Consider the following 57,671-nt stretch of genomic DNA (forward strand, 5'->3'; position numbering starts at 1 on the left):
ATATTATGTTTATTATAACATATATCCATTTATAGCCCAATCCCTTCTGCCTTTACATTATTATAAAACGGCAACGCTCCCAACCAATACTCGAACTGATCTTTTGATTTAGGTAGAGAATTTGTCATACTGATTATTCTCTCAGTGTCGAGTTTATAACTCTAACGTCAATAGAGTTTATTCCTCTTAGACAAATATCTTTGAGGTGAATTTCTATGGATTACAAAGAACGCATACGTGCATTACGTGAAGATAATGATTATACGCAATCCCGTATTGCAGGATTACTTAATATTGGACAGAACACCTATGCTGATTATGAACTTGGCAAAACACGAATCCCTGTAGACTCACTTATTAAGTTGGCTCAGTTCTATAACGTAGATATGAATTATATCACTGATATCAGCAAGACCGTTCACAAATTTCCTAAAGAAAAACAGCAACTGGCAGCAGTCAATAAACGTAAAAAAATAGTCATACCAGAACACACTCTTCACTGCTGCCAGTTTTATCCCATCCAATTATCTAAATTGAATAGCCTCGATTCTAAGTTCCTGGCCTACGGTTCCAAGAGTAGCTACTCCATCGGCTCTTGTCCAGTCTGTCCATCCGGAGTTCTGGATATGAACACGATATTCAAAGTCACCTTCAAAGCATAAGCATTCGATACGTTTCTTTTCGCCTACGGTTCCGATAATCGTATCTTTGGTAATCATGCCGTAATCCACCCATCCTTTGCTCTGTACGTGCGGTTCGACGGAGAACATGGATTTCTTAATCTCCAGTGCTTCCATCTGCAGTCCTTTTCCGGTCGTACCAGCCCACTCTCCGTTGTTGGCCCATTCTGACCAGCCAATACTCTTCTGGTGGACTCTGTACAGATAGAAAGATTCCTTTCCGGTGATCCGGATCGCTTCCAGTCTTCTGTTCTGTCCGGTGGTTCCGATCAGTGTGTCCTTCTTGATGTTCTTGTATTCTTTATTACCGATTTCTTTCATATGAACTACAACGCCTCTACTTGCACCGTTACTTATATTGTACTTCCGGCAATAGCACACCAACGGAGACAAAAAATGTTCATATCCTTAGGTAGCAATAAAATATTTATCTGTTTCTTCTTTTATAAATTACAATTTCTGTTACCACTGCAATTCCAAACGCACACAACATTACCAGCCATAAATCCATACGATTTTCATCACCTGTTTTTGGAGATTTTCGAACTTCCTTTGAATTATGCCCCGGCTTTTCTACAATTGTATTTTTCGGAATTTCCTGTTTTCTATACAAAACAGTCTGATCTGCATTTTCGATATCTTCTTCTTTTGCGATCAAGTGTTCTTCTTCATCATAAAGCCTTTCGAATACTACAACTGATTTTCCAGCCAACCTGCGTGCATCCAGTTCAAATGTCATCTCAATCGTTCCTTCTTCATTTTCTGGAACAAAAGATATCCCGGCAGTCACTCTTTTTCCATTTTCATCAACTAATTCTTTTCCGGTTTCTTTATCCATCAAAACACCTTTCAAAACATAGGTTTCATCTGGCAACAAATTCTTATAAGTTATCTGATCTATAATTTTTTGCTTTTCCTTTGCCTCTCCTTCTTGTGTCTTTGAGTTCTCGTCCAACGCTTTTGTACCAATTTCCGGGAAATAAATGCTTTGTTCTTTCGCTTCCGGGTCTTTATGCTCTGCTATGCTCTTACCGTCTGCTTTGATTTCTTCATACACAACTATCGTTTTTCCGCACAGCTCATCGGCGCTGATTTCAAATCTAAGCTCTACACTTCCTTCTGATTTTTCCGGAACAAATTCTAATGTCCTTTCTTCACTCACCGGATTTCCCGTTTCTTTTTCTACGATCATTCCGTGCAATGTGTAATTTCTACCCGGCAGCAGATTCCTATATTTTACAGTATCAAGCAGTTCTACAGTTCCATCTGCCAGTGCATGATGCGTTTCTGTCTCTTTATTAAGCGCAACCGTTTCCACCTCTGGTACATACATAGTCTGTTCTTCATCTTCCAGATCCGCATGTGTACCATATAATTTCTCGCCATAATAAAGCTTTTCAAATGCCACCAGTATCTTCCCGCCGAGATTCGTTCCATCAAAATTAAATTTTACATCTACCGATCCATCCGTATCTTCCGCAACAAACTCCACACTTGATGTTATCTTCTCACCGTTTGCATCTTTTACTGCCTTTCCGGTATCTTTGTCCATTAAGATTCCTGTAATCTTATATTTCTTTCCTTTCTTTAAATTATGATATTCTACCGTATCGGTAATCTGCATATCCTTTTCAGACTTTATAATATGTATTCCCGTTTGATCGTCTTTCACAGAAGTCTTCAATTCCGGAAAATGTATCATCTGACTGACATCTTCAATATCTTTATGTACCGCGATCAGCTCCTCGTTCAGATAACACTCTTCAAACACTGTAATATTTTTTCCTGCTAATGTATTTCCATCGAAATTAAACTCTACTTCCACACTGCCTTTTGCTGTTTTAGGAATGAATTTCTGCAATCCGAATATTTTCTTCCCTTTTGAATCCAGAACAGGCTCCCCCGTTTTGTGATCCATCAGTATTCCCTTCATGACGTATTCTTTTCCCTTTTTAAGGCCTGTATAAGTAACCGTATCTATCACCGTTACACTCTCATCTGCATTAGAATAATGAGTTCCTGTCTCTTCATCCTTCGCCACTGTAGAGATCACAAGATCAGGATTCATAATTGTTCCCAAGTCTAATATATAATTGTCACGGGAAATTTTAAATGTTCCTTTGTACAATGCTTTGTCCACATTTTGTCCACAGCGTAGTTCTTCCATTTTATAAGTATCATAAGGAAATGCACCATTATCATCATTTACTTCCGACATCTCTCCGCCGCTATTAAGCCCAAACCAAATTCCGCTTTCTGCCTGACCTGTATTGGTATTTTCACTGTGTTTTACATAATTGGAGGCCGATGAAAAATATCCATTCGCATCTGTCATAATCATGTGGCTCTCTCCCGTCGTTACAGATGTGATTCGAAACGGAATTCCTGCCATAGATTCTTGTGTTTCTTCATCTTTCTTCTGAAATTCTATATCTCCTCTGAATATACGATCCGCAATTTTATATGTATTGCCTCCCTGTATCTTCGCAAGATTTCCGTCCTGTATAATTTTAGTCAGATAATATGTGCCCTCTGTTTTCCCTTCTACACTTTCTATATACGCTCCGTCCAGTGAATATCCTTCCGGTGCTTTTGTCTCTTCAATACTGATCGTTCCAAGCGGAAGTACCGGAATCTTTCCATCTTCTGCATAATAAAAATCATCCCCGCTAATTTGATAATCTTTATTCAATCTGCTTTCATATCTATCTTTTTCTTTTTTCGATTTTAAGACCCAGGTTCTGTCCGGCGTTTTTGGAAGTGTAGCCTGATCATATATGCCTGCATAATAACATACGGTAAATTCGGCACCCTCCAGACTTCCTGCCCCATGTGATTTTCCTGCTTTATATTCCTGATCAATCTTTTCAAGAATAAGTTCCATATCCGAGTACACCGGCACATCCTTCACGTTTACAGAAACAGTCTGGCCGGAAACAACAGTCACAGGATAAACCGTTTCATCCAGCCGGTATCCTTTCGGCGCTTTCTTTTCTTTCACATAGTAAGTTCCCTCTTCAAGTTCTACAGTGTTAGAATTTCCTTCTTTATCCGTCGTAAATGTCGCTGCTTCATTGGTCGCCGACCGATCTTTGTAAATTCCATAGCATGCGTCTTCCAGAGAATACTGTGGATTCCCATTCGTAAGCACCGTCTGTGTTTTCCCCTTTTTTAATTTCGCATAGCCGCTGTAATTTCTGTAGATCAACGCAGAACCACTGATTCTCTGATATCCGATCAGTCTTCCGCCACTGTCTTTTGTTACGCCATCCGTCGATCCTGTAACACTGGTACAATACAGATTCCCCATCACTTCGCCGGTAACTTTATTAACTCCGGTAACCGTATATCTGTATGTATACTCCTGGCCAACATACGGAGCCGCAGCTGTGTGATCCGCACAGCCACCAGTAGCTGTTACTCCAGCCAGGATTCCGGTAAATCCGCCTATCGTTACACTATGTACGGTATGTCCATTTCCCCCATCTACAGCAGTGATTACACAATTTCCGGTAAACACATCCCCTGCTTCCGGTTTATTATAATTTCCACGTGTCTGTCCTGTTCTTACTGCTCTTATTTTCTTATCTTCTTTACCGAAAGTAACTACAACTTTCTTCTCCAATTCCATAGCAGTGACGTCTCGCCAGAAACATTTTCCCTGCACTTCTGATACATCTTCCAACTCATAATTTCCGTCTTTATCCAACACATGTACTGCAATATCCGTTTCTTTCGGGGATTCGGCCTGTACGCGCACACACATTCCCTTTGGTACTTCTATCACACTTCCGGATGTAATCTCCTGCGTTCTTTCTGCTGTATCTGTCACTGTTACTATTCCTTCTCCAACAACTTCAAAACTCATCTTTTTTGCAACTTCTCTGGCATCTGCAGAAGTCTTTGACACACCAAAAACAAACATCTGACACAATAAAATTCCTGCCATCAAAGAAGCTGCGGCCTTTTTGCCTCTATGCATCTTTGTCATATGTTTCCTCACTTTCTTTTTTCATTTATAATATTAATCCGACCGCTGTCACTACCTCCCTTCAAAAAACAACGTTCATTTTACCGGATTACTTTCTTACATATTTACAAATATAAATGGATTGTCTGGCAACATCATATAAGAATTCTGATCTGCCTTTTTTGAACATTTATTGATATTAAAGACTGAATAACTGAATGTCATTCAAGTATTTTCGTATATAATACAACACAGGTTCTAAGAATGTCAATCCCTAAAACCTGTGTTATTAAATTATTATTTAGCAGTATATTACTTTTTAAAGTGCATCTTCCGGGAAAAGTGCATCGTCTACTGCTGTAAGATCTTTTTGTGGAATATAATAAGCTCCGTCTTTATCAACTTTTACATTGACAGTTACAGTAGTCTTATCACCGTATGTCGGATTATTCATTTTTTCATCCATAAGTTCATACATCTTTTTCATGATCGCTTCATTCAGTTCTTCATCACTTGGGACATATTCGATATTTGAATATGTATCTGTTACCCAATTGTCAAGTTCTTCAGATACTGTGGAAAATGCTGTAAATGGCTGAACTTCTACGGATACCTTAAATTCATCATCTCCAGCTTCTTTTACCTCTCCAACCTTATAATTGGCAGATTTTAACATTTTTTCAAAAAGCTTACGATAATTAGCCTTCAATTCATCTGAAACACCTGTTTCATCAAATCCGGCTTCCTTCATACTGTTATCAAGATTTGTCTCGTATTCTTTCTTTGCCTCTTTTTCTGTGGAGTCTGTTATTTCTGCATATTCTTTAAATTCTGCCTTGTAACCGGCATCCAGTGCAGATTTTACATAATCCTTTGCTTCATCTGTCGTCATGCCTCCACATCCGCACAACACAAGCATTACTCCTGTCAGCATTGCTGCCAACACGCCCCGTTTCCTCATAAATTTATCCTCCTCTAAAAAGTGATAGTATCTTTCCATTATCAGAAAGATACTATCATTATACCAGATTTGTTCACACTGGAAACTATTCTTTTATCAGCTTTTTCCCAATATCAAAGCAATCAAATGTGGCAAAATAATCTGCCGGCGTCTCCGCTCTTCTGATCAGCTGTGTAGATCCATCCTCTTTCAGAAGAACCTCTGCGGATTTTAATTTTCCATTGTAATTGTAACCCATAGAGAAGCCATGTGCTCCCGTATCATGGATCACCAGTATATCTCCCATATCAATCTTCGGAAGCATACGATCGATTGCAAATTTATCATTGTTCTCACACAAAGATCCTGTCACATCATATTTGTGATCGCAAGGTGTATCTTCTTTGCCCATTACTGTAATGTGATGGTAAGCTCCGTACATTGCCGGACGCATAAGGTTAACCGCACATGCATCTACACCAATGTATTCTTTATGTGTATGTTTCTCGTGGATTGCAGTTGTAACCAGGCATCCATAAGGTCCCATCATGAAACGTCCCATCTCTGTATAGATTGCGACATCTCCCATACCTGCAGGTACCAGTACTTCTTCGTATACACGGCGGACACCATCACCGATCGCACGAATATCATTCGGCTCCTGATCTGGTTTGTAAGGAATACCTACACCACCGGACAGGTTGATGAATTTGATGTGTACACCTGTTTCCTTCTGAAGTTTTACCGCAACTTCAAACAGTACTTTCGCAAGCATCGGATAATATTCATTTGTTACGGTATTACTTGCAAGGAATGCATGGATACCAAATTCTTTTGCTCCTTTTGCTTTCAGAATTTTGAAAGCTTCAAATAGCTGTTCAGTTGTCATTCCGTATTTTGCATCTCCCGGATTATCCATGATATCATTACTGATCTTGAACATTCCGCCCGGATTGTAACGACAGCTGATAGTCTCCGGAATATGTCCGATTGCTTTTTCAAGAAAATCAATGTGTGTGATATCATCCAGGTTGATGATCGCATTCAGCTTATCTGCCAGTACGAATTCTTCTGCAGGTGTATCATTCGAAGAAAACATAATATCCTCTCCTGTTGCCCCGATCGCATCGGAAAGCATCAGTTCTGTATAAGAAGAACAGTCACATCCGCATCCGTATTCTCTTAAAATATTGATCAGAAATGGATTCGGTGTTGCCTTTACTGCAAAATATTCTCTGTATCCCTTATTCCATGAAAACGCTTCTTTTAAGGCTTTCATATTCTCACGCATTCCTTTTTCATCATATAAATGAAATGGTGTCGGATATGTTTTGATTATCTCATCCAACTGTGCTTTTGTTACAAATGGTTCTTTTTTCATCAATCTCTGTTCTCCTCTCGTATCGATAATAATTTTATCTCATTCGCAAGTGCTGTCTTGTATAATTCCACAAAGTTTTTTTGTCCGGAATAAAGACACGTATTCATGCTTCCTTCTCCGTATTCACCTGTCAGTACATATTTGGAGTCAGCAATGACTCCGACCTGCATTCCTCTGCTCTCTCCGAGATATACTTTTGCATTGTGGAAAGTTGCCGGCTGATCCGTAATGATCACAACCTTTTTTCTCGCTTCCATCAGTGCATCCAGTTCCCGGATCAGAAGTAACAGATAATTTCTTGTACAGCTGATATAAACTCTCTGATCTACCTGCGATAACAGATTTTTTATCTTATTCAGTATATTCTCTGCGCCTTCGATCGTAATATATCCTTCTGCGTATGCTTTTTCCGATGGCATATGTTCCTGCAGCCATCTTGCGGATTCTTCCAGCTTGCGGACACGATTCTTGCAAAACTCGTTGAGCGGGACAGGCACATACTTCCTGGTACTTGCCTCTTCCACAAGATATGCCGCACCTTTCTCTGTCATACTTGCCAGAGAATTATATGCATTAGACCTGGATATTCCTGTCTGTTTTGCAACCTCATACCCTGTTACCTTTCCCTCTGTCAGCAGGCACTGATAAATGCTTGCCTCCTGTCTTGTAAGTCCGAATTCCATCAGGCGCTCTGTAAATGATGTCTGTTCCATCTTAATCATTCACCTCTGGGTTCATTAGTAGTTCTCTACAGGAACACTATAAGTGAATTTTCTCTGTATGTCAAGGAGAATCTTTCTCAAAAACAACTGGAAAACAATCAAAAAAACAGAAAGCTTCAGACCCGAATATTTCAAGCCCCTTTGCTTTCTGTTTTTCTATACCAAAGTATGCAAGAGAAGTTGCCGGTGACAAGTTCTCTGTATTGCCATGCTCATTTATAATCTTCTATTTTCTGTCATCTACCATAGCGATTCTCATCATATTGCTTACGGTTCTGTTCTCAGATACATTCGTAGATGGAATTCCAAGTGTTAACACAACCATATCTCCTGCTTCTGCAAGCTGTTTTGCACAGATCAGATCGATCGCATTATCACAGATATCTTCTGCTGTGTATACTGCAACTGATTTCAGTGGTCTGACACCCCAGTTGATCTGCATTCTTCTCAGCGTTGCTTCATTTGGGCTGATACCGATAATACCTGTCTTTGGTTTGAACTTAGATACAACTCTTGCTGTAGCACCGGATACAGTAGGTGTTACGATACATTTTGCACGAAGGTTATTTGCTGTTGTTACCGTCGCATGTGCAAGTGCGCTGGATGCGCTCTTAAGTCTGTGTTCTCCAGCTTTTCTGAGGATCATATCATAGTCCAGGTGTTCCTCTGTATTCTCAACAATGTGAACCATCATCTGCAGTGCTTCTAATGGATATTTACCCTGTGCGGTCTCTCCGGAAAGCATCACTGCATCTGTTCCGTCGTATACCGCATTGGCAACGTCTGTAACCTCTGCTCTTGTTGGACGCGGGTTACGCATCATTGAATCCAGCATCTGTGTAGCCGTGATAACCGGTTTGAAGTTATCGTTACATTTCTGGATAATTGTTTTCTGAAGGTATGGAACTTCTTCGGCAGGAATCTCAACACCAAGATCACCTCTGGCTACCATGATTCCGTCTGCACAGCGGATGATCTCATCGATGTTCTTGATTGCCTCAAAGTTTTCAATCTTGGCAATAACCGGAATATATGGAGCTTTACATTCTCTTAAGAATGATTTAATCTCCAGGATACATTCTGCATTTCTTACGAAAGAAGCAGCGATAAAGTCTACGCCCTGTTCTACACCGAATTTCAGATCGTCACGGTCTTTGTCTGTGATAGCAGGAAGACGGATTGCTACGTTCGGTACGTTAACACCCTTCTTCTCTCCAAGTTCACCGCCATTGACAACTTCACAGTTGATGTTATTGCCCTTTTTATCTTTTACCTTCAGCTCGATCAGACCGTCATCAATCAGGATTGTGCTTCCGGCTTTGACATCTTCTACCAGACCTTTATATGTAATAGATACGATCTTATTGTCTCCTACGATCTCATCTGTTGTCAGGGTAAATGTCTCGCCTGCTTCAAGCTGTACTTTCTTTCCGTCTTTTAATACACCTGTACGGATCTCAGGTCCTTTTGTATCCAGAAGAATCGCGATTGGTTTGTTCTCTTCCTCGCGGATCTTCTTTAACATATCCATACGACCTTTTTGCTCCTCATGATCACCATGAGAGAAGTTAAATCTTGCGATGTCCATTCCATTCTGGACTAACTTTCTCATCAGAGATTCATCGTTGGTATTTGGTCCCATTGTACAGATAATCTTTGTTTTTTTCATATTTTCCCTATTCCTCTCTTAGTTATTTAACATGTGTATGTGTGAACAAATGATCCTGGCAATATTCATAATTGCCATTACATTTTGAGCAATACCGGAATTCCAGATTCGGATCATCCATTTCTGTTCTTCCGCAGATTGCACATCTGTGTTTTGCTCCATTTGCATAGACATTCACCGGTCTTTCTGCCTGTCTCATCTTGCGCTTGAAATCATTCTTTCTCTTCATCTGGCCCGGTGAATACGGCTTCATATTCCGTGAACTTAAGAAAAAAATGATAAAGTTCAGGATCGAGATGAACGCAGCAAGTGCATTCGCCTTATAATATATGCCATAGTCACCTCCGCCGTAGGCCGGAAGAAAAGCCTGTACGATCGCATACACAAAATACAGACCATCCAGCATCGCCAGCCATTTGATCTTGATCGGTATGACAAAGAACAATAACAACTGGATATCCGGGTAGAGTGCCGCAAATGCAAAGAATAGCGACAGATTCAGATACCATGTATCCATCGGTAACACAGCGCCTGTCAGTAAATATGCCAGTATGGCTCCTATTACAATAAAGAGCATTCCCGAAAAGAAATACAGATTAAAACGAAAAGCCCCCCACGCTGCCTCTAACTGCTTCCCTATCATATAATAGAGATACAGTACAAATACAATAAAAATCAGGCTGTCAGATGGAGGCTGGATAATAAACGTAACGATTCTCCATATCTGCCCCTGAAGAATCTTACCGGCATCCAGGCTCAGGAACTGGCTATAGAACGTCGGATTGATCAGATTCAGCACAAATCCGGCTGCATATAATATTATAATATAAGTCATGAGATTTGGAATCGCATATCTGCTAAATTTCCGTTCAAGTTTGTCTAACCAATTGTTCATATAACTGCTCCTTTATGTTTATTCTCACACTGTAGATATTCTACCTTCCTGAGAGATATTTGTCAATTATGCCAAGTAAAGTTCATCTCTTTTTAACATATCTTCAACATTTGTTAATTGTCTTTTGGCCACTTTTGTCGTATAATGTTACAGGTCACAATTAAGCAAAATGCATTTAATAAGAAGAAAGACATATATTTTAACATGATAAGGAGTTACATAATATGAATCAAAAGGAATTATACACACTTGGTATCGACATCGGTTCTACGACCGTAAAGATTGCCATATTAGATGAGAATAATGAAGTGGTATTTTCTGATTATGAGAGGCATTTCGCTAACATCCAGGAAACTCTTTCCGATCTGTTAGGAAGAGCGATACATAAATTAGGTCCTGTCCATGCATCACCGGTCATCACCGGTTCCGGCGGACTGACACTTGCGAAACACCTTGGAGTACCATTCGTACAGGAAGTTATCGCCGTATCAACTGCTCTTCAGGACTATGCACCTCAGACAGACGTTGCTATCGAGCTTGGCGGGGAAGATGCCAAGATTATCTACTTTGAAGGTGGTAATGTAGAGCAGCGTATGAACGGCGTCTGTGCCGGTGGTACAGGATCCTTCATCGACCAGATGGCTTCTCTTTTACAGACTGATGCCTCCGGACTGAATGAATATGCGAAAAATTATAAAGCTCTCTATACCATTGCCGCACGATGTGGTGTATTTGCCAAGACAGATATCCAGCCTCTGATCAACGACGGTGCTGCCAAAGAAGACCTTGCTGCTTCTATATTCCAGGCAGTTGTCAACCAGACGATCAGCGGACTGGCTTGTGGTAAACCGATTCGCGGACACGTCGCATTCCTCGGAGGACCGCTTCACTTTCTCTCTGAGCTGCGCGAAGCATTTATCCGCACACTGAAACTGGACGATGAACACATCATCGCCCCGACACATTCCCATCTGTTTGCAGCAGTCGGATCTGCTCTGAATTCCAAGAAAGATCTGGACGTGGCACTCATCGATATGCAGTGCCGTCTGGAAGGAAAAATCAAGATGGAATTCGAAGTAGACCGTATGGAGCCGCTGTTTGCAACGGAAGCAGATTTTAAGGAATTTGAGGAACGTCACGCAAAACATCAGGTGCCAGTCAAAGATCTTGCAACTTATCAGGGAAAAGCATTCCTCGGTATCGATGCAGGTTCTACAACAACCAAGGCAGCCCTGGTCGGCGAAGACGGTACTTTATTATATTCTTTCTATCATAATAACGATGGAGATCCGCTTGGTACAACGATTTCTGCAATTAAAGACATTTACAGCAAACTGCCGGAAGGCGTGGAAATTGTCCACTCCTGCTCTACCGGATATGGCGAGGCGCTGATCAAGGCCGCTCTCTTGTTGGACGAAGGAGAGGTCGAGACCGTCTCTCACTACTACGCCGCTTCTTTCTTTGAGCCAGACGTAGACTGTATCCTCGACATCGGCGGCCAGGATATGAAATGTATCAAGATCAAGAATCAGACTGTTGACAGCGTGCAGTTAAACGAAGCGTGTTCATCCGGATGCGGTTCTTTTATTGAAACATTTGCAAAATCACTGAATTATACCGTCGAAGACTTTGCTCACGAAGCATTATTTGCCAAGAATCCGATTGACCTTGGTACCCGTTGTACTGTTTTCATGAATTCAAAAGTAAAGCAGGCTCAGAAAGAGGGTGCGGAGGTTGCTGATATTTCGGCTGGTCTTGCTTATTCTGTAATCAAGAACGCATTATTTAAGGTTATCAAGGTATCCGATGCATCTGAACTCGGTAAACACATCGTTGTTCAGGGAGGAACCTTCTACAACAACGCCGTACTGCGAAGCTTTGAAAAGATCGCCAACTGCGAAGCAATTCGTCCGGACATCGCCGGTATCATGGGCGCATTCGGTGCTGCACTGATCGCACGTGAGCGTTACGTTGACTGCGAAGGCACGACCATGCTTTCCATTGAAGACATTGAAGCCATGGAATATTCTACTACCATGACCAAATGTAAGGGATGTACGAATAACTGCCGTCTGACGATCAATCATTTCAGCGGCGGACGTAAGTTCATCACAGGTAACCGTTGTGAGCGTGGTCTTGGAAAACAGAAAACAACAAACAAGCTTCCGAACTTATTTGAATATAAATTAAAACGATATTTTGATTATGAACCATTGGCAGAGGAAAATGCTCCTCGCGGACTCATTGGTATCCCTCGTGTACTGAACATGTACGAGAATTATCCGTTCTGGTTCACATTCTTTAATAAACTGGGATTCCGGGTTGTCCTTTCTCCTGTATCCAACCGCAAGGTATACGAACTGGGAATTGATTCCATCCCGAGTGAATCCGAGTGTTATCCGGCGAAGCTGGCACACGGACATGTACAATGGCTGATCAACAATGGCATTAAGACGATCTTCTATCCTAGTATTCCATATGAAAGGAATGAATTTGCCGAAGCCAACAATCATTACAACTGCCCGATCGTAACTTCCTACCCGGAAAATATCAAGAACAACATTGATGCGATCGTACACGGAGAGGTTGATTTCCTTCATCCGTTCATTTCATTTGCCAGTGAAGATACGATTTCTTACCGACTGGTTGAAGAATTATCCGAGAAGTTCCACATCCCGGCAGATGAGATCAAAAAAGCAACTCATACTGCATGGGAAGAACTCGCTGCATGCAGAAAAGATATGCAGAAAAAAGGTGAAGAGACGATCAAATTCTTAAATGAAACCGGCAACCGTGGTATCGTTCTCGCAGGACGTCCGTACCACATCGACCCGGAAGTAAACCATGGTATCCCGGAACTGATCAACTCTTATAATATTGCAGTTCTGACGGAAGATTCGATCTCCCACTTAAATCCTGCAGAGCATCCATTAAATGTTATGGATCAGTGGATGTATCATTCCCGTCTGTATGCTGCTGCAAACTATGTAAAGACTGTAGATAATCTGGATCTGATCCAGTTAAACTCTTTCGGATGTGGTCTGGATGCTGTTACAACCGATCAGGTTGCATCCATCCTGAACGATTCTGACAAAATCTACACCTCTCTTAAGATCGACGAGGTTAACAACTTAGGTGCCGCAAGAATCCGTGTAAGATCACTGCTTGCTGCGATCCGAGTCCGAGAAAAGCGTGGGGATAAACGTGAGATCAAATCCTCCGCAATCAAAAAGGTTGCATTTACCAAAGAGATGCGTAAGAATTACACGATTCTCTGCCCGCAGATGTCTCCGATCCATTTCGAGCTTCTGGAGCCTGCATTTAATTCATCCGGATATAACCTTCAGGTTCTGCCGAACGACAACAAACAGGCCGTTGACGTAGGACTGAAATATGTAAATAACGATGCCTGCTATCCGTCACTGATGGTAGTCGGCCAGATCATGGAAGCTATCCTTTCCGGTAAATATGACACACACAAGATTGCCGTGATCATCAGTCAGACCGGTGGTGGATGCCGTGCTTCCAACTACATCGGATTCATCCGCCGTGCCCTTAAGAAGGCCGGTTACGGATACATTCCGGTCATCTCCATCAACTTAAGTGGTCTGGAGGATAATCCAGGATTCAAACTGACTCCGAACCTGATCTTACGAGGTATCTATGGTGCAGTATTTGGTGACATCTTCATGAAGTGTGTATACCGTCTGCGTCCATATGAGGCTGTTCCAGGCTCTGTCAATGCAATGCACAGAAAATGGGTAAAGGTATGCCAGGACTTTGTATCAAACGGCTATCCGAGCAGACGTAAATTCAAACGTCTCTGCCGTGAAATCATTGAAGACTTTGACAATAACATCGAATTACTTGATATAAAGAAACCTCGTGTTGGTGTCGTTGGAGAAATCCTTGTCAAATTCCTTCCGGCAGCCAACAACTACCTGGTAGATCTTCTGGAAAGCGAAGGAGCCGAGGCAGTTGTTCCGGATCTTCTGGACTTCCTGCTCTACTGCTTCTACAACCAGAACTTCAAGGTGGAAAAGCTTGGATTCGAAAAGAAAAAATCTACAACAGCTAATCTTGGTATCAAAGCTCTGGAATGGTTCCGTGCTCCGGCAACCGAAGCATTTGCGGCCAGCAAGCACTTCACACCACCTGCTAAGATCCAGGATCTTGGAAAGATGGCTTCGGACATCGTATCTCTTGGTAACCAGACTGGTGAAGGATGGTTCCTTACAGGAGAAATGTTAGAGCTGATCCACAGTGGTGCACCAAATATCGTGTGTACACAGCCATTCGCCTGCCTGCCGAACCATGTCGTAGGTAAGGGAGTTATCAAAGAACTTCGCAGACGCTATCCGGAATCTAATATCGTAGCGATCGATTTCGATCCGGGTGCAAGTGAAGTTAACCAATTGAATCGACTGAAGTTGATGCTTTCTACGGCGAATAAGAATTTGAATAAATAATTGGAGATTTAATACATCAGACGACGGTTACCCGGACCGGAATAAAAGTTAGGAATCCTCTACATTCACTGGAAAGGATTCCTAACTTTTATTCCGTGGGTATCGAATGCCTGAAGAATTAAATGGCGGAAGGTTACGAAAAAACCGAAAAAATGTAGCAAAAAAGAGGATGAATATCTGTCACTCAACTAAATGAGATTTGATATTTATCCTCTTTTTTCATCTAACAGTTGTCAAATGTATGCTATCAAACAATAGTCAAATAGTTCTATTTTTCATACTACTTTCAAGCATACCACAAAGTTTGATTTCAAGCCATTCCTTAGAATTTACCAGCCTGAGCTGCTTCCTCTACGGATACAGCAACTGCAACAGTCATACCAACCATCGGGTTGTTTCCTGCTCCGATCAGTCCCATCATTTCTACGTGAGCTGGTACTGATGAAGATCCTGCGAACTGTGCATCTGAGTGCATACGTCCAAGAGTATCTGTCATACCGTAAGAAGCTGGACCTGCAGCCATGTTATCTGGGTGAAGTGTACGTCCTGTACCACCGCCTGATGCTACTGAGAAGTACTTCTTGCCCTGCTCGATACATTCTTTCTTATATGTACCTGCAACTGGATGCTGGAAACGTGTCGGGTTTGTAGAGTTACCTGTGATAGATACGTCTACGCCTTCTTTGTGCATGATTGCAACACCTTCACGTACGTCGTTAGCACCGTAGCAGTTAACTTTAGAACGGAGTCCGTCAGAGTAAGAGATTCTCTGTACTTCTTTCAGTTCTCCTGTGTAGTAATCATATTCTGTCTGAACATATGTGAATCCGTTAATTCTTGAGATGATCTTTGCAGCATCTTTTCCAAGACCGTTCAGGATAACACGAAGAGGTTTCTTACGAACTTTGTTAGCCTTCTCTGCGATACCGATAGCACCCTCAGCAGCTGCGAATGATTCATGACCAGCCAGAAATGCGAAACACTCTGTATCTTCTTCCAGAAGCATCTTTCCTAAGTTACCATGTCCAAGACCTACTTTTCTCTGATCAGCAACTGATCCAGGAATACAGAAAGCCTGAAGTCCTTCTCCGATTGCTGCTGCAGCTTCTGCTGCTGTCTTACATCCTTTTTTGATTGCGATTGCTGCACCTACGATGTATGCCCAGCATGCATTTTCAAAACAGATTGGCTGAATACCTTTGATCTGATTGTATACATCAAGTCCGGCATCCTTTGTGATCTGCTGTGCTTCTTCGATAGAAGAAATACCATAACCAGCCAATACTTCATTGATTTTATCAATTCTTCTTTCATATGATTCAAATAAAGCCATTAATTTATCCTCCTGATTAAATTACCTTAAAATATTGAGATTACTCCTTACGTGGGTCGATGATCTTAACTGCATCTGCAACACGTCCGTACTGTCCTTTTGCTTTCTCCCAAGCTTCGTTTGGAGTGTCTCCAGCTTTTACGAAGTCTGTAAATTTTCCAAGGCTTACGAACTGATATCCGATGATCTCATCGTTCTCATCAAGAGCGATACCTGTTACATATCCTTCTGCCATTTCAAGGTAACGAGGACCTTTAGCTAATGTTCCGTACATTGTACCAACCTGTGAACGAAGTCCTTTTCCGAGGTCTTCCAGTCCGGCTCCGATAGCAAGTCCGTCTTCAGAGAATGCACTCTGAGTTCTTCCGTATACGATCTGCAGGAATAACTCACGCATTGCTGTATTGATAGCGTCACAAACAAGGTCTGTGTTTAATGCCTCTAAAATAGTTTTTCCTGGAAGAATCTCAGAAGCCATAGCTGCTGAATGTGTCATTCCTGAACATCCGATAGTCTCAACAAGAGCCTCCTGGATGATACCGTCTTTAACATTCAGTGTTAATTTACAGGCACCCTGCTGAGGAGCACACCAGCCTACACCATGTGTAAAACCAGAGATATCTTTAATTTCCTTAGCCTGAACCCATTTTGCTTCTTCCGGAATCGGAGCTGGTCCGTGGTTTGCACCCTGAGCTACCGGACACATCATTTCTACTTCCTGTGAATAAATCATTTTAAAACTCCTTTCAACTATGTAAGTTTGCTTATCGTAAGGTTTGTTATCTCTTTAACATCCATACTTGTATTTATTTTCTCATATATTTCGACATTCGTCAATTGATTTTTCTCTACATTTTTATATGGAATTTTCTCTTTTTTTGGCACAATTTGCAAAAGGTTCTTCTCTGGGAAATACCATTCCCGAAGAAGAACCTTCTCATATCTCTTTCGACCTGTTTTCTTTCAAAAGAATCCTTATCTGCCTTTTTTACAAATTTCTTCTGAGTCTACATACCGCCCTGTGTCAGTACCTGTACATTCTTTGCAATATAATCGATCAAAGATACGATTGTAAGTACCAGAGATACCCAGATCAGTACCTGTGCGATCATGTTAAATGCACCGCCAAGATCTGCGATCAGAAGGATCAGCATGAACATCTGGGATACCGTTTTGAATTTTCCCCAGTAGCTTGCAGCGATCACAATATCGTTGTCTGCTGCTACCAGACGGAATCCGCTGATGATAAATTCTCTTGCAATAATTACGATTACAAACCATGCCTGCAGTTTTCCAAGCGGGATCATGCAGATCATAGCCGAACATACAAGCAGTTTATCTGCCAGCGGATCCATAAACTTTCCGAAATTGGTTACAAGATTTCTGGCTCTGGCGATCTTTCCGTCCAGCATATCTGTAAGACTTGCCACGCAGAAAATAATCAATGCGATCCATTTGTTTGCAGCTCCGCCCACGCCTGTCAGCATGAAAAATACAAAAAACGGAACCATGATTACTCTTAAAACAGTTAACTTATTTGGTAAATTCATTATATCAACTCTCCTATCAAATCATATTCTGCTGCTCCGGTAACTTTCACTTTTGCGAAATCACCAGTCATCAGTTCTTCATCGGTATTTACAAAAATCAGTCCGTCTACATTCGGTGCATCGCGGTAAGTTCTTCCGACATATGCATTCTCATCGGCAACTTTTCCTTCGATCATAACCAGTACTTCTTTTCCGATCATATCTTCTGCCTGATCGAATACAATCTCCTGCTGCAGCTCCATAATATCTGCCTGACGGTCTTCTTTTACTTCTTCGTCGATCTGATCCGGCATGGTCGCCGCCGGAGTATCTTCTTCCGGCGAATAAGTAAATACGCCCAGTCTTTCAAATTCCATCTCATCTACGAATTCCATTACTTCTTCATGCTGCTCCTGTGTCTCCCCTGGGAAACCGGTGATCAACGTTGTACGAAGTGCGATATCCGGAATCTCTTTTCTCAGTTTTGTGATCGTATCGATCAGCTGCTGCTTGGAAGTTCTTCTTCCCATTCTCTTTAAGATCGCATCGCTTGCATGCTGGATTGGGAGATCCAGATAATGGCAGATCTTCGGTTCTTCTTTCATTACCTGTATCAGATTGTCATCAATCTCTTCCGGATAACAGTACAGAAGGCGGATCCAGCGGATTCCTTTGATCTGACATAACTCTTTCAGAAGCTTATGCAGGGATTTTTCACCGTAAATATCCTGTCCATATACCGTTGTCTCCTGTGCAACCAGGATCAGTTCTTTTACGCCCTGGTCAGCCAGTTCCTGTGCTTCTTTGATCAGACGCTCCATCGGTACACTGCGGTAATTTCCACGGACTTTCGGGATAATACAGTATGTACAGTGTTTGTCACAGCCTTCTGCAATCTTCAGATATGCATAGTGACCTCCGGTCGTCACAAGTCTCTTTGTCTCCGGAAGCGGCAGCGCATTGATATCGGCAAGTTCTACTTCTGATTTACCTTCCAGTGCTTCTTCTACTGCTTCTACAATCTTATCATACGAAGTCGTTCCAAGCACTACATCAACTTCCGGGATCTCATCAATAATCTCCTGCTTATATCTCTGTGCCAGACATCCGGTTACAACCAATGCCTTTAATCTTCCTTCTTCTTTATATCTTGCCATATCCAGAATCGTCTGGATACTTTCTTCTTTTGCGTCATGAATAAAACAACAGGTATTAATCACCATAACATCTGCCAGTGTCTCATCATCAACAATCTGGTATCCTTTCGCATCCAGAAGTCCAAGCATGACCTCTGAATCTACCAGGTTCTTATCACAGCCAAGTGATACGAAAAATATATTCATTCGGTTCTCCTTTTTATTTATTTCTGATTTTTGCAGTATGCATTCTATTCGACACACATCTTTGCTATCTTGCTATATCCAGTTCAAGAAAGGCAGACACCTTGCGGCATCTGCCTTTTGTATCTCAGTCAGCAATGTGTCTGAAAGAATCCGTCTGCAACGGATCCTTAAGGTGTCAGATTTTATTCTTCTTCCTCTTCATCCTGTGCAATAATCGTCATCTTTCCCTGATTCATCTCATCAATTGCAATAGAAAGCGGCTTTTCGCCAACCTTTACATCAACGAGCGGCATAGATCCGTCAATAATCTCTCTTGCTCTCTTTGCTGTAGCCATAACGATGGAATAACGGCTGTTAACTACCTTTGTTTCGCCCTCTTCAACGTCTTTATTTACTACTTTCATTAAGTCTGTGTAAGATGGATGTAACATACACTTATTCTCCTTTCAATTCTTCTTTCATATGCTCTATAAATTCAGCGTTACGGAAACTTCTTCTGTGCTCACCCTGGATGATCTGATGCATCTCTTCTACGCATTCCTGCAAGTCATCATTTATGATCAGATAATCATATTGATCCATCTCCAGTGCTTCTTCTTTCGCACGGTTCATGCGGAATTCGATCACGTCCATTGTCTCTGTTCCACGGCCCACCAGACGGCTCTTAAGTTCCTCTGCGCTCGGCGGTGTTACAAACAAAAGCAGTGTATCCGGGAATTTTTCTTTTACTTTCAACGCTCCCTGAATTTCTATCTCAAGAATCACATCTTTTCCTGCCTCTAACTGCTCCTCTACATATGCACGCGGCGTTCCATAGTAATTATCCACGTACCTAGCATACTCTATCAGTTCTTCTTTCGCAATCATTTTTTCAAAATCTTCTACAGTTTTGAAGAAATATTCCCGTCCGTCTTCTTCTCCCGGACGCGGATTTCTGGTGGTGGCGGAAATAGATAATGCATAATTATCATACTGTTTTAACAGCTCTTTCATAATGGTTCCCTTACCGGAACCTGAAAAACCTGATACAACGATCAGAATCCCTTTTTCTCTCATTTCGATACCCTCTTTTAATCTTCTTAACAATCTGATTTATTCAATATTCTGTATCTGCTCTCTGACTTTCTCAATCTCTGTCTTAAGTTCGATTCCGATATTGGAAGTCTCCAGATCATTCGCCTTCGAAAGAATCGTATTCGCTTCACGGTTCATCTCCTGTGCAATGAAATCAAGCTTACGTCCGATTCCACTGTCATCAGACTGAAGGGTTGCCTTCATATGTTCCACATGACTTCTCAGACGTACCACTTCTTCATCGGTACAGATCTTGTCCGCAAAGATCACGATCTCTGATGCGATCCGTCCCTCATCGATCTGTGTGTCCTCCAGAAGTTCTTTTACTTTTCCTTCTAGCTTTTCTCTGTACTCCGCAATGATCTTCGGTGCACGTTCTTCAATCTGTCCGACCAGTTCAAGCATACCGTCCAGCTTCGCGATCAGATCCTTCTTCAGATTCTCTCCCTCTACGGTTCTAGTCTGTACGAACTGTGCGATCGCACCATCCAGTGCTTTCTTAAGTCCTTTCCACAGTTCTTCTTCATCATCCATCTTCTCTTCCATTGTGAGGACTTCCGGATAACGGGACAATGTGGATACACGGATGTCATTCTCCAGTGAGAATTTTTCTTCCATCATTTTAAACTTTTCCAGATATTCTGCTGCCAGTGTCTCATTGTATTTTAAAGAGACCTGACTCTCTGAAAAGTCTTCATATGTAATAAAGATGTCCACCTTTCCACGATGAACACTTTCCTTTAAAAGGCTTCGAATGGCACTTTCAAAAAAATTAAGCTTCTTCGGCATACGGATATTGGCATCCAGATAACGATGATTCACTCCCTTCATCTCAACCGTGAATTTACGTTCCTCATCAGCCGCTTCGCAGCGTCCGAATCCTGTCATACTCTTAATCATGATATGATCCTCTTCTTATTCATTATTTAAAATAAACCAGCATTTATTATAAGACATTTGGCAAAGTTCGTCAACTATGCTATACTAGACAAATATGAAATTCTGTAAGGAAAGGAAGGTCTTTGTATGGCTTTTGACGGAATCACAGTCGCAGCAGTCGTTCAGGAATTAGAACATACTCTGGTCGGCGGACGTATCTCCAAGATCGCCCAGCCAGAAAATGACGAACTGCTTTTAACAATAAAAGGAAATGAAGGACAAAAAAGGCTCTATATCTCTGCCAGTGCTTCTCTTCCACTTATCTATTTAACCAACGAGAACAAACCAAGTCCGATGACAGCTCCTGGATTCTGCATGCTTCTGCGCAAGCATATCGGAGGCGGACGGATCACCGCAGTCTCCCAGCCGTCACTCGAGCGTATCATCCACCTGGATATTGAGCATCTGGATGAGATGGGTGACTTGTGCAGGAAAAAACTGATCATCGAGATCATGGGAAAACACAGCAACATTATTTTCTGTGATCTGAACGGACGCATCATCGACAGTATCAAGCACGTCTCTGCACAGATGAGTTCGGTACGTGAAGTATTGCCGGGACGCGATTACTTTATTCCGGATACGATGTCGAAAAAGAATCCGATGACGGCTACGCAGGAAGAATTCATTTCGGCAATCCTTGCAAAACCGATGCCGGTATCCAAAGCAATCTATTCCAGCATGACAGGTATCAGCCCGGTCATTGCCGAAGAGATCTGTTATCTTGCAGGTGTGGACTCTTCCATGACGGCGCATGATCTTTCCGAAGATGTACTGACACATCTGTACCGTCAGTTTACCTATTATATGGAGGACGTAAGACAGGGAAATTTCCATCCTTCTATTTATTATAATGGAAATGCACCAAAGGAATTCAGCGCCCTTCCGGTCACACATTTTAACGAATATACAAAAAAAGAGTTCTTTTCCATCTCGGAAGTCCTCTATACGTATTATTCCACACGTAACACACTGACCAGAATCCATCAGAAAAGTGCAGATCTCCGGCACGTTGTCCAGACAGCACTGGAACGGAACCGCAAAAAATACGATCTTCAGTCCAAGCAGTTAAAGGGAACGGAAAAGCGTGACAAATATAAAGTTTACGGAGAACTGATCAATACTTACGGCTATAATCTGGAACCGGGATCAAAAGAACTGACTGCCCTGAATTATTATACCAACGAAGAGATTACTATCCCGCTTGATCCGACACAGACTCCGGGCGAGAATGCGCAACGTTATTTTGCAAAATACAACAAACAGAAGCGTACATTTGAAGCATTGACGGAGCTGATCCAGGAAACTGCCGATGATATCCAGTATCTGGAATCTATCAGCAACGCACTTGACATTGCTCTGAGCGAAGCGGATCTTGCCCAGATCAAAGAGGAACTGATGCAGAGCGGCTATATCCGCAGAAAACATACGAAGAAAAAAGTTAAACTGACCAGCAAACCAATGCATTACATTTCCAGTGATGGTTATGATATGTACGTTGGAAAGAACAACCTGCAAAATGAAGAACTTACTTTTTCTTTTGCCAATGGCAATGACTGGTGGTTCCATGCAAAGGGTGCTCCGGGATCTCACGTTATCGTCAAAAGCGGCGGGGATGAACTTCCGGACTGTACCTTTGAAGAAGCAGGTCGTCTGGCCGCTTACTATTCTAAGAATCGTGGTGCTGACAAAGTAGAGATCGACTACATTCAGAAAAAACACGTTAAGAAACCAAACGGTGCAAAACCGGGATTCGTCGTTTACTATACAAACTATTCACTCGTCATCGATTCTGATATATCGAATATAAAAAATGTGCAGGATTAATTCCTGCACATTTTTGCCTTCTTATTCATATATTGCAAATAGACATATCCTGTCACGTCTGCCAGGAACCATCCAATCGGAATTGACCACCAGATTGCAATCACTCCAATCGACTTTATCGGTGCCAGTGTATAAGAAAGCAGCACTCTCGTTCCAAGCGAGATCACCGTCAGCACCACCGACATCTCCGGTCTTCCGACCGCTCTGTAATACCCATACCACAAGAACAGAATACCGATTCCACAGTAAAATGCACCTTCGATATGCAGATATTGTATCCCGACGCGGATGATCTCATGCTCACTGCCGTCGATAAATGCCAGCATCAGATATCTGGCTCCAAAGTAGATCAGCACCGACACACAGATACAGAATGCCGCTGATACCGTTACTGCACTACGGACACCTTTCTGTACTCTTTTTTCCTTTCCGGCTCCCCGGTTCTGGGAAATGAAGATAGAAAATGCATTTGCAAATTCCTGCGCCGGCATATAAGCAAATGAATCAATCTTCACAGCCGCTGCGAATGCCGCCATGACTGCGGTTCCAAAGCTGTTGACCAGACCCTGTATCATCAGGATTCCAAAATTCATCACTGACTGCTGGATACTTGACGCAGCCGAATAGCGCACCACTTCTCCCATTACACTTTGGCTTTCCTTTATTCTTTCCGGCCGCAGGGAAAAACGTAATTCCGGCATTTTCATCCATGTATAAATACAGATTCCAATCCCGGATACAATCTGGGATATGACTGTCGCGATCGCCGCGCCTTTGATTCCCATACGGATTCCATACACCAGTGCAAGATCCAGCACAATATTCAGTCCCGAAGAAATTCCCAGGAATACCAGTGACACCACCGAATCTCCCGCCGCTCTTAGCAGAAACGAAAAGTAATTATAAAGAAAAACAAAAAAGATGCCCCAGAATATATACCATACATATTCCTGCATCATTCCATAAATGTCCTCCGGTATCTGAAGAATATTCAGGATCGGTTTCATACACACAAACACAACAATGTTCATCACGATCGTCACGATTCCAATAAAGGAAAATGATGCCGTCATTTCATATTGTAGCCGCGCCGTATCCCGTTTTCCGATTGAATAAGAAAATAATGATCCGCTTCCCATACACATTCCGATCAGCACCGAAGTCAGAAATGTCATCAGACTGTATGCCGAGCCTACTGCCGCCAGAGCCCCCGCCCCAAGCGCCCTTCCGACAATCAGCATGTCCACAATATTATAACACTGCTGCAGCAGGTTTCCCAAGATCATAGGACCTGCAAACAGCAGCATTGTCTTTGTCACATTTCCGGTTGTAAGATCTTTTTTCAAATCTTATCTGGTTCCTGCCAGGTAATCGATAAACTGCTGGGCGGTTCTTCCGGATAATCCTCCGTGGCTTAATTCCCACTTGTTTGCTTCCAGCAATAATTCATCATCCGGCATATCAATTCCGTTCTTCTTTGCCAGTTCACGTACGATCTCCTGGAACTGCTTCTTATCCGGTTTTCCAAAGTAGATCGTAACACCGAATCTTGCCACCAGGGACAGCTTTTCCTGAACAGTATCATTTGTATGAAGTTCTTCATCTCTGTCTTCTTTATCTTTGAATGTCTCACGGATCAGGTGTCTTCTGTTCGAAGTTGCATAGATTAGTACGTTATCCGGCTTCTTCTCGAGTCCGCCTTCGATCACTGCCTTCAGGTATTTATATTCGATCTCAAACTCTTCAAAAGAAAGATCGTCCATGTAAATGATGAATTTGTAATTACGGTTCTTGATCTGTGCGATCACATCATTCAGATCCTTAAACTGGTGCTTGTATACTTCGATCATACGAAGTCCCTGATCGTAATACTGATTCAGGATTGCTTTGATGGAAGACGATTTTCCTGTTCCGGCATCACCGAATAACAGACAGTTATTGGCTTTCTTGCCTTCTACAAATGCTTTTGTATTATCGATCAGCTTTTTCTTGGCAATCTCATATCCGACCAGATCATCCAAATGTACGTGTGCAATCTTCGTGATCGGCTCGATCAATGCCCCTTCTTCTGTATGTGCGATACGGAACGCTTTGTGAAGTCCTAGCTTTCCTACACCGAATTCCTTGTAGAACTGTGTCATGATATCCTTGAATTCTACCGCGGTCTCAGTTTCTGCAAGTGCTTTGCTCAGATCACAGATACGGTCGCGGATTCTCTGATTGAACACACTTCCGTGTCCGCTGGTTCCGACATAATCATGTAACATAGAGATACAGTCCACACCCATCACATTCTCCAGATCTGCAAAGTCATAATCAAATAATTCTTTGAAGATTTCAAAATCATGCAGTGCAACCTGGTTGATACTTCCGTCTACTGGTCCTACGATCTCACAGGAGGTACTGTAAGCATTCTCATGACTTGCCATCAGGTAAGTCAGATAATTATGCCAGAGATCTCCCTCGAATCCGTGGCTTACAGCCATCTCCAGAATCTCGTTGACCGCATCATATAACAGTCCCTTCATATCTTCCATGTTATAGTAATCATTCTGATAATTCTCCATTAAGAATGTCATATCCTGAAGGATCTGTCCTTCCTCCATATGTTTATATAACATCAGCTCATTTGTTCTCATTTGTCATTCCTCCAATTTTATATCCGACCTGCTATGCCTAGTAATTTCCAAGAATTCTTAAATTTCTTCCCTCTTCACGAAGTCCCCTGATTGCATTTTTCACCGCGGGATCCGCAAGATTTCCCTCGAAATCAATAAAGAAGCGGTATTCCCAGCTTTTTCCTTCCATCGGCCGGGATTCAATTTTTGTCATATTCAGATCATTATACGCAAAATGTGAAAGCAGATGATAAAGAGAACTGCTTTCATGAGGGAGCTCCAGACAAATGCTTATCTTCTTCGCATCTTTTAAGAATACTTTCTGGTTTGTGATAACGATGAATCTGGTCGAATTATTCTTTTCATCATTGATACTATCTGCAAGCACAGAAAGTCCGTATACGGATGCCGCATAAGCACTGCATACAGCCGCCTGATGTTTATCCTGGTCTTCAAGTATCTTCTTTGCAGCAAGTGCGGTATTCGCTACACTGATCTGCTGCCAGTCTCCGTGTTCTCCCAGAAAATGCGATGCCTGCATAAGTGCTTCCACCTTGGAATATACACGTTCAATCTCAGATATATCTGTTCCCGGTAATCCTGACAATGTATTTTTGATCGGGATGATCGTCTCTCCGACAATATAATTTTCAAATTCTACCAGAAGGTCATAGATTTCATTCACTGCTCCCGCTGTTGAATTTTCAATCGGAAGTACTGCATAATCTGCCGCGCCTTCTTCAATTGCCTCCATTGCCTCCCGGAATGTATGTACATGATAGCTGTTACATCCTTTTCCAAAATAATGTTCCATTGCCGCCTGACTGTAAGCCCCTTCTGTTCCCTGAAATACTACCCTTGCTGTATCCTTATCCAGTGAATCAATGCCGATAAACGGAAGTCTTCCAAGTGCACCTGCTTCTACAAGCTGCTTGTACTGTAATTTTCTACTGATCGCAAGAAGCAGTTCATATACTTCTCCGATTCCTTTTTTATTAAAGTCTGATGAAACTTTTCCCATCACTTCTGCTATTTTATTCTTTTCACGCTGACGGTCAAATGTTTTATAACCATTTTTAATCTTACAGGTCCCGAGATCCTCACAAATCTTCATTCGCTTTTCATAAAGATCCGTAATCTGATCATCAACATCACTTAACTGCGTTCTAAGTTCTTCCAATGATGTCATTTACTCTCTCCTTTTTGTATATTATGCAGGAAATCTGCGTATTTATTAAATTATAATACATTCCAAAAATAAAATCTACCCATCCTGATTTAAAAAAATCATCGAAAAATTTTTCAAGACATTGAAAATCATCGTTAAATATTATATGATGTATGAGAGATTTGAAAACGGAGGTAAAACCATGAATACTTTAGAATGTATCAAAACAAGAAGAAGCATTCGCAAATTCAAGCCTGATCCTGTAGATCACGCAACTTTAGAATCCCTGATCGGTGCAGCATCTTATTCTCCTTCCTGGAAGAACACTCAGATCACTCGATATATCGCAATCGAAGATTCTTCTATTCTTGATAAAATCGTTACTGATTACACCCCAGATTTCAACGCAAAAATTATAAAGCAGGCACCAATGCTTATTGCAGTTACTTTCAAAAAAGGGCGCTGCGGTTTTGAACGCGACGGTTCCTACAGCACCAAAAAAGAAGACCGCTGGCAGATGTTCGATGTCGGTGTTGCAAGTCAGACACTTTGCCTTGCCGCTCACGAAGCTGGTCTTGGAACTGTAATCATGGGCATCTGGGATGAAGACGGCATCACCGATCTTTTACATATTCCGGAAGATCAGGAGCTTGCTGCTCTCATCGCCATCGGATATCCTGATATTGATCCTGATGCACCTAAGAGAAAATCTGTCGATGATTTATTAACTTATTTATAAAACAGGAGGTTTTGACATGAGACACTTATTAAGTCCACTGGATTTTTCTGTGGAAGAACTTGACAATTTAATGGATCTTGCAAAAGATATCGAGGCAAATCCGAAAAAATATGCACACGCATGTGAAGGCAAAAAGCTTGCCACTCTTTTCTATGAACCGAGCACACGTACCAGATTAAGCCATGAAGCAGCTATGATCAATCTGGGTGGCAGCGTTCTTGGTTTCTCATCCGCAGATTCAAGTTCTGCTTCCAAAGGGGAAAGTGTAGCAGATACGATTCGTGTAATTTCCTGCTTTGCAGATATCTGTGCAATGCGCCATCCAAAAGAGGGTGCCGCTATGGTTGCAAGCCAGCATGCCACAATTCCGGTGATCAATGCCGGTGACGGTGGACACCAGCATCCGACCCAGACACTTACAGATCTGCTTACAATCCGTTCTTTAAAAGGTCGACTCGATAATATGACAATCGGATTATGCGGCGATCTGAAATTCGGCCGTACCGTACACTCTCTGATCCATGCACTGGTACGTTATCCGGGGATCCGTTTTGTTCTGATCTCACCGGAAGAATTAAAGCTTCCAAGCTATATCAAGAACGATGTATTAGACCGTCAGAATATTCCTTACGAAGAGGTAGTACGACTGGAAGATGCCCTTCCTGATCTGGACATTCTTTACATGACCCGTGTTCAGAAAGAACGTTTCTTCAACGAAGAAGATTATGTACGTATGAAAGACTTCTACATCCTGGACAACAAGAAAATGGAGCTTGCGAAAGATGATATGTATATTCTCCATCCACTCCCAAGGGTAAATGAAATCGCCACAGAAGTAGACAATGACCCAAGAGCTGCTTATTTCAAACAGGTACAATATGGTGTTTACATCCGTATGGCACTGATACTTACACTTTTGGGAATTGAAGTTTAGGAGGAAGATAACAATGGTAAAAAATACATTAACTGTCGGACGTATTGAAGAAGGATTTGTTCTGGATCATATCCAGGCAGGGCGAAGCATGGATATCTATAAATACCTGCATCTGGATAAACTGGACTGCTGCGTTGCAATCATAAAAAATGCAAAGAGTAATAAAATGGGAAAGAAAGATATCATGAAAATTGAGTGTCCGATCGACTTTATGGATCTGGACATCCTCGGTTTTATTGATCATAATATTACCGTAAATATTATAAAAAATTCTGAGATCGTAGACAAAAAAGCTCTCCATCTGCCTCACGAAATCCGCAACGTGATTCACTGCAAGAATCCTCGCTGCATCACTTCGATCGAGCAGGGACTGGATCATGTCTTCGTACTTACAGATCCTGAAAAAGAAGTTTACCGCTGTAAATACTGCGAAGAAAAATATGACGGAAGACGCAAATAAAGCAAAAAATACCGCCTGATAATTAATATCAGACGGTATTTTTATATTCATTCAAATTGCAAGCAAAACGATAAGCCGGGTTATGTCGTTGGGTAATCATCTTTCTAGACCCATCGTTACCAATGGGTTCAAGCAACCTACCTAAGACGTGACGGGCCGCCACATTGTCTTTATCCGGTCTTGCTTCGAATGGGGTTTACATATGCCCCTGCTGTTACCAGCAAGGCGGTAGTCTCTTACACTGCCCTTCCACCCTTACCAGAATTATATCCTGGCGGTATATTTCTGTTGCACTATCCTTGGAGTCGCCTCCACCGGACGTTATCCGGCATCCTGCCCTGTGAAGCCCGGACTTTCCTCACCTGCTGCCTTTCGGCATCTGCAGCTGCGATTACCTGTCTTACTTGCACTTTTCAAAAGCGTTTATTATTATAGCACTATTTATTCAAAATAACAAACCTTTTTTCCGATTTCATAATCAGACAATTTCTTTCAGACTTATGGCAATTCGAATACCTGTCCTGGTACCTTTACATGCATTACATGTTCTTTATAGGATTCTGCCTGCGGATTATTCATAAGTTTCTCATAAACTTCATAGTGTCCCCACATATGCATCGGAAAGACCAGTTCTGTATCTGTATGCTTCATGAAATAATCCAGTCCCCAGTAATATTGCTCTTCCTGTCTTGGATCTAACGGAACAAATGCTACATCAATCCGTATATTTTTTAATTTATGGATTTCTTTCTGATAATCCATCCGCATCTGTTCGTTATAATATTCACTTTCTTCTTCCCAATGCCACCAGTTCAGATCTCCTGCGTGATAAATAATCCTATCATCTACATACACAAGAAATGCTACACCCGCATCCGTAGAATGAAGTGTCTGTACTTTCAGATTACCAATCCGATATTCTTTGTCGGCAATAACAAACCATACCTTTGAAGGGACCGGCTTTTCTGTAATATCTGCCGACAGTACATATCTTACGTTCGGATATATGTCCTCCAGCTCAAATATTTTCCGGTCAAAATGATCATAATGTGAATGGCTGGAAAATACATAAATTTCTTTTTCCGAATCAAATTCAGGAAGTTTACCTTTATACCAGTCGAAGATCAATACATATTTTTTGTATTCTACAGCAAAACCGCTGTGATCCAGGTACGTGATCTTCATTCTTTATGCCTCTCCCTTGATAACCTTTACAGCATGCACAAGTTCCGGAAGTAAGAATCTGAGACTTTCTTTTACTGCCTGTGCTTTTCCCGGAAGGTTTACGATCAGTGTATCTCCACTGATTCCGGCCACACTTCTGTTCAGCATACTGCGTCTTGTCAGTTTCATAGTATGCGCTCTCATTGCTTCAGGAATCCCCGGTACCGGTCTGTCTACAATATTCATTGTTGCTTCTGGTGTACAGTCACCTGGATTACATCCCGCACCGCCTGTTGTAAGGATCAGATCTGCTGTTTTTCCATCTGTCATGCGCTTCATAACAGTTGACAATACTTCTCTGTCCAGTGGAAGTGCCCGCATAAAGACAACTTCAAGTCCAGCTTCTTCTGCCACAAGCTTCACTGCTTCCCCGCTTTCATTCGCTTTCGTTCCTTTGTATATATCTGTATTTGCCGTAATAATTGCTACTCTCATATCGTACCTCCAACGTTCATTTGTGATAGTCATATACTTTTATATTTTAACCCTTTTATGAAAATAATGCAATCTTACACATACAGAATCAATAAAATATCATACTATAAAGCTTTGCGGTACAACATCTCCACATCCTTTAATGTTGTCTGTCTTGGATTAGCCGCAATATTTCCACTCTTCATCGCATCTGCAGCCATCTGTGGAATCTTATCTTCGGTTACACCGACCTCGGAAAGTGTTTTTGGAATTCCCATAGATGCATTCAGTTTCTTGATTTCTTCTACCAGCATTTCCGGTTTAAAATCTTTCACCGGCTCTTTTTCTTCGCTGATATAATTGTAAATCTTTTCGTAACGTCCATGATCTGCCAGCGCATTATATTCTACAATTACCGGAAGAAGGATTGAATTGGCCACTCCATGCTGTACACCAAAGAATGCGCTGACCGGATGTGACATGGCATGTACATCTCCAAGTCTTGCCCAAGCAAATGCAATTCCCGCAAACATACTTCCTGACATCATTGCACATGCAGCTTCCTCGTCCTTTCTGTTTGCCACAAATCTACGGATATTACCGCCGATCAGTTCCATTGCTTTTTCTGCCATTGCATCAGAAAACGGTGAAGCGCCAAGTGATGTATATGCTTCCCATGCATGGATCAGTGCATCAATTCCACATGAAGCCGCAACCATCGGTGGTACAGACATGATCATCTCCGGATCTAACAGTGCGTATTTTGGAAGTAATTCATAGCTGAAAACCGTTAATTTATAATTTCTGGTGGTATCTGTAATAACGGAGAACGCCGTAACTTCACTTCCGGTACCTGCTGTAGTAGGGATTGCTATGATTGGTTCGATCGGTCCCGGAACAAGATGTGCACCTTCATACTCTGTAATGGATCCGCCGTATCTTGCCAGAACACCTACTGCCTTGGCAACATCCATCGGGCTTCCTCCTCCAAGTGCAACTATACTTGTCGCTCCTGATTCCTTATATACCTTTGTCGCCGCATTTACCATATCTACTGTAGGGTTTGGAAGAATATCAAGGAAACTTACTGTTTCTATACCTTCTGCCTCCACAATATCCAGCACTTTCTGTACGACTCCTAATTTCTCCAGTCCTCTGTCTGATACTACCATCATCTTTTTAGATCCGCTTTTTTCAAGAAGCTCCGGCAGTCTTTTTAAAGAGCCTACACCAAATACAATATCCTGCGGTACTTTGAACGTGTAATCTTTCATTTTTATCATCCTCCAGATTCTTATTGTCTATTATGGTAAAAAAAAGAGACCACACCCTGACGAGTATGGCCCCTTTACCAATTCCTAATTCATATTATAGACACATTCTATTCTATATTTCAAGTGTTTTTTGAATTTTAAGTCATAATTCTAAATAATGATACACACCATGCCTCCATTACTGTCATTCACAACCTTTTGCATAGTATCCTGAAGTTTTTCCTGGCTTTCGTCATTAATAACTGCCATTTTATTCTTCATCCCGTCCATGACAAGTTCTTCTACTGTCTTTCCGAATATACTGGTTTTCCAGATACCTCCTTCCATTTTTTCCTCATTTTTAATATACTGGATCAAATCTTTCGCCTGCTGCTCATTTCCAACAATCGGGGCTATCTCCGTCTCTATATTAGCACGGATCAAATGAATGGACGGCGCCTGCGAATGAATTTTCACCCCATATTTATTTCCCTGTCTGATAATCTCTGGTTCATCCAGTACGATCTCTTCTTTTGTCGGGCTGACTACTCCATACCCTTTCATCCGGACTGCAGTAAATGCATCTTCTACATTTTCATATTCATTCTTTAAGATTGAAAGTTTCTGCATCGTCTTTATCAGATCATACTGGCCTGTGATCGTAGTTCCTGTCATCTCACTTAACATTTCATAATAATATTTTTCATACATGTGGATCTGAATGATAACACAGCCTGTATCCATCTGTATCTGTTCTACATACCAGTCTTTTATGTATGGACTTTCCGGTCTTCCGGTTAAAGCTGCCGCATCTCTGATCTCTTCCAGGTGTTCGAGGATTTTTTGTATATGTTCCAGAAGGTCCTGTTTGATCTTGTGTGTAACCGGAAGCATTTCCACCCATTTCGGTATATAAAACTGTACCTCAGATATCGGGAATTCATACAAAACGGCCTCCAGAATCCGATAAATATCTTCTTCCTTTATTTGTTCACAATTTACGGTCATTGCTTTAACTCCATATGTATCTTCCAGTTTTTTTGCCTTCTCCTTAGCCTCCTGGCCATGTGGTTTTTTTGAATTCACCAGTACTACAAATGGTTTTCGGATAGACTGAAGTTCTCTTATAGTCCGTGCCTCCGCATCTTCATAATTTTCCGGCAGAATATCTGTAATCGTTCCATCGGTTGTTACCACGATTCCTATCGTTGCATGTTCATGAATCACTTTTTGTGTACCGATCACCGCTGCCTTGGTAAATGGTATTTCTTCCTGATACCACGGAGTCTTTACCATACGTTCATGCCCGGCCTCCTCGTGTCCCGAAGCACCCTTTACCATATATCCGACACAGTCAATCAGACGGATCCTTACTTCAACATCCTGGTTCAGACGTATCACTGCAGCATCTTTCGGTACAAATTTGGGCTCTGTTGTCATAATCGTCTTGCCTGCCGCAGACTGAGGAAGTTCGTCTCTTGTCCGCTCTTTCTTATGTTCATCTTCCATTCTTGGCAACACCATTACATCCATAAAGCGTTTGATAAATGTCGATTTTCCTGTTCTTACCGGTCCGACAACGCCGATATAGATTTCTCCGTTTGTTCTCGCTTTTATATCTTTATATAACTGTTCTGTGTCCACTTTCCCTGCTCCTTCCCGTTGTGCTGTTAAAGTATATGCACTTCTTCGCTCTTTATAGAACTTGCACTACAGATCAATAGTCATTTTCTATCATTTCCGTATCTGTTTAGCATTTGTTTATGCATCTGTAATTTGTTAAAATATAAGCAAAGATAAAGTTTTATTACAAAAAGGAGATTCTTATTATGGAAAGACATCAGATTACCGGACACACCGAATTAATCGGTCTTCTGGCTTATCCAATCCGCCACTCGCAGTCACCTGCAACACATAATGCAGCTTACGAAAAGCTAGGTGTTGACATTGTAAATCTTGCATTTGAAGTAGATGCACCTGAACTTGAAGATGCAATCAAGGGCTTACGCGCACTGAAGATGCGTGGTGCCAATGTTTCTATGCCAAATAAGACAATCGTACATCAGTATCTGGATGAAATCTCTCCGGCTGCCAAACTCTGTGGTGCGGTAAATACCATCGTCAATAAAGACGGCTACCTGGTCGGACACATCACAGACGGTATCGGTTATGTACAGTCTTTAAAGGACAATGACATTGACCCTACCGGAAAGAAAGTAACAATTGTAGGTTCCGGCGGAGCTGCTACTGCTGTTGAGATCCAGGCTGCACTGGATGGTGTTGCTGAGATGTCTATCTTCGCAAGAGATGACAAGTTCAAACAGAATGCACTCGATACGGTAAAGAAAATTAACGAAAATACCAATTGTAAAGCAACATTCTACCCTCTGGAAGATCTGGATAAATTAAAAGAAGAGATGCATTCTTCTTATCTTTTCACAAATGCCACAGGCGTTGGAATGAAGCCACTCGAAGGAATCACTTATATTCCTGATCCTTCTTTCTTCCGTCCTGATCTTATCGTCACAGACGTTGTCTACGCCCCACACGAAACAGCAATGTTGAAAATGGCAAGACACGCCGGATGTAAAACAATGAACGGACAGGGCATGATGCTCTTCCAGGCAATTGCAGCTATCGAACTGATCCTCGGCAAGCGTGTGGACAGTGAATACATGAAAGAAAAACTGGGAATTTCCTACGTTTATGAAGATTAAGGAGAATTTTTTCTATGAACACTGTAAAAGTAAGAAATCTGGAACTCGGAAATGGAATTCCGGCAATCTGCATTCCTAATGTCGGAAAGACAAAAGAAGACATCCTTTCCCTTACCCGTACATATCTTGGCATGCATATGGATCTGATGGAATGGCGGATGGACTGGTACGAAGATGTTGAAGATATTGCAAAAGTCTCAGAACTCGTCAAAGAACTTCGTGATGTAATGGGCGATACTCCTCTTCTCTGTACCTTCCGTACAGACAAAGAAGGCGGCGTACATCCAATGTCCACAGAAAAATATGCCGACCTTAACAAAGCAGTTGCAGCAACCGGCAATGCTGATATTATTGACGTAGAGATCTTTACAGGAGATGACATTGTACGGGAGATGATTGATGCAATCCACGCTTCCGGTGCAAAGGTCATTGCCTCTAATCATGATTTTGACAAAACACCTGCCAAATCTGATCTCATTTACCGTCTCCGCAAAATGCAGGATATGGGGGCCGATATTCCTAAAATGGCTGTTATGCCACAGACCAAAAAAGATGTTCTGACCCTTCTTTCTGCTACTGAAGAGATGGCATCAGACTATGCCGACAGACCGATCATCACCATGTCTATGGCTGGACTTGGAAGTATCAGCCGTATTGCCTGCGAGGCATTTGGTTCCTGTCTGACATTTGGTTCCGGAGCACAGGCTTCTGCACCTGGACAGATCGGAGCAGAAAAATTACATCAGGCACTTCAGATTGTGCACGATGCATTGTAAAAAACGAAAAAAGAGAGAGGGCCCATGGATATTCCCACAGGCCCTCATTTTATGTTTATTACATTTATTTTAATATATTATCCTGCCACACAACATAACACAGGCACATATTTTTTATCCCTGTTTTTTCTGTGTAAGAAGCCTCTGCGCTTCTTCATCTCTTTTGGCATCTACCTGATCCAGTTCCTCTGTTGTAAGCACTCCCAGTTTTTTCTTCTGGAAATCCATATTAGAAAGTAACAGGTTCATTGCAAAGCCGACGAGCAATGCCCATCCGGATCCTTTGAACGCCAATACCGCTGCCATAACACCTGCAATACTCTTATCTGTGTTAGACTGACAGTATTCCATACCAATTCTTGCACAGACATAAGCCTGGAACAATAATGTAATTGCTGATCCGACTCCCATGATTGGTTTCATGAAAGATACGATCGGTACCAGGATAACACTGATAAATGTCGCCATACGGAAAGAACTCATTCCACCAATCAATGATTTCATTGCTTTCTTTCCTTCTTTGTAACGCATCGCTACTGATACGGTCATTCCAACCCATAACGGTCCTGCCAGCGGTGGGAATGGTGCAAAAATTGCAAGGATCAGGTTTCTTAAGCCACTGATCAGATTAGATCTGCTTGAGTTAAAGTCGATATATTCATCGCTTCTGCTCTCCTGCGCTTCCTCTACCAGCGTCTTCGATGTAACAAAATCTCCAAACGCGAGTACATAACAGATCAAAGCCAGAGGTATGGCACTGATAAATTTCGAAAGCGGCGGAAAACCTACCGCAAAGATACTGACTGTATGGAATATATTACTGAAATCAGGAATTCTGATGACTGTTCCAAGTTCTAATACAGGTTTTGATAATTCTCCAAGCGCAACTCCTGCCACCATAGCGATCAGATATGGGAACAAGTTGCCGTATTTTGCCATAATATCTAATATCTTATATTTACTTCTGTTCTTTTCACAGAACGGTGAAAAGCTTAAAAATGCAAGTAATAATGTACCGGCAAGCGTTGCTACCGGTGCCGTCATAAGCTGGCTTCCATCTGATAATTGTCCCTGCAATACCGTAATCGGTGCTGCGATCAGGATACCACCTTTAATTGAATTTGGCACACCATTTACAAATTTGTCTGCCAGTTTCGTAATTCCCATAAATATAAATACAAATGCGACCAGAAGCTGCAATGCGATCATCGCCTGGATTCTGTCTGGTCCTTTTTCAAACCCATTTAAATACGCCAGGGTAAATGGAAGTGTCGGAGTAATCCATCCCGGGACTACCGGATCTCCTAACCATCCATGAAGCATATACATAAATACTTCAATGATGACACAGCTCCATGCAAGTTCATATGGAAGTCCAAGATTATCAGTCAGGTACGGAATGGAACTTAAAGCTGTAGCGCCAAGGATCAGACCCTGAAAAAATTCCACATATTCTACTCTGTAATGGATTCCAGGAATTCTCCACTGAAATGGTCCAAGAGGAATATAAGGAAGTTCATTAGCTCTTTTTGCTTTTTTCGGACTCATCTTTGAGCGTCCTCCTTCGTTTTAATAATTTTTACATACATTTTTTTCGTATGCTTCAGGTATCAAAAATTTACTATAACATAATATCAGTTATTCCATAAAAAATATCTATGGAATAAGCTGTATTTTCCTCTATTTCTTCGACGTTTTCTATGAATGTCTTTTTTTTAACAATACCATGTTAAAAGAAAGGGACTGTCTATCCGTCATTATTCGGAACAACAGTCCCTTTTTATACCAAATATACAAGAAAAGTTGCCGGTGGCAGGTTTTCTGTATTCTTGATTATATTTTACAATGCACTCTTTCCGAAGATTTTCTTGTGCTGTGCTACTAAGTAGAGGGAACTTAAAATAGCAAGGATTGCAAATACTAATAACATGATCATGAGGCTGTATACTGCATTTGCCTCACCAGATGCTTTTGTAAGCTGTGCTGCTACTACCGGAATCAGGTAGCTTGCTGCACCCATAAATGTGTAATAAATACCTGTGTTTCTTCCCTTTGGTCCCGGGTTGAATAACTGAACCACTGCAAGGCCAGTCTGAAGAGCACCACCTGCTGCAAAGAATCCTAACATTGCAATTGCAATGTAGATAATTGCTACCTGATGAATAAACAGAACACCTGCAAGTGCTACTGCAGTACAGATAGAATCAATCAAGACAACTTTCAGCGGGCTCCATTTTAATTTAGCCATCATGAATGCCCAGAAAAGTACTGCACAGATAGAACCAATCGTATAAATAGAAGTCATACCTGCTGCCTGCATCTCAGAAAGTCCACATACGGATAATCCGAACGCTTTTGTATACTGCTGAGCACCATACATGATTGCCATGCAAAGGAATGCATAAAACATTACCAGAAATACTACAAATTTCCCTGGCTTTGTAAGCATTGCTGCTTTCGCTGCATCGATCTCTGCCTGCACTGCATCTTTTGATTTGCCATCAGTTCCTTCTGATGCCTTCTTCTGATCATCATATACGAATGGTGCGATAATTGCAAGTACCAGACAGATAATTGACATAACTACCGGAATCATAACATTTAATTTCCAGTTTCCGCTGTTTGCGTTATGTACAACCAGAAGTGGATATACCATACCTGACAGTGAAACGAAGAATTTGATTCCTACAAGTGCTGATCCAGGTGCTGCCGGATAAGCTTCCTGTACTGCAGGATATCCTGAAGCATCCCAGAATCCAGAAGTTGCAACTCCAGATGCAAAACCGCATACAGAAGCAACCAGTGCACTCTTAGTAAATAAGAATCCAAGGAAGCAGATAATATATAACGCTGCTCCACCGATCATCAGTTTCTTACGTCCGACACGGTCTGAGATCTCTCCACCGATCCATACGCTTACGAATTTACCAAATCCAGTCCATGCTACTGCGGTACTTACTGCTGCAAGTCCTGCTGCATATGCTGCCGACTGCGGATCTGACATATTGAATCCCCACTGTTTTGCGAAATTCACATTATTCTGGCTTAAAATGATTGCCTGAATACCATGTGTCAGATAGCAAAAATATACACAGATGATAGACCATAAATATTTCTTTGCTTTCATTCCCTCATTCTCCTTTATCAAGTTGTTTTATTTTGCCTGTGCTTTCTGAAATTCCTGATACTCAGCAAGCGGCATTTCTTTTCCTACGAACAGCCCATAGTTTACTGCTCCCTGCTGCTGAAGCATTCCTACTCCGCCGATTGCCTTGCATCCTGCTTCTTCTGCTTCCAGAATCATCTTTGTTTTTTCCGGGCTGTATACAGTATCTGCAACAACCAGATCCTTACGGAATAATGATTTATCTACCAGTGTTACATCCTGGTGTGGTTTCATTCCCATAATTGTAGCATTTACAAGAATATCACATGCTTTGATTGCTTCTTCCAGTTTTGCCTTGTCGTCAAGGTCGTCTACTGTAACTACACACTCTGGGCACTTTTCAGCTAATTTGGCCTTTGTTCCTTCTGCTCTTTCGAAGAATTTATCTTTAATATTGAAGATATTTACTTCTTTTGCTCCGTCCAGTGCCAGCTGAACCTGAATTGCTGTAGCAGCTCCACCTGCTCCAAGAACAACAACCTTTTTGTCTTTTACAGGTACTCCGTTGAGTTCCAGATTCTTAACAAATCCGACACCGTCTGTAATGTGTCCTGTGATCACTCCGTCATCGTTAACAAATACATTGCAGGCTCCGATAATCTCAGCTGCAGGTGACAGCTTATCTACCAGCTGTGCTGCGATGTTCTTGCATGGCATAGTGAAGTTACCACCACGCATATTTAATAAACGAATAGACTCGAATACTTTTGGCATTTCCTCTTCTGTTACGTCAAATGCCATATAAGCATAATCTAAGCCATCATGCTGGAAGCTGAAGTTGTACATTGCAGGAGATCCTGAATGTCCAACTGGTGTTCCAAATAATGCCATTAAGCCTGTATGTCCGGAAATTCTTTTTTCCATGATCTTAACCCTCCTGGTTTTCTTTTATTCATAACAGCCCGCATACTACGAGCTGTCACATACACATTTCTTACAATTTCTATATATAATGATTAAAGTTTTAATGCCACATCATAAGCTTCTTTTGTAGCATCCAGTGCACGACGTGCTCTTACTGCATCACCTACTACATGAACTTCCGGAACGATGTCCTTTAATTCATCAGCGAAATCATATACAACATTCTGACCATCGCGGTGTGTATAACGGGAGCTGAATCCCATAGAAAGAACTACAGTATCGAATCCTCTTGCTTCATAGATAGTCTCATCAGACTTATCCGCTGCATTCTTGTAGCTTACTCCATCTGAGAAGATTTCAGATACAGCAGCGCTTGTAATCTGCTCGATTCCGTATTTTTCGAAGGCTTCCATAAGGAAGATACGATGCTCGTGGATTACGTCTGGTCCGATCGCATCTCTCATCTCGATAACAGATACTTCATGTCCCTGTTCAGCAAGGAAATCTGCTGTCTCGGCACCTACCATACCTCCACCTACAACTAAAACTTTATGTCCTACCGGACGTGTTCCTTCCAGGCAGTCCACACCATATACGATATCAGGATTATGGATACCTTTGATAAATGGAAGAACTAATGTTTCAGATCCTGTTGCGAGGATAACAGCATCCGGTGTATCTTCTTTTAACATCTGAGCTGTTACTTTTGTGTTCATCTTGATATTTACGCCGGCTTTTTCGCATTTTACGATATAGCTTCTGATCATACCTGTGATGTCACCTTTTCCCGGCGGGTAAGCAGCCAGTCTCATGTTTCCGCCAAGTTTATCTGTTGCTTCAAATAATGTTACATCATGTCCACGTCTCTTAGCTGTGAATGCTGCACACATACCTGCTACACCGCCACCGATAACGTATACTTTCTTTGCTTTTTCCGCTTTCGGAAGTCCCTCAACTTCACGTCCAAGTACTGGATTTACCAGACAGCAAAGAGGTTTACCTGCATACATGTTGGCAACGCATCCCTGCAGACATGCGATACAAGGTGTCATATCTTCCAGTCTTTCTTCCTGAGCCTTTTCCGGAGTATGAGGATCAGCCAGTGACTGACGTCCGAATGCTACCAGATCCGCTTTTCCAAGTTTTACCATCTGTTCAGCGAACTGTGGCTCTGTGTAACGTCCGACTGTGATAACCGGAACGGATACACAATTTTTGATATTTGCTACGAGCTCTGCAGAGAATCCGCCATGAATTCCTGTTGGAGCCCACATATATTCATCTTTCAGATGCACTGCACGTGATACGTGAAGTCCATCGACTCCACAGTCTTCAAGATAAGAAGCGACTGCACACATATCGTGATTATCCAGACCGCCAAACATATCTTCTGTACTGTTGATACGTGCAAGAACTGCGATTTTACCTTCTGTTCTCTTCTTTACTTCTTCAACGATCAGACGGGAAAATCTCATTCTGTTTTCGAAATTTCCACCAAATTCGTCTACACGTTTGTTCGTTCTTGGTGACATAAAAGAATTCACAAGATAACCATGTGCCATGTGAATTTCTACTGCATCGGCTCCGCCCTTCATTGCGCGGACTGCTGCATCTCCGTATCCTTTAATGAGCTCATATACCTGCTCTGTAGGAACTGCTTCCGGAATATCTCTTCCATCAGCTGCTGCAATAGATGTTGCCGCCTGGATTGGTGCTCCTGCATTCTTAGCATTTCCTTCCGGACCTGCATTCTGAAGCTGAATAGAAATCTTAGCACCTTCTGCATGACAGGCATCGGTAATCTTCTTCAGGCTCTCGATGCTGTTATCATCATACAGACAAGGTTTTCTTGGGCCGCCCTTTGCACCTTTATGAACTACTGTTGCTTCAATTGTGATCAGACCGAACTGACCTTTTGCACGTTCAGCATAGTATGCAACAGACTCATCGCTCCATGTTCCATCTGTTTTTGCAAAGTTATTTCCCATTGGTGGTACTACGAAACGGTTCTTTACTGTCATTGGTCCGATCTGAATCGGAGAAAACATATGTTTGAACTTCATTATTTTTTTACCTCTCTCTTTTGATCAAATGTGTTTTCTAAATTAGTCAACCATTTCTGGCCAAGCTTCTTTTAATACTTTTTCTGTATTTTCATATGTATAAGCAGCTGCTTCTTTAAGTCCTCTTCCAAGGATCTCATCAGAAATTACTTCTACACCGATAACCTTTGGATCAACTCCAGCATCTTTGATCATCTTAACAAATCCGGCTGTGTCTTTTGCTCCTGTTCCAGGTGCAAGACGATCATGCATTGACTCATCTCTTAAGATTGAATCTGCGTATGGTCTCTCATAAGCATCGTTGATCTGGATAGAAATAACTTTCTTAGCGATTTCCGGTGTCAGGATGTCATATGGCTGATTAGCTCTTACCCAGTGCCATGTATCAAGGATAAGCATTGCATTCTCACATCCAGAAGCTTTTACAACTTCCCAGCCTTTCTGAAGGTTTGGAATACCACTGTATGGCATTGGCTCAACACCGATGATATATTTTCCAGCTCTCTGGCAGAGTTCTTTTAATTTCTGAGCTGTATATTCTACTGAGTAGTTTTCCATCAATCCACAGTTGATATGGCCAACTCCGAAGAGTTCACACATATGGAAGCACATCTGCTCTTTGTATTTCTGCTCGTATGAACGATGTTCTTCACACCACTGAACGATGTACTCAACTTCTGTTACTTTCATGTCATGTTTGTCAAGAATTGCAAGAATGTCTTCATCATGAAGTCCTTCATTCAAAGCATCAACATAAGTCTCTGCACGAAGACCGATTCCTTCGTATCCTGCTTCTTTTGCAGCGATAACACGATCTTCAAATTTGCACTGATCTCCAAGTGTCCATGAACTTACTGTGATTGGATTCTTTTTTGACATAATTCTACCTCCATTGTTAAAATTGAACAGATTCCCTTTTTTCTCAATGTTCAATCTAGTAATATTTGCTATGGTTTGATTATATATCCTTGTTAAATAAAAAACAAATTAGTTATTTTATTTTAATTTATAGATTTTATTCATAGGTTTTTACCTTCCGTTCATGATAAGATATAGACATATATAAATATAACGAAAGAAAGGGGGCCGGCTTTATGAATCTGTATCATCTAAGATATTTTGCCACACTGGCCCATCTGGAGCATTACACAAAAGCCGCTGAAATTCTTGCCATCACTCAGCCAAGTCTGAGTCATGCTATTGCATCTCTTGAAAAGGAACTAGGGGTAAAACTTTTCGAGAAGGAGGGCCGTAATGTAGCACTTACCAAATGTGGACAGGCTTTTCTTATTGATGTTGAACAGGCTTTGGATATGATTGATTCCAGCGTTAACAAGCTTCAGATGACAGGTCGTGGCGAAGGTCGTATCGATATCGTGGAACTTCGTGCTCTAAGCAGTACCGTTGTTCCCAATTTCGTAAAAGGATTTCTGGATTCTACGCCGGATAAAAAAATTGATTTTTATTTTCATAGTTCCACAGGTCTTACTTCTGATATGATTCAGGGATTAAAAGACCGGAAATATGACATCGCATTTTGCTCTATAATGGACAATGAGCCGCTGATTGAATTCACACCTGTCGCAAAGCAGGAACTGGTGTTGATCGTACCCAAAGGTCATCCACTGGAAGGACGCAGCTCTATTGATCTGAAAGATACCCTTGCTTATCCGCACATTGCATTTTCCAAGCGAAGCGGCTTAAGACATGTCATTGACAAATTGTTTAAAAAATGCGGAGGTTATCCGCAAATTGCCTACTCTATGGAAGAAGACCAGGGAGTTGCCGGTCTTGTCGGTGCAGGCTTCGGTATCGCAGTTGTTCCAAAGATGCCGGTTCTTTCCTATATGCCTGTATCCATTATCGAAATCGAAAAGCCTTCCTGGGAAAGACTCTTTTATATGGCTACTTTAAAGAATGTTTATCAGGCGCCTGTTATCATGGATTTTAAAAAATACGTAACCGAACACGCAGACCTGTAAAAAATAACAGAGACGAAAAATTGTTAAAAAACTTTCGTCTCTGTTATCTTTATATCATATCTGCTTAATCTTTTTATTATTCCCACGGAAGAGCTGTGTGTTCTGCTTTTCCGACACGCAGCATCAGTTCATTTACCGCTTCTTTCGGACTCTTATCTTCAAACAGTACCTTATTTACTTCCTCAATAATCGGAAGTGATACATTGTATTTCTTTCCGAGCTTTGCCGCTGCCTTTGCAGAATATACGCCTTCTACCACCATCTTAACTTCATCCATGGCTTCCTTCATAGTTTTACCCTGTCCCATCAGATATCCGGCTTTGCGATTACGGCTGTGTACACTTGCACAGGTTACAATAAGATCTCCGATACCTGCCAGACCGCCAAATGTCTCAGCCGCACCTCCCATCTTTACACCAAGTCTTGATATCTCGGCAATTCCACGGGTAATTAATGCTGCTTTGGTATTATCTCCGTATCCCATGCCATCTGCAACTCCTGCCGCAAGTGCAATAACATTCTTAAGCGATCCACCAAGCTCAATTCCCAGAATATCCGGACTAATATATACACGGAACACTTCATTCATAAAGAGCTGCTGTAAATACTTTGCAGTCGCCTCTGTATGTGCTCCAATGCAGACCGTCGTGGGAAGGCCTCTTCCTACTTCCTCGGCATGACTTGGTCCGGAAAGGACCGCCACATCTGCCTGCGGTATCTCTTCTTCAATTTGCTGAGACAGAGTCATCAGCGTATCTTCTTCTATTCCTTTTGCTACATCCACTAAGATCTGTCCATCTTTTACATATGGATTGATCTTTTTTGCGGTATTTCTTACATGGATTGACGGTACTGCAAGTACAACTACATCCTTTTCTTCTACTGCCTCTTTTATATCCGCGGTAAAGAATATTCCCTCTGGAATCTTTACTCCAGGAAGCTTACTCACATGTTCTCTCTTCTCACTCAGCATGCGGACTTCTTCTTCCTGATATGACCAGACTGTCACATCATGTCCGTTTTTATATAAAAGCAGTGCCAGCGCTGTTCCCCAGCTTCCGGCTCCGATCACACTTACTTTTGCCATAAGAGCCTGTCCTTTCTTTTATCGTCTCTGACTATTTTTTATCTTTTCCCCCGACACTGATCTTATTTTCCGTGCCGCTTAAAAGTCTCTTTATATTCGCTCTGTGTCTCCAGAATGCCAGTATCATCAAAAATGTTGCAATCCCATACATCTCATGCAGATACGCTACATTTTCCACATGAAATCCTCCGTGTTGACCATATACAATCACACTGATCAGATAAATCGTAACAACTGTCATAGATCCAAGTGATACATATCTTGTTGTTGCGACGATTGCAATAAATGCTGCAAGACAGATCAGTACGATCCATATATTTGTTGTACTGATGATAAGTCCTGCCGTTGCCGCAATTCCCTTTCCACCTTTGAACTTCAGATAAAATGGATAGTTATGTCCAAGAACCACGCCCATTCCTGCATACATAGAAAGTAACGGCATCATATCCGTATGAGTCTTCCCATAGATCATGTGTACAACCACTACTGCCGCAACACATTTAAAACAGTCTCCCAGCAGCGTAACTCCTCCGGCTTTCCATCCCATAGTACGGAGTGCATTTGTTGTTCCCGCATTTCCGCTTCCTTTTTTTCTTAAGTCAACACCATTCTTTTTCCCGTATAGATATCCGGTCTGAATCAGTCCGAACACATATCCGACAAGCACACATATCAACCGTTCCATGATTACTGATCCTTTTCCTTTCTTTCCCTGATGAAGAATTTCAAAGCTGTACCACGGAATCCAAAGGCCTCACGAATCTTATTCTCCAGATATCTGGTATAAGAAAAGTGCATCAGTTCTTTATTATTTACAAAAATTACGAATGATGGTGGTTTTACCGCTACCTGTGTAATGTAATACAGTTTCAATCTCTTTCCTTTATCTGACGGTGGCTGCTGCATCGCAACTGCTTCTGTCATAATCTCGTTCAGGACACCGGTCGCAACACGCAGTGTCTGATTCTCGATCACCATATCGATCATATCATATAATTTGTTCAAACGCTGTCCTGTCTCTGCTGACACATACATAATCTCTGCATATGGCATGAATGAAAGCACACGACGTACGTTATTCTCATACTCTCTCATGGTCTTGTCATTCTTTTCAATGGCATCCCATTTATTTACAACAATAATGATACCTTTTCCTCTTTCATGTGCGATACCGGCAATCTTGGCATCCTGTTCGGTGACACCTTCTGTCGCATCGATCACGACCAGTACTACATCTGCACGTTCTACCGCCGTTACAGTACGGATGATACTGTAACGTTCCAGTTCTTCTTTAATTTTGCTCTTTCTTCGAAGTCCGGCAGTATCAATGAAGACATAATCTTTTCCGTTATACTTAACGTTTGTATCAATTGCATCTCTGGTCGTTCCGGCTACGTCAGATACGATCACACGCTGCTTTCCTGTCAACTTGTTAATGATAGAAGATTTTCCTACGTTCGGTTTTCCTACGATTGCCACTCTCGGACGTTCATCTTCTTTTTCTTCCGCTTCATGTTCCGGGAAATGTGCGATCACTGCATCTAACATATCACCGATTCCCAGTCTGGAAGCAGCCGATACCGGCACCGGATCACCAATTCCCAGATTATAGAATTCATATACATCCGGCATGAACTTATCAAAATTGTCAACTTTATTCACAGCCAGTACAACTGGTTTCCCGGATCTTCGAAGCATATCCGCAACCTTGGAATCTGCATCTACAAGCCCCTGTCTTACATCTGTGATAAAAATAATCACATCTGCAGTATCAATGGCAATCTGTGCCTGTTCTCTCATCTGAGAAAGGATAATGTCCTTGCTCTCCGGTTCAATACCCCCTGTGTCGATCATAGTAAATTCTTTATCCAGCCATGTAACATCGGCATAGATACGGTCTCTTGTTACTCCAGGCGTATCTTTGACGATCGAAATCATCTCTCCCGCCAGTACATTAAAAAGGGTCGACTTACCGACATTTGGTCTTCCCACAATAGCAACTACTGGTTTACTCATCTTAACTCTCCTCTATATTTCATTCTATATTTGTCACTTAACGATACTATTATACATTACCTTTGTCAAATAGTCCAATCAGTAGTTGACCTTTTTATAGAAAAAGTGATATAAATAATTAGGAGTAACTTATCATATAAAATACACAGGAGTTTTTATTATGCCAAATATCAAATTAATGGAAAGCGGTCTTCCTGTTGCACCACTTAAAATCGGTGCTCTGGAATCATGCCGCGAACTTGGTGAAAAAGTAAATGATTACATTGTACAATTCAGAAAAAGCACAATGGACAAGAACACAGATTCACCATTATATTATAATTACATGCGTGACAATTACCTGATCGATTGTCCGTGTCCACGTTTTGGAAGTGGAGAAGCCAAAGGACTTCTGACAGAATCTATCCGTGGGGCAGATCTTTTCCTCATGGTAGATGTCTGCAATCATAGTCTTACTTATTCTGTAAATGGTCATTTAAATCATATGTCACCAGACGACCATTTTCAGGATTTAAAAAGAATCATTGCTGCTGCTAACGGAAAAGCACGCCGTGTCAACGTTGTAATGCCTTTCCTCTATGAAAGCCGTCAGCACAAGCGTACCAAACGTGAGTCTCTGGACAGTGCCCTCGCACTTCAGGAACTGATCGATATGGGTGTATCTAATATCTTTACATTTGATGCCCACGATCCACGTGTTCAGAATTCCATTCCACTTCACGGATTTGACAGTTTCAATCCTCCGTATCAGTTCATGAAAGCATTGTTAAAAGCTGAGCCGGATCTTAAAGTAGACAAAGAACACTTAATGATCATCAGTCCGGACGAAGGAGCTATGCAGCGTGCTGTATACTTCTCTAACGTTTTGGGCGTGAATATGGGTATGTTCTACAAACGTCGTGACTATTCAACGGTTGTAAATGGTAAAAACCCGATCGTCGCTCACGAATTTTTAGGTGAACATCTTGATGGAAAAGATGCGATCATCATTGATGATATGATTTCTTCCGGTGAAAGTATGCTCGATGTTGCAAAACAGATTAAAGACCGTGGAGCAAACCGCGTATTTGTCTGCACTACATTCGGACTTTTTACAGACGGATTCGAGAAATTCGATGAATATTATGAAAAAGGATATATCGACCGTGTGATTACTACCAATCTTACTTATCTTCCTGCCGAAGCAAAGGAAAAACCTTATTTCCTGATTGCAGACATGAGTAAATTCATTGCATTGATCATTGATTCTATGAATCATGACATCAGTATCGGAAAAGTTATGGATCCAACTGAGAAGATTCACCGTCTTCTTGAGAAACACAACGGTACTTTGTAAAAATACAGAGAACTTGCCACCGGCGACTTCTCTTGCATACTGTGATAACAAAAGAACCTGCCATTGGCAGGTTCTTTTGTTTAATTTGTAAAATCACTGTAAGCCGTTCCGTCTTTCAGATCTTGTTTTTTTGCCGCAGCCATTTCCGAAACCGTTACAAGCTGATAACCTTCTTCTTCAAGTTTCGGGATAAGTTCCAGTGCTGCGTCAATCGTCTGACTATGAATATCATGCATCAGTACAATATCCCCATCTTTCAGATTCTTCATTACACTGTCAATCGTGCTCTGCGTGTTCCTTGTCTTCCAGTCCAGTGTATCTACATTCCAGAGAATCATTGGCATGCCCACATTCGACTTTACCGTATCATTGATTGCACCATACGGAGGTCTGAGCAGCGTTGCCGGACTTCCACAAATGTTTTTTATATTCCGGTTCGTATCATCAACTTCTTTTTTTACTGCCGCACCATCAATCTTTGTCAGCTGCTGGTGATCATATGAATGATTTCCCAGTTCATTTCCGTCTTTCAGCATCTGCTTTACAGCATCAGGATATAATTTCACATTTTTTCCAAGCATAAAAAATGTCGCATGCGCATTATACTTTTTCAACTGATTCAGAAGTTCTGACGTTCTTGGACCCGGACCGTCATCAAAAGTAAGTGCGATCATTGGCTTTTTCGGATCTATTGCTACTTTTTCTTTCGAAATCAGCTCACCCTTTTCGTTGAATTTGCATTTCTCAAGTCCGATCTTTACCTCTCCCGTTGCTACAATCCCTTTGGAATCAAAATAATATTCTTTTTCATTGATTGTCTGCCAGCCGGTCAGTGCTTTTCCTTCATCTGTCAGATAAGCCTTTCCATCATCTTTGGCCACCCAGCCGGATCTCTGCATAATTCCTTTATTATCAAAGCAATAAAGTGCACCTTCTATCATCTGCCAGCCGGTTACTTTCTTTCCATCCGAATCAAAATAATATGTATTTCCTTTTGATACCACAAAATCCGATGTTATATATGTTCCATCGTATTTTTTAAATTTATTTCCTTCCCATACACCAGTCGGATTCTTTACCTTACATGTTCCGTTCTTTATTGTAACCTGTACCTTCTTTTTCCAGTCTCCTTCCAGATTTTTTTTAATATTGGAATTTAATTTCGCAATGATCACATACGTTCCTTCTGTATTCGCATCCGCTTTGCTTAAAAATGTAATATTCTTTCCTTTTTTCAGATCTTTAGCGAAATCTTCTGCTGTATAATCTTTTGTTAATTTGTTTCTATCTTTATCCCGGATCTTTATGTCCGCCGAATAAGCCGGAAGCTGTTCTCCCTGCTTAATCTCTACATCCGCCACCTGTATGGTTATCTGCGCCGGTTTTCGCAGGATTCCTCTTACTACCGGTATTGCAATCGCAACTATACAAATAGTAAAAAGAGCAAGACCCACCCGAATGTTTCTTACTCTTCTCCGATTCCTTCGTCTTCTTCGAATTTCTGTATTATCCATCCCTAGTATCCCCCCAGATTTCATATCATTGCACAATCCTAGGATACTCTAATTCGACATATTTCGCAATTAAGGGATTCTTACAAATTTATTAAGTTTTGTTTAACATATGACACGTACACGTAACACTTCACCAATCTGTTTTAATTCCTCTACAACACCATCCGGCACCTCAGAATCTACATCGATCATCGTATATGCATATTTTCCCTTACTCTTATTTGTAAGGTCTGCGATGTTCATATTGTCTTTGGCAAGGATCGCTGATATCTGACCGATCATATTCGGCACATTGTGATGTAATACCAGAATACGCGTCTTATCGCCTCTCAGTCCCATATCACAGTCCGGATAGTTCACGGAATGTTTGATATTACCATTTTCCAGATAATCCATCACTTCTTTGACTGCCATCTTCGCACAATTATCTTCGGACTCTTCTGTAGAAGCTCCGAGATGAGGAATTACAATCGCGCCTTTGACACCTGCGATTTCCGGTGTCGGGAAGTCTGTGACATAATGTTTTACTTTTCCAGCTACAAGTGCATCTACCATTGCCTCGGAATCTACCAGTACATCCCTTGCAAAGTTCAGCACGATCACTCCTTCTTTCATAAGACCCAGTGCATCTTTTCCGATCATGCCTTTCGTACTGTCAAGTGCCGGTACATGCACCGTGATATAATCACAGTTTTCATAAATTTCATCTACATTTGTTGTATGATGGATACTTCTTGACAGTCTCCATGCAGAATCTACGGATACATACGGATCATATCCATATACATCCATACCAAGATGTGTTGCCGCATTTGCAACCAGAACTCCAATTGCACCAAGACCGATCACACCAAGCTTTTTGCCTTCCAACTCCTGTCCGGCAAATGCTTTCTTGGCTTTTTCTGCATCTTTGGCAATGTTCCCGTCTTCTTCGTTCTCCTGTACCCAGTTGATACCGCCGATGATATCTCTGGAAGCAAGAAGCATACCGGCAATTACCAGTTCCTTTACACCATTCGCATTGGCTCCCGGTGTGTTAAATACAACGATTCCCTGTTCTGCACATTTCTCAAGCGGAATATTGTTCACACCCGCACCGGCTCTTGCAATAGCTTTCAGATCCGGTGCAAATTCCATCTCGTGCATTGCCGCACTTCTTACCAGGATCGCATCTGCTGTTTCTGGTGTGCTTACAGGTGCATAGTCTTTTGTGAATTCATCCAGTCCTACCTGTGAAATTGGGTTCAGATTATGATACTTATACATGATTACAGATTCTCCTTTTCAAATGCTTTCATAAATTCTACCAGTTTCTCTACCCCTTCGATCGGCATCGCATTGTAGATACTTGCACGCATACCGCCGACACTTCTGTGTCCTTTCAGGTTCTCGAATCCGGCTTTTTTTGCCTCTTTCACGAATTTTGCATCCAGGTCCTTATCACCTGTTACAAACGGAACATTCATAAGCGAACGGTCTTTTGGAACAACCGTGCCCTTGAACAGTTTGCTTTCATCCAGATAATCATAGAGAATCTTTGCTTTCTTTTCATTGCGCTCTTTGATTGCTTCCAGTCCGCCCTGTTTTTTCAGCCATTTAAACACTTTACCACAGATATAGATTCCATATGCCGGTGGTGTATTGTATAAAGACTTGGCATCTGCATGCGTCTTATACTTCAACATAGTCGGTGTACCTTCTAATACATCATCTGTGATCAGATCCTCACGGATAATTGCGATCACAACACCTGCAGGTCCGACATTTTTCTGAACACCGCCGTAGATAACGCCGTATTTTGACACATCTACCGGTTCAGACAGGAAGCAGGATGATACATCTGCCACCAGTGTCTTTCCTTTGGTATTCGGAAGCTCTTTGAACTTCGTACCATAAATCGTATTATTCTCGCAGATATATACATAATCTGCATCTTCAGAGATATCGAGGTCTGAGCAGTCCGGAATATAAGAAAATGTCTTATCTTCGGAAGATGCGATCACATGGACCTCTCCGTATTTTTCTGCTTCTTTGGCTGCCTTTTTCGCCCACTGTCCGGTTACGATATAGTCAGCCACTTTATTCTTCATCAGATTCATAGGAATCATGGCAAATTGCTGAGACGCTCCGCCCTGTAAAAATAATACTTTATAGTTATCCGGGATATGCATCAGTTCACGGATATCGGCTTCTGCTGTCTCAATAATCTCCTGGAACACCGATGAACGGTGACTCATTTCCATAACCGACATTCCACAGCCCTGATAGTCTAACATCTCTGCTGCTGCTTCTTTTAATACTTCTTCCGGCAATACGGCCGGGCCTGCTGAAAAATTGTACACTCTGCTCATTGTTGTTCCTCCACTTTCCTTTACTTTTTTCTTTTACTATTCTGCATTTTTTGCTTCCAGGTCTTTTTCATCAAAAGCTTCATTGATCGGGGCGCCAGGGGCAACCATCGGCCATACCTTGTCATCACTGTCAATCTGGCAGTCGATCACCACCGGATGTCCGCTCTTTAACGCGTTCGCAAATGCTTCTTTGAATTCTTCCTGGGTTGCCACACGTACTCCTTCTGCTCCCATAGCTTCTGCAAGTTTTACAAAATCTACGGCATCATTGAGTACAGTAGCCGAGTAACGCTGTCCGTAGAACAGGTTCTGCCACTGGCGGACCATACCAAGTACATGGTTGTTAATCACTACCTGGATCACCGGAATATTATGGCGTGCCGCGGTAGCGATCTCATTCATATTCATACGGAAACATCCGTCACCTGCGATATTGACAACGGTCTTTTCCGGTCTTCCAACCTTGGCTCCAAGTGAAGCTCCAAGACCATATCCCATGGTTCCAAGTCCTCCTGAGGTAAGGAGTGTTCTTGGCTCTGTATATTTATAATACTGTGCTGCCCACATCTGGTGCTGTCCGACTTCTGTCGAAATGATTGCTTCACCATTTGTCTGACGGTAGATCTCTTCTACAACAAACGGTCCGCTGAGCACATCCGGATGATAGGTCATCGGATATTTCTCTTTGTAAGACATGATCTGTTCTACCCATGCCTTGTGATCCTGCTGTTCCAGACGCTCATTCATCTTCTGAAGAACGACTTTCAGATCACCGACCACACCTTCTGTGATCAGAATATTTTTATTCATCTCTGCAGCATCTACATCAAACTGTAAGATTTTTGCATTCTGGGCAAATTTCTTTGCATTTCCTGTTACACGGTCACTGAATCTTGCTCCTGCGACGATCAGAAGATCACATTCACTGACTCCGTAGTTGGATGCCTTTGTTCCATGCATTCCGAGCATTCCGGTATATAACGGATCTGTTCCCGGGAATGCTCCTTTTCCCATCAGGGAATCGGTAACCGGAGCATCTACCTTCTTTACGAATTCATATAATTCTTTGCTGGCTTCTGATAATACCGCTCCGCCACCGACAAATATGTATGGTTTCTCTGACTCCCGGATCATACGTACTGCACTTTCCAGATCTTTTTCACAGATATCTTTGGATGGTTTTACAACCTTTGGTTCCTGTGCTGTAAATTCTGCTTTGTTCGCAGTTACATCTTTCGGGATATCGATCAGGACCGGTCCCGGTCTTCCTTCTTTGGCTATCACGAATGCCTTACGTATCGTATCCGCCAGATTATTGACATCTTTTACAATATAATTATGCTTGGTGATTGGCATTGTAACACCTGCAATATCGATCTCCTGGAAACTGTCTTTTCCCAGAAGTGATACTCCTACATTACAGGTAATTGCAACGACCGGAATCGAATCCATGTATGCGGTTGCAATTCCGGTTACAAGGTTTGTTGCACCCGGTCCGCTGGTTGCAAGACATACACCGACTTTTCCTGTCGCTCTTGCATATCCGTCTGCCGCATGAGCAGCACCCTGCTCATGTGACGTAAGGATATGTGTAATCTCATCTTTATGTTTATATAATTCATCGTATACGTTCAAAATTGCTCCGCCCGGATAACCGAATACGGTATCGACGCCCTGCTCTTTCAAACACTCAATTACGATCTGTGATCCTGTTAACTGCATACCATTCATTCCCCTGTCATGATTTATTTTGCTTTTGGAACTTCGAGAATTGCTCCTCTGTTTCCAGAAGTAACCATTGCCGCATATCTTGCAAGATATCCGGTTGTAACTTTTGGTTCTCTCGGAGTCCAGTTTGCTTTTCTCTTTGCAAGTTCTTCATCGGATACATCCAGATGAATAGAAAGGTTCGGAATATCGATCTGGATCAGGTCTCCTTCTTCTACCAGTGCGATTGGTCCACCAACAGCTGCTTCCGGAGATACGTGTCCGATAGATGCCCCTCTGGATGCACCACTGAAACGTCCGTCTGTGATCAGCGCTACACTTGAGCCAAGTCCCATACCTGCGATTGCAGATGTAGGATTTAACATCTCACGCATTCCAGGGCCTCCCTTTGGTCCTTCGTAACGGATAACGACAACGTCACCGGCAACGATCTTACCACCTTTGATCGCTGCAATTGCATCTTCTTCACAGTCAAATACTCTTGCAGGTCCTTCGTGTACCAGCATCTCGTCTACAACAGCGGAACGTTTTACAACGCTTCCGTCCGGCGCAAGATTTCCTTTTAATACTGCAAGCCCGCCTGTTGGTGTGTATGGATTATCAATTGGACGGATTACTTCCGGATCTTTGTTGACCACGCCTTCGATATTCTCTCCAACGGTCTTTCCTGTAACTGTCATACATTCTGTATGCAGAAGGCCTTTCTTATTCAGCTCTGCCATAACTGCATATACACCGCCGGCTTCGTTCAGATCTTCCATGTATGTCGGGCCTGCCGGTGCAAGGTGGCAGAGGTTCGGTGTCTTTTCGCTGATTCCATTTGCAAAATCAATCTCGAAATCCATTCCTACTTCGTGTGCGATTGCAGGGAGGTGAAGCATACTGTTGGTAGAGCATCCAAGTGCCATGTCAACCGTAAGTGCATTCAGGATTGCTTCTTTTGTCATGATATCTCTTGGACGGATATTCTTCTCAAGAAGTTCCATAACCTTCATACCTGCATGCTTTGCAAGACGGATTCTTTCTGAATAAACTGCCGGAATTGTTCCATTTCCACGAAGTCCCATACCAAGTACTTCTGTCAGACAGTTCATACTGTTCGCTGTGTACATTCCGGAACATGATCCGCATGTCGGACATACTTTGTTCTCGAATTCGCACAGATCTGCATCTGACATCGTTCCTGCAGCGTTTGCTCCTACTGCCTCGAACATGCTGGAAAGACTTCTCTTCTGTCCTTTTACATGTCCTGCAAGCATCGGTCCTCCGCTGACGAATACAGTTGGTACATTGATTCTTGCTGCAGCCATCAGAAGTCCCGGTACGTTCTTATCACAATTCGGGATCATAACAAGCGCATCAAACTGATGTGCCATTGCCATTGCCTCTGTAGAATCTGCGATCAAGTCTCTGGTTACCAGAGAATACTTCATTCCGATATGTCCCATTGCGATTCCGTCACAGACTGCTATTGCAGGGAACATGATCGGTGTACCGCCTGCCATGGCAACTCCCTGTTTTACTGCATTTGCGATCTTATCCAGATTCATATGTCCAGGTACGATCTCATTGTATGAACATACGATACCGACCAGTGGTCTGTTCATCTCTTCCTCGGTAAGTCCGAGTGCATTGAACAGCGAGCGGTGAGGCGCCTGCTGTTTTCCTTTTGTTACTGTATCACTTCTCATTCTTTTTTATCCTCCTGTTGTCTTTCTATTCAATTTCTTCTATATATAACTCTGTAAATCCGTAATTCTATGCATCAGACAATTACTGAATGTTTGCTGCGATCAGACTTCCCATCTCTTCTGTACCAATCTGAGTCTTTCCGTCCGACATAATATCAATCGTACGATATCCGTCTTTTAATACTTTTGAAACAGCTGCTTCGATCGCATCTGCTTCTTTGTCCAGATCAAAGCTGAAACGGAGCATCATTGCTGCTGAAAGGATGGTTGCGATCGGATTAGCGATTCCCTTTCCTGCAATATCCGGTGCAGATCCACCGCTTGGTTCATACAAGCCGAATTTTGTCTCATTTAAGCTGGCACTTGCAAGCATTCCGATCGATCCTGTCACCATACTTGCTTCATCTGAAAGAATGTCTCCGAACATGTTCTCTGTAAGGATAACGTCAAACTGTTTCGGATCTTTTACAAGCTGCATTGCACAGTTGTCTACCAACATATTTTCAACTGTTACTTCCGGATAATCCTTTGAAACTTCTTCTACTACTTTTCTCCATAATCTGGAAGAATCCAGTACATTCGCTTTATCTACACTTGTGACTTTCTTACGGCGTTTCATTGCAATATCAAATCCGCGTTTTGCAATTCGTCTAATCTCTTCTTCATTATATGTAAGAGAATCCTGTGCTGTCATTACACCATTTACTTCTTCTGTCTTTCTCTCTCCAAAGTACAGACCGCCGGTCAGCTCTCTCATGATCATCATGTCAAATCCGCCTTCTGTAATCTCTTCTTTCAGCGGGCATGCACCTTTCAATTCATCATAAAGCACTGCAGGTCTTAAGTTTGCGAAAAGATTCAGCGCTTTTCTGATCTTTAAAAGTCCTGCTTCCGGTCTCTTGGATGGCTCTAACTTGTACCATGGAGATGTCTTTGCATCTCCTCCGATGGAACCCATCAGAACTGCATCACATGCTTTTGCCTCGGCGATCGTCTCATCTGTAAGCGGTACTCCGTGAACATCAATGGATGCTCCCCCCATGAGTAACTGTGTATAATCACAAGTATGTCCATATACTTCTGCAACTTTATTCAGAACTTTCATTGCCTCCGTTACAATCTCCGGGCCAATTCCGTCTCCCTTAATCACACCAATTTTAAGATTCATAGTTCTTCTTCCTTCCTTCGGTAAAAATCTATAAAAATAATATTATCGTATTTTTATGCATGTTTCAAGACTTTAATTGACTAAATTGACAAATTGCTACATTTTACATACTAAAAAAGACTTTTTATCATATTTCTTGTACACTTTGTTGATTTCTATCCACTCGATACATTCTTACAATCTCTTTGATAACCGGAAGCTTTTTACAATTGCATGATACAGAGAACTTGCCACTGGCAACTTCTCTTGCATACTTTGGTATAACAAAAAAATTACGGAACACATATTTCTATGTGCTCCGTAATTTTTATTGCCATGCATTCGTAAAGAGCTGCCAGTGGCAGGTCCTGTAGATACCAAAGTATACAACTGCCAGCGGCAGATTCTATGCATGATATTTCGCTGTTTCAAGAATCCGGTTCGCATTTTCCACACGCTCTTTCGATGGCGGATCAATGCCTTCCAGCTGATACGGGATTCCCAGTTCTTTCCATTTATATACACCAAGTGTATGATATGGAAGAACCTCAACTTTCTCTACGTCATCAAGTGTTTCTATAAAGTCATGAAGTCTGTGCAGATACTCGTCTTTATCGCTTCTTTCCGGAACCAGGACGTGACGGATCCAGACTGGTTTTCCGGTATCAGAAAGATACCTTGCCATATCAAGAATATTCTTATTCGTCTGTCCGGTAAGGATCTTATGCTGCTCATCATCAATATGCTTGATATCTAGCATCACAAGATCTGTCACCTTCATAAGTTCCTGGAATTTACTGAAGAATGGCTCTTCTCTTGTAAATGGATTCCCGCAGGTATCCAGTGTCGTGTTGATTCCTCTTTCTTTGGCTTTCTGGAACAACTCCAGCAGAAAATCGATCTGCAGAAGCGGTTCGCCTCCACTGACGGTAATACCGCCCTTACTTCCCCAGTAAGTGCGGTATTTCCAGGCTTTATCAATCAGTTCATCTGCTGTGTAGAGAGTCCCTGAATTCATGTTCCATGTGTCCGGGTTATGACAGAACTGGCAGCGCATTGCACAGCCGGTCGTAAATATCAGATACCGGACACCTGGACCGTCAACGGAGCCGAAACTTTCCAGAGAATGAATATATCCTTGGGTCATAGTTTTGCTCCTTTTCTTATTTATTACATGTAATTCGCCATGTACTCCGCCATGCGCAGCTCGATTCCGCTTTGCTTCATCTCGCTGACGGCTGTCGCCGTATATCATCTGATCCAGATATCATAATTCAAGCAAGCTTGATTATAACATCTGTCTCATCTGATGCATAGCTCATAGCTTTTACATATGATCGTGGCAAGTTCTTGCGATAACGTCTAACTGCTGTTCGCGAGTCAGGTCGATGAACTTAACTGCGTATCCAGATACACGGATTGTGAAGTTAGCGTATTCTGGTTTCTCTGGGTGTTCCATAGCGTCAACCAGTTTGTCTGTACCAAATACGTTAACGTTCAGGTGATGTGCTCCCTGATCGAAGTATCCGTCCATTACACGTGCAAGATTTTCTTTACGCTCGTCATCTGTGTGTCCAAGTGCACTTGGGCTGATTGTCTGAGTATTAGAAATACCATCCAGAGCCAGCTCGTATGGCAGCTTAGCAACAGAG

At 42.0% G+C, this 57,671-nt stretch carries 46 protein-coding genes, 1 other RNA gene and 1 pseudogene (1 of these 48 running past the window's edge); 10 read left to right on the forward strand and 38 right to left on the reverse strand.

The genetic code is table 11. The features are described from left to right. Window positions 1-215: 215 nt before the first annotated feature. Window positions 216-386: pseudogene (locus tag NCY30_RS15320) on the forward strand (helix-turn-helix domain-containing protein); the annotation flags it as partial. A gap of 138 nt (window positions 387-524) precedes the next feature. On the opposite strand, the gene NCY30_RS05130 reads toward NCY30_RS15320, so the two are convergent. The 7 genes from NCY30_RS05130 to NCY30_RS05160 all read right to left on the reverse strand — a co-directional run bounded on the left by NCY30_RS05130 (window position 525) and on the right by NCY30_RS05160 (window position 10,257). Continuing rightward, the gene (locus tag NCY30_RS05130; protein WP_055194123.1) at window positions 525-1,001 is read right to left on the reverse strand and encodes a hypothetical protein; all 477 of its coding nucleotides are present in this window, start codon (window positions 999-1,001) and stop codon (window positions 525-527) included. Between the two features lie 106 nt (window positions 1,002-1,107). Next, the gene (locus NCY30_RS05135) at window positions 1,108-4,671 is read right to left on the reverse strand and encodes a VaFE repeat-containing surface-anchored protein (protein ID WP_173792204.1); all 3,564 of its coding nucleotides are present in this window, start codon (window positions 4,669-4,671) and stop codon (window positions 1,108-1,110) included. Between the two features lie 298 nt (window positions 4,672-4,969). Beyond that, the gene (locus NCY30_RS05140; protein WP_044919606.1) at window positions 4,970-5,611 is read right to left on the reverse strand and encodes a hypothetical protein; all 642 of its coding nucleotides are present in this window, start codon (window positions 5,609-5,611) and stop codon (window positions 4,970-4,972) included. 85 nt (window positions 5,612-5,696) lie between these two features. Next, window positions 5,697-6,971, reverse strand: coding sequence for a diaminopimelate decarboxylase (locus tag NCY30_RS05145; protein WP_006426694.1), 1,275 nt, complete (start codon window positions 6,969-6,971; stop codon window positions 5,697-5,699). Beyond that, complete coding sequence (locus tag NCY30_RS05150) at window positions 6,971-7,684, reverse strand: TrmB family transcriptional regulator (protein ID WP_044919609.1); 714 nt, start codon at window positions 7,682-7,684, stop codon at window positions 6,971-6,973. Before NCY30_RS05150 ends, NCY30_RS05145 begins: the two co-directional genes overlap by 1 nt. 235 nt (window positions 7,685-7,919) lie before the next feature. Further along, on the reverse strand, window positions 7,920-9,362 hold the full coding sequence (gene pyk / locus NCY30_RS05155) for a pyruvate kinase (protein WP_022416089.1): 1,443 nt from the start codon (window positions 9,360-9,362) through the stop codon (window positions 7,920-7,922). 22 nt (window positions 9,363-9,384) lie between these two features. After that, on the reverse strand, window positions 9,385-10,257 hold the full coding sequence (locus tag NCY30_RS05160; protein WP_130096532.1) for a rhomboid family intramembrane serine protease: 873 nt from the start codon (window positions 10,255-10,257) through the stop codon (window positions 9,385-9,387). A gap of 224 nt (window positions 10,258-10,481) precedes the next feature. Between NCY30_RS05160 and NCY30_RS05165 the strand changes: the two genes are divergently transcribed. Next, window positions 10,482-14,726: a 2-hydroxyacyl-CoA dehydratase gene (locus NCY30_RS05165; protein ID WP_130096531.1), complete on the forward strand. Its 4,245-nt coding sequence runs from the start codon at window positions 10,482-10,484 to the stop codon at window positions 14,724-14,726. A 322-nt stretch (window positions 14,727-15,048) separates the two neighbouring features. Here the strand turns inward: NCY30_RS05165 and NCY30_RS05170 are convergent, their stop codons facing one another. The 7 genes from NCY30_RS05170 to NCY30_RS05200 all read right to left on the reverse strand — a co-directional run bounded on the left by NCY30_RS05170 (window position 15,049) and on the right by NCY30_RS05200 (window position 20,905). Further along, entirely contained in the window at window positions 15,049-16,059 is a 1,011-nt protein-coding gene (locus NCY30_RS05170; protein WP_006426699.1) for a GGGtGRT protein, read from the reverse strand. A gap of 40 nt (window positions 16,060-16,099) precedes the next feature. Then, window positions 16,100-16,792, reverse strand: a complete 693-nt coding sequence (locus tag NCY30_RS05175) for an iron-sulfur cluster assembly scaffold protein (protein WP_006426700.1) — start codon at window positions 16,790-16,792, stop codon at window positions 16,100-16,102. Window positions 16,793-17,066: 274 nt separating this feature from the next. Beyond that, the gene (pgsA, locus tag NCY30_RS05180) at window positions 17,067-17,609 is read right to left on the reverse strand and encodes a CDP-diacylglycerol--glycerol-3-phosphate 3-phosphatidyltransferase (protein ID WP_006426701.1); all 543 of its coding nucleotides are present in this window, start codon (window positions 17,607-17,609) and stop codon (window positions 17,067-17,069) included. Further along, on the reverse strand, window positions 17,609-18,931 hold the full coding sequence (rimO, locus tag NCY30_RS05185; protein WP_006426702.1) for a 30S ribosomal protein S12 methylthiotransferase RimO: 1,323 nt from the start codon (window positions 18,929-18,931) through the stop codon (window positions 17,609-17,611). The genes pgsA and rimO overlap by 1 nt, the downstream gene beginning before the upstream one ends. A 182-nt stretch (window positions 18,932-19,113) precedes the next feature. Continuing rightward, window positions 19,114-19,362, reverse strand: coding sequence for a DNA-directed RNA polymerase subunit omega (rpoZ, locus tag NCY30_RS05190; RefSeq protein ID WP_161169918.1), 249 nt, complete (start codon window positions 19,360-19,362; stop codon window positions 19,114-19,116). Between the two features lie 4 nt (window positions 19,363-19,366). After that, window positions 19,367-19,987: a guanylate kinase gene (gene gmk / locus NCY30_RS05195; RefSeq protein WP_006426704.1), complete on the reverse strand. Its 621-nt coding sequence runs from the start codon at window positions 19,985-19,987 to the stop codon at window positions 19,367-19,369. 36 nt (window positions 19,988-20,023) lie between these two features. Beyond that, the gene (locus tag NCY30_RS05200) at window positions 20,024-20,905 is read right to left on the reverse strand and encodes a YicC/YloC family endoribonuclease (protein ID WP_006426705.1); all 882 of its coding nucleotides are present in this window, start codon (window positions 20,903-20,905) and stop codon (window positions 20,024-20,026) included. Window positions 20,906-21,031: 126 nt separating this feature from the next. Here NCY30_RS05200 and NCY30_RS05205 point away from each other — a divergent pair, with 126 nt between their 5' ends. Then, window positions 21,032-22,771, forward strand: coding sequence for an Rqc2 family fibronectin-binding protein (locus NCY30_RS05205; RefSeq protein WP_161169917.1), 1,740 nt, complete (start codon window positions 21,032-21,034; stop codon window positions 22,769-22,771). Here the strand turns inward: NCY30_RS05205 and NCY30_RS05210 are convergent. The 3 genes from NCY30_RS05210 to pheA are packed head-to-tail and all read right to left on the reverse strand — an operon-like array spanning window position 22,768 to window position 26,578. Then, window positions 22,768-24,117 carry an MATE family efflux transporter gene (locus tag NCY30_RS05210; protein WP_201832221.1) on the reverse strand — a complete coding sequence of 450 codons (1,350 nt, stop codon included), beginning with the start codon at window positions 24,115-24,117 and terminating at the stop codon, window positions 22,768-22,770. The genes NCY30_RS05205 and NCY30_RS05210 overlap by 4 nt on opposite strands. Window positions 24,118-24,120: 3 nt before the next feature. Further along, complete coding sequence (locus NCY30_RS05215) at window positions 24,121-25,410, reverse strand: ATP-binding protein (protein WP_006426708.1); 1,290 nt, start codon at window positions 25,408-25,410, stop codon at window positions 24,121-24,123. A 37-nt stretch (window positions 25,411-25,447) separates the two neighbouring features. Continuing rightward, window positions 25,448-26,578 (reverse strand): prephenate dehydratase, encoded by a 1,131-nt coding sequence (gene pheA / locus NCY30_RS05220; RefSeq protein ID WP_173784403.1) that lies wholly within the window; start codon window positions 26,576-26,578, stop codon window positions 25,448-25,450. Between the two features lie 181 nt (window positions 26,579-26,759). Here pheA and NCY30_RS05225 point away from each other — a divergent pair, with 181 nt between their 5' ends. Genes NCY30_RS05225 through NCY30_RS05235 form a run of 3 tightly spaced genes read left to right on the forward strand, consistent with a single transcriptional unit; the run spans window position 26,760 to window position 28,690 of the window. Next, window positions 26,760-27,296, forward strand: coding sequence for a nitroreductase family protein (locus NCY30_RS05225; RefSeq protein WP_022416082.1), 537 nt, complete (start codon window positions 26,760-26,762; stop codon window positions 27,294-27,296). 16 nt (window positions 27,297-27,312) lie between these two features. After that, a complete protein-coding gene (gene pyrB, locus NCY30_RS05230) occupies window positions 27,313-28,230 on the forward strand; it encodes an aspartate carbamoyltransferase (RefSeq protein WP_006426711.1) in 918 nt (305 codons plus the stop codon). A 13-nt stretch (window positions 28,231-28,243) separates the two neighbouring features. Further along, window positions 28,244-28,690, forward strand: a complete 447-nt coding sequence (locus NCY30_RS05235) for an aspartate carbamoyltransferase regulatory subunit (RefSeq protein ID WP_022416081.1) — start codon at window positions 28,244-28,246, stop codon at window positions 28,688-28,690. 55 nt (window positions 28,691-28,745) lie between these two features. On the opposite strand, the gene rnpB is transcribed toward NCY30_RS05235, so the two are convergent. The 5 genes from rnpB to spoIVA all read right to left on the reverse strand — a co-directional run bounded on the left by rnpB (window position 28,746) and on the right by spoIVA (window position 33,225). Then, window positions 28,746-29,097, reverse strand: an RNA gene (gene rnpB, locus NCY30_RS05240) — RNase P RNA component class A. Window positions 29,098-29,188: 91 nt separating this feature from the next. Continuing rightward, on the reverse strand, window positions 29,189-29,875 hold the full coding sequence (locus tag NCY30_RS05245; protein ID WP_161169915.1) for an MBL fold metallo-hydrolase: 687 nt from the start codon (window positions 29,873-29,875) through the stop codon (window positions 29,189-29,191). A gap of 3 nt (window positions 29,876-29,878) precedes the next feature. Then, complete coding sequence (locus NCY30_RS05250; RefSeq protein WP_022416079.1) at window positions 29,879-30,349, reverse strand: MogA/MoaB family molybdenum cofactor biosynthesis protein; 471 nt, start codon at window positions 30,347-30,349, stop codon at window positions 29,879-29,881. 104 nt (window positions 30,350-30,453) lie between these two features. Continuing rightward, complete coding sequence (locus NCY30_RS05255) at window positions 30,454-31,602, reverse strand: iron-containing alcohol dehydrogenase (protein WP_173784404.1); 1,149 nt, start codon at window positions 31,600-31,602, stop codon at window positions 30,454-30,456. A 150-nt stretch (window positions 31,603-31,752) separates the two neighbouring features. After that, complete coding sequence (spoIVA, locus tag NCY30_RS05260) at window positions 31,753-33,225, reverse strand: stage IV sporulation protein A (RefSeq protein ID WP_161169929.1); 1,473 nt, start codon at window positions 33,223-33,225, stop codon at window positions 31,753-31,755. Window positions 33,226-33,410: 185 nt separating this feature from the next. Here spoIVA and NCY30_RS05265 point away from each other — a divergent pair, with 185 nt between their 5' ends. Together NCY30_RS05265 and aroD are read left to right on the forward strand one after the other, a co-directional pair. Continuing rightward, on the forward strand, window positions 33,411-34,298 hold the full coding sequence (locus tag NCY30_RS05265; protein WP_006426721.1) for a shikimate dehydrogenase: 888 nt from the start codon (window positions 33,411-33,413) through the stop codon (window positions 34,296-34,298). 14 nt (window positions 34,299-34,312) lie between these two features. Further along, window positions 34,313-35,074 carry a type I 3-dehydroquinate dehydratase gene (gene aroD / locus NCY30_RS05270; protein WP_173784405.1) on the forward strand — a complete coding sequence of 254 codons (762 nt, stop codon included), beginning with the start codon at window positions 34,313-34,315 and terminating at the stop codon, window positions 35,072-35,074. 114 nt (window positions 35,075-35,188) lie between these two features. On the opposite strand, the gene NCY30_RS05275 is transcribed toward aroD, so the two are convergent. The 5 genes from NCY30_RS05275 to NCY30_RS05295 form a co-directional block, all read right to left on the reverse strand. Continuing rightward, window positions 35,189-36,622: a hypothetical protein gene (locus NCY30_RS05275; protein ID WP_022416075.1), complete on the reverse strand. Its 1,434-nt coding sequence runs from the start codon at window positions 36,620-36,622 to the stop codon at window positions 35,189-35,191. A gap of 292 nt (window positions 36,623-36,914) precedes the next feature. Continuing rightward, window positions 36,915-38,201 carry an MFS transporter gene (locus NCY30_RS05280; protein ID WP_055213622.1) on the reverse strand — a complete coding sequence of 429 codons (1,287 nt, stop codon included), beginning with the start codon at window positions 38,199-38,201 and terminating at the stop codon, window positions 36,915-36,917. Window positions 38,202-38,228: 27 nt separating this feature from the next. Beyond that, the gene (locus NCY30_RS05285) at window positions 38,229-39,104 is read right to left on the reverse strand and encodes a shikimate dehydrogenase (protein ID WP_006426725.1); all 876 of its coding nucleotides are present in this window, start codon (window positions 39,102-39,104) and stop codon (window positions 38,229-38,231) included. 92 nt (window positions 39,105-39,196) lie between these two features. Continuing rightward, window positions 39,197-41,167, reverse strand: coding sequence for an FAD-dependent oxidoreductase (locus NCY30_RS05290; RefSeq protein WP_055213620.1), 1,971 nt, complete (start codon window positions 41,165-41,167; stop codon window positions 39,197-39,199). A gap of 42 nt (window positions 41,168-41,209) precedes the next feature. Continuing rightward, complete coding sequence (locus tag NCY30_RS05295) at window positions 41,210-42,046, reverse strand: sugar phosphate isomerase/epimerase family protein (RefSeq protein ID WP_006426727.1); 837 nt, start codon at window positions 42,044-42,046, stop codon at window positions 41,210-41,212. 215 nt (window positions 42,047-42,261) lie between these two features. Here NCY30_RS05295 and NCY30_RS05300 point away from each other — a divergent pair, with 215 nt between their 5' ends. Further along, the gene (locus NCY30_RS05300) at window positions 42,262-43,149 is read left to right on the forward strand and encodes a LysR family transcriptional regulator (protein WP_055181006.1); all 888 of its coding nucleotides are present in this window, start codon (window positions 42,262-42,264) and stop codon (window positions 43,147-43,149) included. A 76-nt stretch (window positions 43,150-43,225) separates the two neighbouring features. Here NCY30_RS05300 and NCY30_RS05305 read toward each other — a convergent pair whose 3' ends face one another. From NCY30_RS05305 to der, 3 genes are read right to left on the reverse strand one after another with little or no spacing between them, the layout of a single operon-like run. Then, window positions 43,226-44,236 (reverse strand): NAD(P)H-dependent glycerol-3-phosphate dehydrogenase, encoded by a 1,011-nt coding sequence (locus tag NCY30_RS05305; protein ID WP_006426729.1) that lies wholly within the window; start codon window positions 44,234-44,236, stop codon window positions 43,226-43,228. Between the two features lie 31 nt (window positions 44,237-44,267). Then, entirely contained in the window at window positions 44,268-44,921 is a 654-nt protein-coding gene (gene plsY, locus NCY30_RS05310) for a glycerol-3-phosphate 1-O-acyltransferase PlsY (RefSeq protein WP_006426730.1), read from the reverse strand. Window positions 44,922-44,923: 2 nt separating this feature from the next. Beyond that, window positions 44,924-46,252 (reverse strand): ribosome biogenesis GTPase Der, encoded by a 1,329-nt coding sequence (der, locus tag NCY30_RS05315; RefSeq protein ID WP_006426731.1) that lies wholly within the window; start codon window positions 46,250-46,252, stop codon window positions 44,924-44,926. A gap of 160 nt (window positions 46,253-46,412) precedes the next feature. On the opposite strand from der, the gene NCY30_RS05320 reads away from it, so the two are divergent. Next, complete coding sequence (locus NCY30_RS05320) at window positions 46,413-47,588, forward strand: ribose-phosphate pyrophosphokinase (protein WP_006426732.1); 1,176 nt, start codon at window positions 46,413-46,415, stop codon at window positions 47,586-47,588. Window positions 47,589-47,668: 80 nt separating this feature from the next. Here NCY30_RS05320 and NCY30_RS05325 read toward each other — a convergent pair whose 3' ends face one another. The 8 genes from NCY30_RS05325 to pflB form a co-directional block, all read right to left on the reverse strand. Then, window positions 47,669-49,102 carry a polysaccharide deacetylase family protein gene (locus NCY30_RS05325; RefSeq protein ID WP_173787188.1) on the reverse strand — a complete coding sequence of 478 codons (1,434 nt, stop codon included), beginning with the start codon at window positions 49,100-49,102 and terminating at the stop codon, window positions 47,669-47,671. Between the two features lie 102 nt (window positions 49,103-49,204). Continuing rightward, window positions 49,205-50,368: a phosphoglycerate dehydrogenase gene (locus tag NCY30_RS05330; protein WP_006426734.1), complete on the reverse strand. Its 1,164-nt coding sequence runs from the start codon at window positions 50,366-50,368 to the stop codon at window positions 49,205-49,207. A gap of 2 nt (window positions 50,369-50,370) precedes the next feature. Beyond that, window positions 50,371-51,453, reverse strand: coding sequence for a 3-phosphoserine/phosphohydroxythreonine transaminase (gene serC, locus NCY30_RS05335; protein WP_006426735.1), 1,083 nt, complete (start codon window positions 51,451-51,453; stop codon window positions 50,371-50,373). 36 nt (window positions 51,454-51,489) lie between these two features. Then, entirely contained in the window at window positions 51,490-53,175 is a 1,686-nt protein-coding gene (gene ilvB, locus NCY30_RS05340; RefSeq protein ID WP_250818533.1) for a biosynthetic-type acetolactate synthase large subunit, read from the reverse strand. A 23-nt stretch (window positions 53,176-53,198) separates the two neighbouring features. Then, window positions 53,199-54,872 carry a dihydroxy-acid dehydratase gene (gene ilvD, locus NCY30_RS05345; protein WP_022416069.1) on the reverse strand — a complete coding sequence of 558 codons (1,674 nt, stop codon included), beginning with the start codon at window positions 54,870-54,872 and terminating at the stop codon, window positions 53,199-53,201. 82 nt (window positions 54,873-54,954) lie between these two features. Next, window positions 54,955-56,040, reverse strand: a complete 1,086-nt coding sequence (leuB, locus tag NCY30_RS05350; RefSeq protein ID WP_055180998.1) for a 3-isopropylmalate dehydrogenase — start codon at window positions 56,038-56,040, stop codon at window positions 54,955-54,957. A 385-nt stretch (window positions 56,041-56,425) separates the two neighbouring features. Beyond that, window positions 56,426-57,166, reverse strand: a complete 741-nt coding sequence (gene pflA, locus NCY30_RS05355) for a pyruvate formate-lyase-activating protein (RefSeq protein ID WP_250818534.1) — start codon at window positions 57,164-57,166, stop codon at window positions 56,426-56,428. A gap of 180 nt (window positions 57,167-57,346) precedes the next feature. Then, window positions 57,347-57,671, reverse strand: the final stretch of a protein-coding gene (gene pflB, locus NCY30_RS05360) for a formate C-acetyltransferase (RefSeq protein WP_055180994.1). The gene runs 1,928 nt beyond the window's last position; only the last 325 of its 2,253 coding nucleotides appear in the window; its start codon lies off the right edge, out of view — the gene reads right to left on this strand; it ends in the stop codon at window positions 57,347-57,349.

This window comes from Dorea sp. MB18-49 (assembly GCF_023669465.1).
Classification (GTDB): Bacteria; Bacillota; Clostridia; order Lachnospirales; family Lachnospiraceae; genus Dorea_A; species Dorea_A longicatena.

Bases quoted from the DNA above. Each gene is read 5' to 3' on its own strand.
- NCY30_RS05130 (WP_055194123.1), bottom strand. From the start codon at position 1,001: ATGAAAGAAATCGGTAATAAAGAATACAAGAACATCAAGAAGGACACA.
- NCY30_RS05135 (WP_173792204.1), bottom strand. From the start codon at position 4,671: ATGACAAAGATGCATAGAGGCAAAAAGGCCGCAGCTTCTTTGATGGCA.
- NCY30_RS05140 (WP_044919606.1), bottom strand. From the start codon at position 5,611: ATGAGGAAACGGGGCGTGTTGGCAGCAATGCTGACAGGAGTAATGCTT.
- NCY30_RS05145 (WP_006426694.1), bottom strand. From the start codon at position 6,971: ATGAAAAAAGAACCATTTGTAACAAAAGCACAGTTGGATGAGATAATC.
- NCY30_RS05150 (WP_044919609.1), bottom strand. From the start codon at position 7,684: ATGGAACAGACATCATTTACAGAGCGCCTGATGGAATTCGGACTTACA.
- pyk (WP_022416089.1), bottom strand. From the start codon at position 9,362: ATGAAAAAAACAAAGATTATCTGTACAATGGGACCAAATACCAACGAT.
- NCY30_RS05160 (WP_130096532.1), bottom strand. From the start codon at position 10,257: ATGAACAATTGGTTAGACAAACTTGAACGGAAATTTAGCAGATATGCG.
- NCY30_RS05165 (WP_130096531.1), top strand. From the start codon at position 10,482: ATGAATCAAAAGGAATTATACACACTTGGTATCGACATCGGTTCTACG.
- NCY30_RS05170 (WP_006426699.1), bottom strand. From the start codon at position 16,059: ATGGCTTTATTTGAATCATATGAAAGAAGAATTGATAAAATCAATGAA.
- NCY30_RS05175 (WP_006426700.1), bottom strand. From the start codon at position 16,792: ATGATTTATTCACAGGAAGTAGAAATGATGTGTCCGGTAGCTCAGGGT.
- pgsA (WP_006426701.1), bottom strand. From the start codon at position 17,609: ATGAATTTACCAAATAAGTTAACTGTTTTAAGAGTAATCATGGTTCCG.
- rimO (WP_006426702.1), bottom strand. From the start codon at position 18,931: ATGAATATATTTTTCGTATCACTTGGCTGTGATAAGAACCTGGTAGAT.
- rpoZ (WP_161169918.1), bottom strand. From the start codon at position 19,362: ATGTTACATCCATCTTACACAGACTTAATGAAAGTAGTAAATAAAGAC.
- gmk (WP_006426704.1), bottom strand. From the start codon at position 19,987: ATGAGAGAAAAAGGGATTCTGATCGTTGTATCAGGTTTTTCAGGTTCC.
- NCY30_RS05200 (WP_006426705.1), bottom strand. From the start codon at position 20,905: ATGATTAAGAGTATGACAGGATTCGGACGCTGCGAAGCGGCTGATGAG.
- NCY30_RS05205 (WP_161169917.1), top strand. From the start codon at position 21,032: ATGGCTTTTGACGGAATCACAGTCGCAGCAGTCGTTCAGGAATTAGAA.
- NCY30_RS05215 (WP_006426708.1), bottom strand. From the start codon at position 25,410: ATGAGAACAAATGAGCTGATGTTATATAAACATATGGAGGAAGGACAG.
- pheA (WP_173784403.1), bottom strand. From the start codon at position 26,578: ATGACATCATTGGAAGAACTTAGAACGCAGTTAAGTGATGTTGATGAT.
- NCY30_RS05225 (WP_022416082.1), top strand. From the start codon at position 26,760: ATGAATACTTTAGAATGTATCAAAACAAGAAGAAGCATTCGCAAATTC.
- pyrB (WP_006426711.1), top strand. From the start codon at position 27,313: ATGAGACACTTATTAAGTCCACTGGATTTTTCTGTGGAAGAACTTGAC.
- NCY30_RS05235 (WP_022416081.1), top strand. From the start codon at position 28,244: ATGGTAAAAAATACATTAACTGTCGGACGTATTGAAGAAGGATTTGTT.
- NCY30_RS05245 (WP_161169915.1), bottom strand. From the start codon at position 29,875: ATGAAGATCACGTACCTGGATCACAGCGGTTTTGCTGTAGAATACAAA.
- NCY30_RS05250 (WP_022416079.1), bottom strand. From the start codon at position 30,349: ATGAGAGTAGCAATTATTACGGCAAATACAGATATATACAAAGGAACG.
- NCY30_RS05255 (WP_173784404.1), bottom strand. From the start codon at position 31,602: ATGAAAGATTACACGTTCAAAGTACCGCAGGATATTGTATTTGGTGTA.
- NCY30_RS05265 (WP_006426721.1), top strand. From the start codon at position 33,411: ATGGAAAGACATCAGATTACCGGACACACCGAATTAATCGGTCTTCTG.
- aroD (WP_173784405.1), top strand. From the start codon at position 34,313: ATGAACACTGTAAAAGTAAGAAATCTGGAACTCGGAAATGGAATTCCG.
- NCY30_RS05275 (WP_022416075.1), bottom strand. From the start codon at position 36,622: ATGAGTCCGAAAAAAGCAAAAAGAGCTAATGAACTTCCTTATATTCCT.
- NCY30_RS05280 (WP_055213622.1), bottom strand. From the start codon at position 38,201: ATGAAAGCAAAGAAATATTTATGGTCTATCATCTGTGTATATTTTTGC.
- NCY30_RS05285 (WP_006426725.1), bottom strand. From the start codon at position 39,104: ATGGAAAAAAGAATTTCCGGACATACAGGCTTAATGGCATTATTTGGA.
- NCY30_RS05290 (WP_055213620.1), bottom strand. From the start codon at position 41,167: ATGAAGTTCAAACATATGTTTTCTCCGATTCAGATCGGACCAATGACA.
- NCY30_RS05295 (WP_006426727.1), bottom strand. From the start codon at position 42,046: ATGTCAAAAAAGAATCCAATCACAGTAAGTTCATGGACACTTGGAGAT.
- NCY30_RS05300 (WP_055181006.1), top strand. From the start codon at position 42,262: ATGAATCTGTATCATCTAAGATATTTTGCCACACTGGCCCATCTGGAG.
- NCY30_RS05305 (WP_006426729.1), bottom strand. From the start codon at position 44,236: ATGGCAAAAGTAAGTGTGATCGGAGCCGGAAGCTGGGGAACAGCGCTG.
- plsY (WP_006426730.1), bottom strand. From the start codon at position 44,921: ATGGAACGGTTGATATGTGTGCTTGTCGGATATGTGTTCGGACTGATT.
- der (WP_006426731.1), bottom strand. From the start codon at position 46,252: ATGAGTAAACCAGTAGTTGCTATTGTGGGAAGACCAAATGTCGGTAAG.
- NCY30_RS05320 (WP_006426732.1), top strand. From the start codon at position 46,413: ATGCCAAATATCAAATTAATGGAAAGCGGTCTTCCTGTTGCACCACTT.
- NCY30_RS05325 (WP_173787188.1), bottom strand. From the start codon at position 49,102: ATGGATAATACAGAAATTCGAAGAAGACGAAGGAATCGGAGAAGAGTA.
- NCY30_RS05330 (WP_006426734.1), bottom strand. From the start codon at position 50,368: ATGTATAAGTATCATAATCTGAACCCAATTTCACAGGTAGGACTGGAT.
- serC (WP_006426735.1), bottom strand. From the start codon at position 51,453: ATGAGCAGAGTGTACAATTTTTCAGCAGGCCCGGCCGTATTGCCGGAA.
- ilvB (WP_250818533.1), bottom strand. From the start codon at position 53,175: ATGCAGTTAACAGGATCACAGATCGTAATTGAGTGTTTGAAAGAGCAG.
- ilvD (WP_022416069.1), bottom strand. From the start codon at position 54,872: ATGAGAAGTGATACAGTAACAAAAGGAAAACAGCAGGCGCCTCACCGC.
- leuB (WP_055180998.1), bottom strand. From the start codon at position 56,040: ATGAATCTTAAAATTGGTGTGATTAAGGGAGACGGAATTGGCCCGGAG.
- pflA (WP_250818534.1), bottom strand. From the start codon at position 57,166: ATGACCCAAGGATATATTCATTCTCTGGAAAGTTTCGGCTCCGTTGAC.